Source organism: Vogesella oryzae (genome assembly GCF_902829295.1).
Classification (GTDB): Bacteria; Pseudomonadota; Gammaproteobacteria; order Burkholderiales; family Chromobacteriaceae; genus Vogesella; species Vogesella oryzae.
On sequence record NZ_CADEPL010000053.1, the window covers coordinates 1 to 57671 of the forward strand.

The 57671-nt window shown below is 60.1% G+C and carries 49 protein-coding genes and 2 tRNA genes (1 of these 51 running past the window's edge); 17 read left to right on the top strand and 34 right to left on the bottom strand.

The annotated features are described in order from the left end of the window. The 7 genes from HU218_RS14055 to leuC form a co-directional block, all read right to left on the bottom strand. Positions 1–1042: type IV pilus assembly protein FimV (locus HU218_RS14055; RefSeq protein WP_425509257.1), on the bottom strand; the 1042-nt coding region annotated here is incomplete at its 3' end. Between the two features lie 169 nt (positions 1043–1211). Then, the gene (locus HU218_RS14060; RefSeq protein WP_174875567.1) at positions 1212–2225 is read right to left on the bottom strand and encodes an aspartate-semialdehyde dehydrogenase; all 1014 of its coding nucleotides are present in this window, start codon (positions 2223–2225) and stop codon (positions 1212–1214) included. A 71-nt stretch (positions 2226–2296) separates the two neighbouring features. Beyond that, positions 2297–3403 carry an aspartate-semialdehyde dehydrogenase gene (asd, locus tag HU218_RS14065; RefSeq protein WP_217450840.1) on the bottom strand — a complete coding sequence of 369 codons (1107 nt, stop codon included), beginning with the start codon at positions 3401–3403 and terminating at the stop codon, positions 2297–2299. Positions 3404–3560: 157 nt separating this feature from the next. Beyond that, positions 3561–4625 (bottom strand): 3-isopropylmalate dehydrogenase, encoded by a 1065-nt coding sequence (gene leuB / locus HU218_RS14070; protein WP_174875568.1) that lies wholly within the window; start codon positions 4623–4625, stop codon positions 3561–3563. Positions 4626–4689: 64 nt separating this feature from the next. Next, complete coding sequence (gene leuD / locus HU218_RS14075) at positions 4690–5328, bottom strand: 3-isopropylmalate dehydratase small subunit (RefSeq protein WP_174875569.1); 639 nt, start codon at positions 5326–5328, stop codon at positions 4690–4692. A 27-nt stretch (positions 5329–5355) separates the two neighbouring features. Then, complete coding sequence (locus HU218_RS14080) at positions 5356–5508, bottom strand: entericidin EcnAB (protein WP_174875570.1); 153 nt, start codon at positions 5506–5508, stop codon at positions 5356–5358. Positions 5509–5544: 36 nt separating this feature from the next. Beyond that, positions 5545–6951, bottom strand: coding sequence for a 3-isopropylmalate dehydratase large subunit (gene leuC / locus HU218_RS14085; protein ID WP_174875571.1), 1407 nt, complete (start codon positions 6949–6951; stop codon positions 5545–5547). 162 nt (positions 6952–7113) lie between these two features. On the opposite strand from leuC, the gene HU218_RS14090 reads away from it, so the two are divergent. Further along, a complete protein-coding gene (locus HU218_RS14090; RefSeq protein WP_174875572.1) occupies positions 7114–7887 on the top strand; it encodes a helix-turn-helix transcriptional regulator in 774 nt (257 codons plus the stop codon). Positions 7888–7921: 34 nt separating this feature from the next. On the opposite strand, the gene HU218_RS14095 is transcribed toward HU218_RS14090, so the two are convergent. From HU218_RS14095 to HU218_RS14105, 3 genes are all read right to left on the bottom strand, one after another. After that, entirely contained in the window at positions 7922–9082 is a 1161-nt protein-coding gene (locus HU218_RS14095; RefSeq protein WP_174875573.1) for an MFS transporter, read from the bottom strand. Positions 9083–9190: 108 nt separating this feature from the next. Then, positions 9191–9598, bottom strand: a complete 408-nt coding sequence (locus HU218_RS14100) for an RNA-binding S4 domain-containing protein (RefSeq protein WP_174875575.1) — start codon at positions 9596–9598, stop codon at positions 9191–9193. Further along, on the bottom strand, positions 9595–10242 hold the full coding sequence (locus HU218_RS14105; protein WP_174875577.1) for a fumarylacetoacetate hydrolase family protein: 648 nt from the start codon (positions 10240–10242) through the stop codon (positions 9595–9597). The genes HU218_RS14100 and HU218_RS14105 overlap by 4 nt, the downstream gene beginning before the upstream one ends. 506 nt (positions 10243–10748) lie before the next feature. On the opposite strand from HU218_RS14105, the gene HU218_RS14115 reads away from it, so the two are divergent. The 4 genes from HU218_RS14115 (at position 10749) to HU218_RS14130 (ending at position 16505) form a co-directional block, all read left to right on the top strand. Beyond that, on the top strand, positions 10749–12452 hold the full coding sequence (locus HU218_RS14115; RefSeq protein ID WP_425509258.1) for a PHA/PHB synthase family protein: 1704 nt from the start codon (positions 10749–10751) through the stop codon (positions 12450–12452). An 89-nt stretch (positions 12453–12541) separates the two neighbouring features. Continuing rightward, on the top strand, positions 12542–13723 hold the full coding sequence (locus HU218_RS14120) for an acetyl-CoA C-acetyltransferase (protein ID WP_174875581.1): 1182 nt from the start codon (positions 12542–12544) through the stop codon (positions 13721–13723). A gap of 152 nt (positions 13724–13875) precedes the next feature. Beyond that, entirely contained in the window at positions 13876–15663 is a 1788-nt protein-coding gene (locus tag HU218_RS14125) for an aminopeptidase P family protein (RefSeq protein WP_217450841.1), read from the top strand. Between the two features lie 71 nt (positions 15664–15734). Continuing rightward, on the top strand, positions 15735–16505 hold the full coding sequence (locus tag HU218_RS14130) for a substrate-binding periplasmic protein (RefSeq protein ID WP_246211215.1): 771 nt from the start codon (positions 15735–15737) through the stop codon (positions 16503–16505). A gap of 67 nt (positions 16506–16572) precedes the next feature. Here HU218_RS14130 and HU218_RS14135 read toward each other — a convergent pair whose 3' ends face one another. The 3 genes from HU218_RS14135 to HU218_RS14145 all read right to left on the bottom strand — a co-directional run bounded on the left by HU218_RS14135 (position 16573) and on the right by HU218_RS14145 (position 17944). Further along, the gene (locus tag HU218_RS14135) at positions 16573–17613 is read right to left on the bottom strand and encodes an adenosine deaminase (protein ID WP_174875584.1); all 1041 of its coding nucleotides are present in this window, start codon (positions 17611–17613) and stop codon (positions 16573–16575) included. Between the two features lie 107 nt (positions 17614–17720). Further along, positions 17721–17811 (bottom strand) — tRNA-Ser (locus HU218_RS14140). 42 nt (positions 17812–17853) lie between these two features. Next, positions 17854–17944 (bottom strand) — tRNA-Ser (locus tag HU218_RS14145). Positions 17945–18219: 275 nt separating this feature from the next. Between HU218_RS14145 and HU218_RS14150 the strand changes: the two genes are divergently transcribed. From HU218_RS14150 to serS, 4 genes are all read left to right on the top strand, one after another. After that, entirely contained in the window at positions 18220–19812 is a 1593-nt protein-coding gene (locus tag HU218_RS14150) for an NAD+ synthase (protein WP_174875586.1), read from the top strand. A gap of 121 nt (positions 19813–19933) precedes the next feature. Continuing rightward, positions 19934–20539, top strand: a complete 606-nt coding sequence (lolA, locus tag HU218_RS14155) for an outer membrane lipoprotein periplasmic chaperone LolA (protein ID WP_174875587.1) — start codon at positions 19934–19936, stop codon at positions 20537–20539. Positions 20540–20542: 3 nt separating this feature from the next. Continuing rightward, positions 20543–21850 (top strand): replication-associated recombination protein A, encoded by a 1308-nt coding sequence (locus HU218_RS14160; protein WP_174875589.1) that lies wholly within the window; start codon positions 20543–20545, stop codon positions 21848–21850. A gap of 240 nt (positions 21851–22090) precedes the next feature. Next, a complete protein-coding gene (gene serS, locus HU218_RS14165; RefSeq protein ID WP_174875591.1) occupies positions 22091–23377 on the top strand; it encodes a serine--tRNA ligase in 1287 nt (428 codons plus the stop codon). Positions 23378–23688: 311 nt separating this feature from the next. On the opposite strand, the gene HU218_RS14170 is transcribed toward serS, so the two are convergent. The 5 genes from HU218_RS14170 to HU218_RS14190 all read right to left on the bottom strand — a co-directional run bounded on the left by HU218_RS14170 (position 23689) and on the right by HU218_RS14190 (position 30015). Beyond that, complete coding sequence (locus HU218_RS14170) at positions 23689–24033, bottom strand: hypothetical protein (protein ID WP_174875592.1); 345 nt, start codon at positions 24031–24033, stop codon at positions 23689–23691. A gap of 437 nt (positions 24034–24470) precedes the next feature. Continuing rightward, positions 24471–24935 (bottom strand): hypothetical protein, encoded by a 465-nt coding sequence (locus tag HU218_RS14175; protein WP_174875593.1) that lies wholly within the window; start codon positions 24933–24935, stop codon positions 24471–24473. A gap of 260 nt (positions 24936–25195) precedes the next feature. Further along, a complete protein-coding gene (locus tag HU218_RS14180; protein WP_174875594.1) occupies positions 25196–25684 on the bottom strand; it encodes a hypothetical protein in 489 nt (162 codons plus the stop codon). A 303-nt stretch (positions 25685–25987) separates the two neighbouring features. Next, positions 25988–27184 (bottom strand): formaldehyde dehydrogenase, glutathione-independent, encoded by a 1197-nt coding sequence (fdhA, locus tag HU218_RS14185; protein ID WP_174875595.1) that lies wholly within the window; start codon positions 27182–27184, stop codon positions 25988–25990. A gap of 320 nt (positions 27185–27504) precedes the next feature. Beyond that, a complete protein-coding gene (locus tag HU218_RS14190; protein ID WP_246211224.1) occupies positions 27505–30015 on the bottom strand; it encodes an EAL domain-containing protein in 2511 nt (836 codons plus the stop codon). Between the two features lie 259 nt (positions 30016–30274). Here HU218_RS14190 and HU218_RS14195 point away from each other — a divergent pair, with 259 nt between their 5' ends. The 4 genes from HU218_RS14195 to HU218_RS14210 all read left to right on the top strand — a co-directional run bounded on the left by HU218_RS14195 (position 30275) and on the right by HU218_RS14210 (position 37540). Further along, complete coding sequence (locus tag HU218_RS14195) at positions 30275–31027, top strand: hypothetical protein (protein ID WP_174875596.1); 753 nt, start codon at positions 30275–30277, stop codon at positions 31025–31027. A gap of 118 nt (positions 31028–31145) precedes the next feature. Further along, positions 31146–35096: an ATP-dependent RNA helicase HrpA gene (gene hrpA / locus HU218_RS14200; RefSeq protein WP_174875597.1), complete on the top strand. Its 3951-nt coding sequence runs from the start codon at positions 31146–31148 to the stop codon at positions 35094–35096. A gap of 79 nt (positions 35097–35175) precedes the next feature. After that, positions 35176–36330 carry an HD-GYP domain-containing protein gene (locus HU218_RS14205; protein ID WP_174875598.1) on the top strand — a complete coding sequence of 385 codons (1155 nt, stop codon included), beginning with the start codon at positions 35176–35178 and terminating at the stop codon, positions 36328–36330. 43 nt (positions 36331–36373) lie between these two features. Beyond that, complete coding sequence (locus tag HU218_RS14210) at positions 36374–37540, top strand: HD-GYP domain-containing protein (protein WP_174875599.1); 1167 nt, start codon at positions 36374–36376, stop codon at positions 37538–37540. A 33-nt stretch (positions 37541–37573) separates the two neighbouring features. On the opposite strand, the gene HU218_RS14215 is transcribed toward HU218_RS14210, so the two are convergent. The 13 genes from HU218_RS14215 to HU218_RS14275 all read right to left on the bottom strand — a co-directional run bounded on the left by HU218_RS14215 (position 37574) and on the right by HU218_RS14275 (position 49387). Further along, on the bottom strand, positions 37574–38305 hold the full coding sequence (locus HU218_RS14215) for a pseudouridine synthase (protein ID WP_174875600.1): 732 nt from the start codon (positions 38303–38305) through the stop codon (positions 37574–37576). 56 nt (positions 38306–38361) lie between these two features. After that, complete coding sequence (gene flgL, locus HU218_RS14220; protein ID WP_174875601.1) at positions 38362–39543, bottom strand: flagellar hook-associated protein FlgL; 1182 nt, start codon at positions 39541–39543, stop codon at positions 38362–38364. Positions 39544–39557: 14 nt separating this feature from the next. After that, positions 39558–41498, bottom strand: a complete 1941-nt coding sequence (gene flgK, locus HU218_RS14225; RefSeq protein ID WP_174875602.1) for a flagellar hook-associated protein FlgK — start codon at positions 41496–41498, stop codon at positions 39558–39560. A gap of 50 nt (positions 41499–41548) precedes the next feature. Then, entirely contained in the window at positions 41549–42454 is a 906-nt protein-coding gene (gene flgJ / locus HU218_RS14230) for a flagellar assembly peptidoglycan hydrolase FlgJ (protein WP_174875603.1), read from the bottom strand. 97 nt (positions 42455–42551) lie between these two features. Further along, a complete protein-coding gene (locus HU218_RS14235) occupies positions 42552–43649 on the bottom strand; it encodes a flagellar basal body P-ring protein FlgI (protein WP_174875604.1) in 1098 nt (365 codons plus the stop codon). Between the two features lie 14 nt (positions 43650–43663). Further along, entirely contained in the window at positions 43664–44338 is a 675-nt protein-coding gene (locus HU218_RS14240) for a flagellar basal body L-ring protein FlgH (RefSeq protein WP_174875605.1), read from the bottom strand. Between the two features lie 27 nt (positions 44339–44365). Then, positions 44366–45145, bottom strand: coding sequence for a flagellar basal-body rod protein FlgG (gene flgG / locus HU218_RS14245; protein WP_174875606.1), 780 nt, complete (start codon positions 45143–45145; stop codon positions 44366–44368). Between the two features lie 26 nt (positions 45146–45171). After that, positions 45172–45909: a flagellar basal-body rod protein FlgF gene (flgF, locus tag HU218_RS14250; protein ID WP_174875607.1), complete on the bottom strand. Its 738-nt coding sequence runs from the start codon at positions 45907–45909 to the stop codon at positions 45172–45174. 26 nt (positions 45910–45935) lie between these two features. Then, positions 45936–47216 (bottom strand): flagellar hook protein FlgE, encoded by a 1281-nt coding sequence (flgE, locus tag HU218_RS14255; protein WP_174875608.1) that lies wholly within the window; start codon positions 47214–47216, stop codon positions 45936–45938. A gap of 20 nt (positions 47217–47236) precedes the next feature. Next, a complete protein-coding gene (locus HU218_RS14260; RefSeq protein ID WP_174875609.1) occupies positions 47237–47926 on the bottom strand; it encodes a flagellar hook assembly protein FlgD in 690 nt (229 codons plus the stop codon). A gap of 20 nt (positions 47927–47946) precedes the next feature. Next, positions 47947–48357, bottom strand: a complete 411-nt coding sequence (gene flgC / locus HU218_RS14265) for a flagellar basal body rod protein FlgC (RefSeq protein WP_174875610.1) — start codon at positions 48355–48357, stop codon at positions 47947–47949. 2 nt (positions 48358–48359) lie between these two features. Next, positions 48360–48755 (bottom strand): flagellar basal body rod protein FlgB, encoded by a 396-nt coding sequence (gene flgB, locus HU218_RS14270; RefSeq protein ID WP_246211226.1) that lies wholly within the window; start codon positions 48753–48755, stop codon positions 48360–48362. 212 nt (positions 48756–48967) lie between these two features. Further along, positions 48968–49387 (bottom strand): OsmC family protein, encoded by a 420-nt coding sequence (locus HU218_RS14275; RefSeq protein ID WP_174875612.1) that lies wholly within the window; start codon positions 49385–49387, stop codon positions 48968–48970. A gap of 104 nt (positions 49388–49491) precedes the next feature. Here HU218_RS14275 and tsaD point away from each other — a divergent pair, with 104 nt between their 5' ends. From tsaD to HU218_RS14290, 3 genes are all read left to right on the top strand, one after another. After that, on the top strand, positions 49492–50517 hold the full coding sequence (gene tsaD, locus HU218_RS14280; protein WP_174875613.1) for a tRNA (adenosine(37)-N6)-threonylcarbamoyltransferase complex transferase subunit TsaD: 1026 nt from the start codon (positions 49492–49494) through the stop codon (positions 50515–50517). Between the two features lie 89 nt (positions 50518–50606). Continuing rightward, the gene (locus HU218_RS14285) at positions 50607–52526 is read left to right on the top strand and encodes an ATP-binding cassette domain-containing protein (RefSeq protein ID WP_174875614.1); all 1920 of its coding nucleotides are present in this window, start codon (positions 50607–50609) and stop codon (positions 52524–52526) included. A 96-nt stretch (positions 52527–52622) separates the two neighbouring features. After that, positions 52623–53750 (top strand): M14 family metallopeptidase, encoded by a 1128-nt coding sequence (locus tag HU218_RS14290; RefSeq protein ID WP_174875615.1) that lies wholly within the window; start codon positions 52623–52625, stop codon positions 53748–53750. A gap of 67 nt (positions 53751–53817) precedes the next feature. Here the strand turns inward: HU218_RS14290 and HU218_RS14295 are convergent, their stop codons facing one another. The 3 genes from HU218_RS14295 to ygfZ form a co-directional block, all read right to left on the bottom strand. Continuing rightward, positions 53818–55464, bottom strand: coding sequence for a hypothetical protein (locus tag HU218_RS14295; protein WP_174875616.1), 1647 nt, complete (start codon positions 55462–55464; stop codon positions 53818–53820). A 144-nt stretch (positions 55465–55608) separates the two neighbouring features. Continuing rightward, a complete protein-coding gene (locus tag HU218_RS14300; protein WP_174875617.1) occupies positions 55609–55932 on the bottom strand; it encodes an H-NS histone family protein in 324 nt (107 codons plus the stop codon). 94 nt (positions 55933–56026) lie between these two features. Then, positions 56027–57031, bottom strand: a complete 1005-nt coding sequence (gene ygfZ, locus HU218_RS14305) for a CAF17-like 4Fe-4S cluster assembly/insertion protein YgfZ (RefSeq protein WP_174875618.1) — start codon at positions 57029–57031, stop codon at positions 56027–56029. 114 nt (positions 57032–57145) lie between these two features. On the opposite strand from ygfZ, the gene HU218_RS14310 reads away from it, so the two are divergent. Further along, on the top strand, positions 57146–57671 hold the 5' portion of the coding sequence (locus tag HU218_RS14310) for a DMT family transporter (protein WP_174875619.1). Its footprint extends 341 nt past the window's final position; the window shows 526 of its 867 coding nt (coding positions 1–526); the start codon lies at positions 57146–57148; its stop codon lies beyond the right edge, outside the window.

A 57671-nucleotide genomic window follows, 5' to 3' on the forward strand; every position in this document is an offset into this window, starting at 1 on the left:
CAGGAGGGGCGGCCTTTGCTGCGGAAGCCGCGGCTTGCAATGCTTTCAGCTGTTTTTCCAGCTCATCGATCTTGTGCTGAGCCTGCTGCAGAGCCAGATCAGTGGCTGGAGCTGACGCTGCGGCATCCGGCGCCTCCAGCTTCAACACAGGATTGCCACTGGGAGCCAAGGTAGTCGGAGCCGAAGCTGCCGGCTTCATCTCTGGTTGCGGAGCAGGTACAGCGGCAGGTGCTGGTGTTGCCGGCTTCGTTGGTGTCGCGACAGGCGCGGCCGGCAACGGCTTGACGGCCGGCATAGTACGGGCAGACATACCGCCGGCAAGAATGGCCGATATCTGCGACTCCTGCAGAGCTCGCATGCTGGCAGCCGTCGGTACTTTCAAGTGACTGCCGGCCTTGATGGAAGAAGGATTGCCATTAATAAAAGCAGACGGGTTGGCATTAACCAATGCGGCCATGACTCGGCGCTGCCCCAAACCGGACAAGCCGAGACTGCGAGCCAAGCCCGACAGTGTCTGTCCAGGTTGAACCACCAGGCTTCCGCGCGGAGCACGGTAGGCTGGCGGCACAGGCGTATTGTCAGCGGGCAGCGGGCGTGGACGCACCACCGGTGGCGCCGGACGTCGCAGAGGTGCTGCCGGCATATTGCTGCGACTGATCTCGTCGGCACGGCCTGCGTACTCGGCCGGATCCAGCAAAATGGTGTACTCGCGTACGTAGCGGGCATTGCTTGCCTTAGCCTCTACCACAAAGCGTAGGAAAGGTTCGCTGATAGGCTGGTTGGAACTTACCCGGATGTAGGGATGCCCGTCACTGCGGTAAGCCAGCGTGAAACGCAGGCTACTGAGCACACCGGCGTAGTCCACCTGCAAATCGCGAAAAGTATCGATAGGCGCCAGCCCGACACGAACCACATCATCGGCTTTACCCGTCAGATCGATATCAGCGCGCAGCACTTCGCCCAGGTTGGAACGTACAACCACCCCCCCCAACCCGGCCCAGGCGGACGACGAAAACAGCAACGCCAACAGCAGCGAACTCATTCTTTTCTTGGCCAGCATTTTTCTTGCACTACCTTTCGCTGTAATTATCGTTTCCCACTCCACCACAGGCAGATGGAGGCTTGTTTTTCGCACGTAATATCAAACTAGCAGATCAACAAGCCAAACCACATCCCAGTGTCAACACCCGATACTAACTGTAGTTACCGCATCAAGCAAAATAGCCACGTTTCATCAGTGCCATGGCAGTGGCTACGCAGCTTTGCGCAATCGCAGCGCGGATGTTATCCGCGGCCAACCAGAACGACAGTCCGTTACCCTGACGGCGCACACGGCTGACCCATACCACCTCGTTGCCGGATGCTTCCAGCGGGGTGACATAAGGCATGTCGCCTGCAGGGTCATCCACGACCTGCATACCCGCGGCTGCAAGCAACTCGCGTGCCTTTTCTGCCGACATTTCATCTTCGCTCTGTACGGTTACTGCCCAGCCATGACCGAAGAACACCGGCACACGGACACAGCTGGCCTCAACCACCAGTTGCGGCAAAGCCAGCAACTTGCGCAGCTCGTGCTCCACGGATGACTCTTCCTCGCTCACCCCGGCGGCATCGACGCCGCCGATCAGCGGCAAGACATTAAACGCAATACGCTTGGGGAAAACCTCCAGCTCGGCATCGCGCTGCGAGAACAACGCAGTGGTCTGGTTGGCCAACTCTTCCAGTGCCGCCTGGCCACTGCCGGATACCGACTGGAAGGTGGTCACCGTCACCCGCTGCAAACCGGCCGGCTTCAGCGCTACCAGTGCTTGCGCCAGCGGGGTCACGGTGCAGTTGGGAATAGACACCAGCGGCGCCTCGCCCAGATCATCCAGCAGCTTGTCATTGATAAGCGGTGCATACAACGGCACATCGTCAGAATGGCGATAGACAGCGCTGAAATCGATCACTGCCACCCCAGCCGCGCGAACAGCCTGTACGTGCTGGCGTGACATCTCGCTGCCAGCCACAAAAATTGCCAGTGCCACATTGGCAAAATCGAACTCATCCACAGCCTGTACATCCAGCTCCAGATTGCCATAGTAGGCGCTCTCGCCTTCCTTCTCGGCAACATCCAGCGCATACACGCGCTCGATAGGCAGATCCCGCTCGGCCAGTAGTTCCAGTACCGCCTGGCCAACCAGGTTGGTCGCACCGACCACGGCAACACGAATCGCTTCAGACATTCATTTATCCAGTTCTAGAAAACAGAAAGGGCGCCGCCGGCGCCCTTTGAGGAAACAGCTATACGCGTATTTTAACGCTCAATCAGGATACGCAACATACGGCGCAGCGGTTCGGCCGCACCCCACAGCAGCTGGTCGCCGATCACGAAGGCCGACAGGTACTCGCCACCCATGTTCAGCTTGCGCACGCGGCCAACGCCGATCTGCAGGCCGCCGGTAATAGCGGCAGGGGTCAGTTCCTTGACGGTGATCTCGCGATCGTTCGGCACCCACTTCACCCAGTCGTTACCGGACTTGATGATGGACTCGATCTCGTCCAGTGGCAGATCTTTCTTCAGCTTTACCGTCAGCGCCAGGCTATGGCAGCGCATCGCGCCGATGCGCACGCACAGGCCGTCAACCGGAATGGTGGCAGTATTGCCGAGGATCTTGTTCACCTCGGCCTGCCCCTTCCACTCTTCCTTGGACTGGCCGTTATCCAGCTGTTTGTCGATCCACGGAATCAGACCACCCGCCAGTGGCGCACCAAAGAACTCGGTCGGCACGTCTTCGCGGATAGCGGCAGCCACCTTGCGGTCGATATCCAGAATGGCGGACGACGGCGTAGCCAGCTCTTCGGCGACGGCGCCATGCACCACGCCCATGCCCTTCAGCAGTTCGCGCATGTGGTTGGCACCACCACCGGAAGCTGCCTGGTAGGTCATGGAGGACACCCATTCCACCAGCCCCTCGCGGAACAGCCCGCCCATCCCCATCAGCATGATGGAGTTGGTGCAGTTACCGCCGATGAAATCCTTGACGCCATTGGCCAGACCGTTCTCGATCACGTTCTTGTTGACCGGGTCCAGCACGATGATGGCGTTGTCTTCCATGCGCAGGGTGGAGGCCGCATCAATCCAGTAGCCGTTCCAGCCTGCCGCACGCAGCTTGCCATATACCTCGGTGGTGTAGTCGCCGCCCTGGCAGGTAACGATGGCATCCATCGCCTTCAGTTCGTCGATATTGCGGGCATCCTTCAGCGGCGGCACTTCGCGGCCAACGCTAGGGGCAGCGCCACCAACATTGGAAGTCGTAAAGAACACCGGTTCGTTGATAACCGCAAAATCGTTTTCTTCCAGCATGCGCTGCATCAGCACGGAACCCACCATGCCGCGCCAGCCTACAAAACCTACTCGCACGATACTTCTCCTGAATGTCTGTCGGGTGATTTGAAACTGTTCTGCCGGCCCGTTGACGTACCGGCTCTATTCGATGATCAACCCCATTGTGCAGGGCAACAGCCGCCCGCACAATGGGGTTGTTTGTTTTTATTTGAACAGCATTAAAACGCTGATTTTACAGCGCAGACACCACTGCATCACCCATGCCGGAGCAGGTCACTTTCTCGCAGCCGGCCTCGAAAATGTCGGCAGTGCGATACCCCTGCGCCAGCACTTTTTTCACCGCATCTTCCACCCGCACGGCAGCGACTTCCTGGTTGAAGGTGTAGCGCAGCATCATGGCGGCGGACAGGATGGTCGCCAGCGGGTTGGCCAGGTTCTTGCCGGCGATGTCCGGAGCAGAACCGTGACTCGGCTCGTACAGGCCCTTGTTGTTCTGGTCCAGCGATGCCGACGGCAGCATGCCGATGGAGCCGGTGAGCATGGAGGCCTCATCGGACAAGATGTCACCAAAGATATTGCCGGTCACCATCACGTCAAACTGCTTGGGGTTGCGCACCAGCTGCATGGCGGCGTTGTCGACGTACATGTGGCTGAGTTCAACCTGCGGGTACTCGCGCGCCACATCGATCATGATTTCTTTCCAGAACTCGGTGGTTTCCAGCACGTTGGCCTTGTCTACCGAGCACAGCTTTTTATTGCGCTTCATGGCGATGCCGAAGGCCACGTGGGCGATACGGCGGATCTCGCTTTCGCTGTAGCGCATGGTGTTGAACGCTTCGCGCTCACCCAGCTCGTTCACCGCGATGCCACGCGGCTGGCCGAAGTAGATGTCACCGGTGAGTTCGCGCACGATCATGATATCGAGACCCGACACCACTTCCGGCTTCAGGGTGGAGGCGTTAGCCAGTTCCGGGTACAGGATGGCCGGGCGCAGGTTGGCAAACAGGTTCAGGTCCTTGCGGATCGCCAGCAGGCCACGCTCCGGGCGCAGCGGGCGATCCAGCTTGTCGTACTGCGGGCCGCCCACGGCGCCCAGCAGTACGGCATCGGCCTCGCGGCACAGCTTCTGGGTGAATTCCGGATATGGCACGCCGTAGGCATCGTAACCGGCGCCGCCCAGCGGCGCTTCTTCCATTTCGATAGGCAGGCCATCCTGGCGTAGTACATCCAGTACACGCTTGGCTTGGGCAATGATTTCCGGACCGATGCCGTCACCCGGCAGAACTGCGATTTTCATATTGGGTATCCCGTCAGATTCAAGTGACAAAAGGTTGGCCGCATGCGGCCAACCTTGGGGTAAATCAGGCAAACAGCCACGGCTGCTCGGCGCGACGTTTGGCTTCGAACGCCTTGATCTCGTCGGCGTGCTGCAGGGTGAGGCCGATTTCATCCAGGCCGCCCAGCAGGCAGTGCTTGCGGTGCTCGGTGATGTCGAAAGCGAACGACTGGCCGGACGGTGTGGTAATAGTTTGCGCCGCCAGGTCCACGTTCAGCTGATAGCCTTCTGCCGCTTCACACTCGCGGAACAGCTGGTCCACCACCTCGGCCGGCTGCACGATAGGCAGCAGACCGTTCTTGAAGCAGTTATTGAAGAAAATGTCGGCAAAGCTCGGCGCGATGATCACGCGGAAGCCTTGGTCTTCCAGCGCCCATGGCGCGTGCTCGCGGCTGGAGCCACAGCCGAAGTTCTCGCGTGCCAGCAGCACCTGGGCTCCGGCGTAACGCGGGAAATTCAGCACGAAGTCCGGGTTCAGCGGGCGCTGGCTGTTATCCATGCCCGGCTCGCCGTGGTCGAGGTAACGCCACTCGTCGAACAGGTTCGGGCCGAAGCCGGAACGCTTGATCGACTTCAGGAATTGCTTGGGAATGATCGCGTCGGTATCGACGTTGGCGCGATCCAGCGGGCAAACAAGCCCGTTCAGGGTAGTGAATGCTTTCATTATTTTGCTCTCCGGGGCCGTTAGCCCTTAGTGCACGGCATTTTCAATGGCCTGACCTGCTTTCTGCAGGCCATTGCCAACAGCCTCACCGCCCTGTTTCAGATCCTCCTTCACGCCATGTACGGTGTTGCAGGCAGACAGCAACAGCATCACAAACAGACTGATAGCAAACGTTTTCATGAAGAAAGATCCTTTGGTTGACAGGGCTAGGCTCGATTAGAGGGTACGGATATCCACAAAGTGCCCGGCAACTGCGGCAGCGGCAGCCATGGCCGGGCTAACCAGATGGGTACGCCCGCCCTGGCCCTGACGGCCTTCGAAGTTGCGGTTGGAGGTGGAGGCACAACGCTCGCCCGGCTGCAGACGGTCGGCGTTCATCGCCAGACACATCGAGCAGCCCGGTTCGCGCCACTCGAAACCGGCCGCCACGAATACCTTGTCCAAGCCCTCGGCTTCGGCCTGCGCCTTCACCAGACCGGAGCCCGGCACCACCAGCACCTGCTTGACGTTGGTCGCCTTGCTGCGGCCCTTGGCTACCGCGGCAGCCTCGCGCAGGTCTTCGATACGGCTATTGGTACAGGAGCCGATGAACACCACGTCCACCGGAATCTCGCTGATCGGGGTATTGGCCTGCAGGCCCATATAGGCCAGCGCGCGCTCGATGGAGCCTTTCTTCACCGGGTCGCTTTCCTGCGCCGGGTCCGGCACGCGGCCGTTGATGTCGGTCACCATTTCCGGCGAGGTGCCCCAGGTCACCTGCGGCCGGATCTCGGCAGCGTCAAGCACCACGACAGCGTCGAAATGCGCACCTTCATCAGAGTGCAGCGTGTTCCAGTAGGCTACCGCCGCATCCCATTGCTCCGCTTTCGGCGCAAATGGACGGCCTTTGACGTAATCGATGGTTTTCTGGTCCACCGCCACCAGGCCGGAGCGGGCACCGGCTTCGATCGCCATATTGCACAGGCTCATGCGGCCTTCCATCGACAGCTCGCGAATGGCCTCGCCACCGAATTCGATGGCGTAACCGGTACCGCCGGCGGTGCCGATCTTGCCGATAATCGCCAGCGCCACGTCCTTGCCGGTAATGCCGGCCGGCAGCTTGCCGTCGACCCGCACCAGCATGTTCTTGGATTTCTTCGCCACCAGGGTCTGAGTGGCCATCACGTGTTCGACTTCCGAGGTGCCGATGCCGTGCGCCAGCGCACCAAACGCGCCGTGGGTGGAGGTATGGCTGTCACCGCACACCACGGTCATGCCCGGCAGGGTGGCGCCCTGCTCCGGACCCATCACGTGCACGATGCCCTGGCCTTTGTCCTTGAACGGGAAGTAGGCCAGCGCGCCAAAAGCCTTGATGTTGGCGTCCAGGGTTTCAACCTGCTGGCGCGAGATCGGGTCCTTGATACCCTCGTCCCAGTGATCGGTCGGGGTATTGTGGTCGGCAGTGGACACCACCGAATCGACGCGCCACAGCGGACGGCCGGCCAGCTTGAGGCCCTCAAAGGCCTGCGGGCTGGTCACTTCGTGAACCAGGTGGCGGTCGATGTACAGCAGTACCGTACCGTCGGCTTCCTGGCGTACCACGTGGCTGTTCCAGAGCTTGTCGTAGAGAGTCTGTGCGGTCATGGCTTGCTTTCCGTTTACTGGCGCCGAACTCGGCGCCGGGGTCGCTGGATGGTTGGCCGCAAGGCGGCGATGCGCCATCATTGCGCAGCACGCTTCCTAGTACAAGATAAGCATTTATACTAGTAGTATCACTACCACCCAAGCCATCGATACAGGTTCCACATGGACAAGCAAGGCCCCGGCCCATTGGGCGAATTCATCCGCAGCCACCGCGAACGCATCAGCCCGCAACAGGCTGGCCTACCGGCCGGCAATCGGCGCCGCGCCAAGGGCTTGCGCCGCGAGGAAGTGGCGCAACTGGTCGGCATCAGTCCGACCTGGCTGACCTGGATCGAACAGGGCCGCACCCAGTCGGTCTCGGCCGCTACCCTGTCGCGGTTGGCCGATGTCCTGCTGCTATCGCGCGCCGAGCGCGACTACCTGTTCGACCTGGCCGGACTGAAAGACCCGCAGGAGGCCACGCTTGCGGCCAACCCGGAGGCACAGCAAGCGCTGGCACAGGTGGTGGACAAGATTGCCACGCCCGCCTACGTTCTGGATGCGCTGTGGAATGTACCGGCCTGTAACCGCGAGGCTGCGACGCTATTCGGCGGCTGGCTGGACGATGGCAGCGACAGCCACAATCTGCTGCAGTTCATGTTCCTGCATCCGCTGGCCCGCACGCTGGTAGAAGACTGGCCAACCCGCGCCCGCCGCATGGTGGCGGAGTTCCGCGCCGAGATCAGCAGCCACCACGATGACGCCGTTGCCGAGCTACTCGGACACCTGCGCCAGGACAGCGGCGAATTCGATGCCCTGTGGCAGCAGCAGGACGTACAGGGCCGCGAAGGTGGCGAGCGCGCCTTCAATCATGCGACGGCAGGCCGGCTGAGTTACCAGCAACTCACCATGCGGCTGGCGCATGCCCCCGGCCTGAAACTGGTGATTCTGCTGTAAGCCCCCCCGGCAGCCACGGCCGCGGCGGGCGGCATCAGTGTGCAACAGCCTGCGGCCGCAACCACTTCACACACACCGCCGCGCCAAGCAAAGCCGCCGCGGTGGAAATACCGAACGTCAGCGCCACACCGCCGTGCTGCCACAGCGCCCCGCCTAGCAGGCCGCCAAGACTGCCGCCAACGCCAAACGATGCCACGGTATACAGGCCCTGCCCGCGCGCCTGTTGCTGCTCGCTGAACATACGGTGAATCAGGCCAACCGATGCCGCGTGATGCACGCCAAAGGTGAAGGCATGCCCCAGTTGCGCCAGCACCGCCAGCGCCGGCACCGCCAGCAGCGAGGCGATCAGTGCGAAGCGCAGCGCCGACACCAGCAACGACGCCAGCATCAGGCGCTCCAGCGACACCCGCGCCATGATGCGCGGCATCTGCCAGAACACCAGGATTTCCGCCATCACGCCCACCGACCACAACCAGCCGGTAGCTGCCTTGTCATAGCCAGCTTCTTTCAGCCCCAGCGAGTAAAAACTGTAGTACGGCCCCATGGCGAAGGCGAGCAAAAAACAGCAACTGAACAATGCCAGCACCCGCGGTTGCCGCACCGTGGCCAGCATCGAGTCCTGCTGCCGGCTACGTTTTTCCATCGCGGCTTCCGGCACCGTCCAGCCGGCCAGCACCACCAGGCTCAGCAAGCCAAACAGCAGCCACGGCAGGCTGGCCAGCGACACCCATTCCAGCAGATAGCCGCCGATACTGGCGAGACAGACAAAACCGATCGACCCCCACACCCGGATGCGACTGTAGCGGCCGGGCTGGCTACGGGTAAGCTGGCTGGTCGTGGCCTCGGCCAGCGGCAACGCGGCGGCCCAGAAGAAAAAGCCCAGCGCCAGGGTAGCGAACATGCCCCAGAAGCCGGTTTGCAACGCCACCAGTACAAAACAGGCGGCGGAGGCCAGTGAGGTCCAGAAAATAATGCTGCGCCGCTTGCCGGAGCGGTCGGCCATCCAGCCCCAGAATACCGGCGACACGATACGCGCCAGCGTCGATAGCGACATCAATACGGAAATCTGCAGCGGCGAGAACGATAGCGCTTCGAGATACAGCGACCAGAACGGGCCGAACAGACCCTGAAAGGCGAAATAGCTGAAGTAGAAAGCGGCAAGCGCCGCCAGCGGAGGAACACGTGAAACAGACATTGCGGCCAACCTTCAATCGGGACAGCATTCTAGCGCAAGCAGCCCCGGCACGAGATGACAATCGCCTGCGCCGCACCTGATCTCAGGAACAGGTTGGCCGCAACCGGTCTACCACTTGTCCTTGAATCGGATGATGTCGCGGCGCGCCTTCTTGGTGGGGCGGCCCTCGCCATACGGGAAGCTGGCGTGCTCGGCCTTCTGCAGTCCGATCTGATGCTCGCGCGCCTGCACCGACTCCTCGCTTTCGCTATACAGCAAGCGGGCCTCCGCTGCCGGCCGACGCTGGCTGGCAAGCGCCAGCACGGTAACGTGGTACTCCAGTCGCTCAATGCGAATCTGCAGCATATCTCCCACCCGAGCCGCGCGTGATGCTTTCACCCGGTCGCCATTCACCAGCACGCGCCCCAGCTCCAGCGCCTCGTGCGCCAGCTGGCGGGTCTTGAAAAACCGCGCCGCCCACAGCCACTTGTCCAGCCGCAGCTTGTCGTCTGCCGCCTCTACGACCTGACGGCTCATGCCAGCACCTGCCAGTGGGCCTGCGGACCGTGCTGCAGCGCCAGTTGCAGCTGATCACCCGGCTGCAGCGGCCCGACGCCCTCCGGCGTACCGGTATAGATAAGATCGCCGGCTTGCAGACCATAGGTGCGCGACAGATAGCTGATGATGGTTGCCACCGGATACAGCATCAGCCGGCTATCGCCTTGCTGCCGCAATTCGCCGTTGACGTGCAGCGTGAAGTTGGCCGCAGCCGGGTCCAGCGCCGTTGCCGGCACAAATGACGAGATGCAGGCCGCGCCACGAAAGCCCTTGGCCTTGGTCCACGGCAAGCCGCGACGCTTGGCCTCGCCCTGCACGTCGCGGGCGGTCAGATCCAGCCCGATGCCGTAACCGGCGACATGGCGTAGCGCATCGGCTTCGGCAATGTCGTCGCCACCCTCGCCAATCAGCACCACCAGTTCACACTCGTAATGCACATCACTGGAATAGGACGGCAAACGGATCGGCTCGCCAACTGGCAGCAAGGCCGCATTGGGCTTGAGAAACACCAGCGGCTCCGGCTCCACCGCATTGCCCAGTTCTGCTGCGTGGGCGGCATAGTTGCGCCCGATGCAGAACACGGTATTGACGCGTTGCGGCTGCCCGCCCAGCTCGACATTCATGCACGTTCCCGTCTGTAGAAAATGAACAGCCGCCACGGTAGTACCAGCGCCCGACAGCGTCAACGCAGCGCTACTGGCGTCAGCCAGCGATACCGCCACGGCGCGCGCGGAATTTGTGCATTGCCGCAACAGCCGCGCAGCCGCAACCGCCAATGCCATTTCGATAAATCAACCACACCCCATCCCGCATTGCAACACGCAAGCTTCTGAATAAAAACGACTTTATCGCAGCGCACCAAACAACCCCAAGGTTGGCCGCATGGCAGCGGCGGCCATGCTTTACGCCAGAGCGCGCCGGTGACCGGTATCCGCGCCGCCAATTCGTGTGTTTTGTCATAAAGCGGTGATACAGTGACAAGCATGCATCGGTAGCGGGCCGCCACAACAATAAGGCACCGGCCCCGCCGTCCACCTTGCCATTTCCCGAAGGAGCCCCCATGAGTCAGGACCCAAAGGCAGCACTGGACAGCTTTTTTGCCAACATTTCCGAGACCAATCAGAAATGGATGCAGCAGTTCGTCAATTCCCTGTCGGCCGGCGCGACACCGGATCAGGCCGATAACCCGCTGGCTGGCGCCTGGGGCCAGATGATGGAGAACACCAGCCAGTTCTTCGCCATGCAAAACAGCCTGTACCAGCAGCAAATGAACCTGTGGATGCAGTTTCTGGGTCAGGGTAACGCTACCGGGGGCACCGCCGCTCCGGCGACCGACCGTCGCTTTGCCGCACCGGAATGGAACGAGCATCCGTTCTACAACTTCCTGAAGCAAAGCTACCTGATGACATCCAAATGGATGACCGAGCTGGTGGACCAGGCGCAACTGGAAGCCGGCGACAAGGAACGCCTGGCCTTCGCCACCCGTCAGTACATCGACGCGATGTCGCCGACCAATTTCATGCTGACCAACCCGGAAGTGGTGAAACGTGCCATCGAAACCAAGGGCGAAAGCCTGGTGGAAGGCATGAAGAACGTGGTGGAAGACCTGCAGAAGGGCCACATCTCGATGTCGGACGAGAGCAAGTTCGAGATCGGCAAGAACATCGCCTGCACCCCGGGCCAGGTGGTATTCCGCAACAACCTGATAGAACTGATCCAGTACACCCCGACCACCGGTGAAGTCTACGAAAAGCCGTTGCTGATCGTGCCGCCGTGCGTCAACAAGTACTACCTGATGGACCTGCAGCCGGATAATTCCATGGTGCGCCATTTCGTGGCCCAGGGTTACCGCGTGTTCCTGGTGAGCTGGCGCTCCGCCACCCCGGAAATGAAGCACTACAAGTGGGACAACTACATCGAGGAAGGCGTGTTTGCCGCCGCCGAAGCGGTGAAGAAGATCACCAAGCAGGCATCGATGAACGTGCTGGGCTTCTGCATCGGCGGCGTGATCCTCACCACCGCCCTGTGCGTCGCCAAGGCCCGCGGCCTGAAGTACTTCGACTCCGCCACCTTCATGACCTCGCTGATCGACCACACCGATCCGGGCGAGATCAAGGTATACCTGGACGACAACTTCTTTGCCGCCCGCGAAGCCAAGCTGGCCAGCGGCAACGGCGGTATCGTCAGCGGCAAGGAGCTGGGGCGTACCTTTGCCAGCCTGCGCGCCAACGATCTGGTATGGAACTACGTGGTCAACAACTACCTGCTGGGTAAGACCCCGCCGCCGTTCGACCTCTTGTACTGGAACAATGACGCGGTTGACCTGCCGATGCCGATGCACACCTTCTTCCTGAAGGAGTTCTACCGCAATAACGCGCTGACCAAGCCCGGCAGCATCACCCTGTGCGGCGTTCCGATTGACGTGAGCACCATCGACATCCCGGTCTATATCTTCGCCGCCCGCGAAGACCACATCGTGCCGTGGCAGTCTGCCTTCGACGGCCTGAAATACCTGACCGGCACGCCGAGCTGCCATTATGTACTGGGCGCATCCGGCCATATAGCCGGCTCCATCAACCCGGTAACCAAGGACAAGCGCAACTACTGGGTAAACGACAACAAGGCGGTCTCGGCCGAAGCCTGGCTCGATGCCGCCGAAAGCCGTCCTGGCAGCTGGTGGAAGGACTGGGACGCCTGGCTGGCGCCGCAATCCGGCAACAAGATCAACACGCCCAAGACCATGGGCAGCAAGGATCTGCCGCCGCTGTGCCCTGCCCCGGGCGAATATGTACAGGTCAAGGCGATGCCGGCCCAGCTGGCGACCCTGCAATAATTCGCAACAGCTTCCGTGCTAGAGTAGGTCTCGCCCCGTGCAATACCTACTCCAAAAAAGCACATAACACACCATTCTGGAGAAACCCGATGCAAGACGTAGTCATTGTTGCAGCCCTGCGTACCGCCGTTGGCAGTTTTGGCGGCTCCCTGTCGAAGATTCCGGCTCCGGAACTCGGCGCCACGGTAATCAAGGGTCTGCTGGAAAAAACCGGCGTGCAGCCGGAAGCCGTCAGCGAAGTCATCCTCGGCCAGGTACTGACCGCCGGCGTGGGCCAGAACCCGGCCCGCCAGGCGCTGATCAAGGCCGGTCTGCCGGTATCCACTCCGGCCTCCACCCTCAACGTGGTGTGCGGCTCCGGCCTGCGCGCCGTCCATCTGGGCGCCCAGGCCATCGCCAACGGCGATGCCGAGATCGTGATCGCCGGCGGCCAGGAAAATATGTCGCTGTCCCCGCACATCCTGCCGGGCTCCCGTGATGGTTTCCGCATGGGCAACGCCCAGCTGGTGGACACCATGGTGGCCGACGGTCTGACCGACGTGTACAACCAGTATCACATGGGCATTACTGCCGAAAACGTGGCTGCCAAGTACGAAATCAGCCGCGAAGAACAGGACGCACTGGCACTGGCCTCGCAGAACCGCGCCGAAGCCGCACAGAAAGCCGGCAAATTTGCCGACGAAATCGTGCCGGTACTGGTACCGCAGCGTAAAGGTGACCCGGTTGCCTTCGCCAACGACGAATACATCAAGGCCGGCACCACTGCCGACACCCTGGCCAAGCTGCGCCCGGCATTCAAGAAAGACGGCTCCGTTACCGCCGGCAACGCCTCCGGTATCAACGACGGCGCTGCCGCCGTGATGCTGATGACCGCCGCCAAGGCCGACGAACTGGGCCTGAAACCGCTGGCCGTTATCAAGTCCTACGCGCTGACCGGTTGCGCGCCGGAAATCATGGGCATCGGCCCGGTGGCCGCTACCCGCAAGGCACTGGACAAGGCCGGCTGGAAAGTGGAAGACCTCGACCTGGTAGAAGCCAACGAAGCCTTCGCCGCCCAGGCTCTGGGCGTTGCCCGCGAACTGGGCTGGAGTGCCGACAAGGTCAACGTCAACGGCGGCGCCATCGCGCTGGGCCACCCGATCGGCGCCTCCGGCTGCCGCGTACTGGTGACCCTGCTGCACGAAATGCAGCGCCGTGATGCCAAGAAAGGCCTGGCTACCCTGTGCATCGGCGGTGGCATGGGCGTGGCACTGGCGGTAGAACGCCCGTAAGCCAGCAAACCTAGTACAACAGGCCGAGGACTTCCCCGGCCTTTTTATTGCGCCACCTGTCCATTAGTGCAGCAAATTCGCGTATCCGGGCGCAAGGCTTGCGCACGCTTATGCCACACCGGAAAATGAATACAATATTTCCGGAGCCCGCCATGAGCCAGATCCCCCAGCGTATTGCTGCCCTGCGCAGCGCCATGCAACAACATGGCATTGCCGCCACCCTGATTCCCTCTTCCGATCCGCACCTGTCCGAGTATCTGCCCGGCTATTGGCAGGGTCGCCGCTGGCTGTCCGGCTTTCACGGTTCGGTCGGGCTTCTGATCGTAACCGCCGATTTCGCTGGCCTGTGGGCCGACAGCCGTTACTGGGTACAGGCCGAGCAGGAACTGGCCGGCAGCGGCATCACGCTGATGAAAATCCAGACCGCCGCCAGCACCCAGCATCTGGACTGGCTGGCGGCCAACCTTGCCAGCGGCGACTCGCTGGCCGTCGATGGCGACGTGCTGGGGCTGGCCGCGGCTCGCGCGCTGCAAACCGCGCTGGACAGTGCAGGCATTGCCCTGCGCACCGATCTTGACCTGCTGCAGAGCGTCTGGACCGAGCGCCCGACCCTCCCGGCCGCCGCCGTGTACCAACATCTGCCCCCCCATGCCAGCGTTGGCCGCATGGAAAAACTGGCAGCCCTTCGCGCCGCCATGCAGCAGGCTGGCGCCGGCTGGCACTTCATTTCCACCCTGGACGACATTGCCTGGCTGACCAACTTGCGCGGCAGCGATGTGAACTACAACCCGGTGTTCATCGCCCACCTGTTGCTGGGCATGGATGACGCCACGCTGTTTGTCGGCGCCGGCAAGGTAGACGCCGAACTGGCCGCAGTGCTGGCAAGGGATGGCATTGCCATCGCCGGTTACCGCGACACCAAGCAGGCGCTGCAGCAACTGCCCGCCGCCAGCCGCCTGCTGCTCGACCCGCGCCGCATCACCCTCGGCCTGCGCCAGGCCATTCCGGACAGCGTGCAGGTGTGCGAACAGATCAACCCCAGCACCATGTTGAAATCGCGCAAAACCGCCACCGAAGCCGCCCACGTGCGCCAGGCGATGGAACAGGACGGTGCCGCGCTGGCCGAATTCTTTGCCTGGTTCGAGGCCAACGTTGGCCGCAGCCGCATCACCGAACTGACCATCGACGAGCAGATAACCGCCGCACGGGCACGCCGCCCCGGTTTTGTCTGTCCGAGCTTTGCCACCATCGCCGGCTTCAATGCCAACGGCGCGCTGCCGCACTATCGCGCCACCGAACACAGCCACAGCGAGATCGCCGGTGACGGCCTGCTGCTGATCGACTCCGGTGGCCAGTACCTGTCCGGCACCACCGACATCACCCGCGTGGTCGCGGTCGGCACCCCGTCCGCCGAGCAGAAGCGCGACTTCACACTGGTGCTCAAAGGCATGATGGCGCTGAGCATGGCGCATTTTCCGGCCGGCACGCTGTCGCCGATGCTGGACGCACTGGCTCGCGCGCCGATCTGGCAGGCCGACATCGACTTCGGCCACGGCGTCGGTCACGGCGTCGGCTACTTCCTCAACGTGCACGAAGGTCCGCAAAGCATCTCGCGCTCGCTGCCGGATGCCAGCATGGCGATGCAGGCCGGCATGATCACCTCCAACGAGCCTGGCATCTACCGCCCGGGCAAGTGGGGGGTGCGCATCGAGAACCTGCTGCTGAACGTGGCAGCGGCGGACAATGAATTTGCCAGCTTCCTGAAATTCGAGACCCTGACGCTGTGCCCGATCGATACCCGCTGTATCGACCGCAGCCTGCTGCAGGCAAACGAGATCGACTGGCTGAACCGCTACCACGCCGAAGTACGCGCCCGCCTTGCACCACTGGTCAGCGGCGATGCGCTGGCCTGGCTGCAACAGGCTACGGCGGCAATCTGAGCAGCGTGCGCTCCGTCCGCGCCGGGCGGAGCGAACTTGGCTATACTGCCGCGTCCGAGCCGGATTCACCCATGAAAATCTTACGACTGATCGCGCTACTGGCGCTGCTGGGCCACATGCTGCCAGCACTGGCACTCACCCTGCTGACCGAGGACTGGCCGCCGGTCACCTTTGCCAATGACAAAGGCCAGGCTGACGGCATGGCAGTGGAGGTGGTACGAGCCATCCAGAGCCGCATCGGCGACACCAGCATCATCCAGGTGCAGCCGTGGGCACGGGCCTATAACAGCCTGCTGAAAGACAGCAATGTGATGCTGTTCACCGTTGGCCGCAATGCCGAACGCGAGCAGTTGATGACCCTGATCGGCCCGATCCTGACCTCCAGCACCGACGTGGTCGCGCTGGCCAGCGAGGCACCCGCCATCCGCCAGCTTCCCGCCAGCGAACTGCACCGGCTGCCGGCTGCCGCCTATCGCGGCAGCATCTTTGCCACCACCGCCAGGAATGCCGGCTTCACCGTAACCAGCACCAATGATCCGGAGCAGTCGGCGCGCATGCTGCTGGCCGGCCGGGTAAAGCTGTGGGTGGACGGCAATGTGGTCATCGGCCAGGTCTTGCGCCAGCAGGGCGTGCCCAGCACCGCCGTCGCCAAGATCGTCACCCTGGACAAGCTGGACCTCTACCTTGCCTTTGCGGCCAACGTGCCACGCAGCACCATCCTGCAATGGGAAGCGGGGCTTAAAGCCATCAAGCAGGACGGCACTTTTGCCGCCATCCACCGCCGCTGGTTCCCGCTGGAGCAAGCGCCAATGCAGGTCGAGCGGCTGGGCATCCAGCGATAGCAGCGCAGTCGCGCCGGGCGCGGCGCAACAAAAAGCCCGGCGTATGCCGGGCTTTTTTTATCACTGCTTACAGCGCCTGCTCATGCTGCCAGGCCGCCACGATGTCGCTGATGGCACGCTGCCAATCGGCCTTCTGCGCCGGCGCCAGCCAGCTGGCTTCGAAGCCGTTACGCACCAACTGCACGATCTCGTCGGCGCCCAGGTCCAGCGCACGGCGGCAGGCCAGCAGGTTTTCACCCAGGTAGCCACCAAAGTAGGCAGGATCGTCGGAGTTCACCATCGCCACCAGCCCGGCCTGCAGCATGCGCCGCAGCGGGTGCTCGGCCAGATCGGCAACCACTTTCAGCTTGATATTGGACAGCGGGCATACCGTCAGCGGCATGCGCTCTGCGGCCAACCTGTGCACCAGCGCCGCGTCCTCCAGGCTGCGTACGCCGTGGTCGATGCGACATACCTGCAGCAGATCCAGCGCTTCGCGCACGTAGGCGGCCGGGCCTTCCTCGCCGGCATGCGCGACGCAAGGCAGCTCCAGCTGGCGGCAGCGGGCGAACAGGCGCTGGAACTTGGACGGCGGATGACCGGCCTCGCTGGAGTCCAGGCCGAAGCCGTCGATACCCGACAGGTAAGGCATCGCTTGCTCCAGCACCGCAAAACCGTCTTCCTCGCTGAGGTGGCGCAGAAAGCTCATGATCAGCCGCGAAGTCATGCCCCACTCCGCTTCCGCCTGCTCCAGCGCGCGGCTGATGCCGTGATACACCGTGGCAAAGGCAATGCCGCGCGCGGTGTGGGTCTGTGGATCGAAGAAGATTTCGGTGTGCACGATGCTGTCGGCGTGGGCGCGCTGCAGATAGGCCCAGGTCAGATCGTAGAAATCCTGCTCGGTCCGCAATACACCGGCACCGGCGTAGTACAGGTCGAGAAAGGATTGCAGATTGTTGAAGTCGTAGGCGGCGCGCAGGCTGGCGATATCGGCGTACGGCAGGGTGATGCCGTTGCGCTCGGCCAGCGCGAACATCAATTCCGGCTCCAGCGTGCCTTCGATATGCAGGTGCAGTTCGGTCTTGGGCAGTTGCGCGATCAGCGCGTCGATAGGATGCAGGGCAGACATGGATAACTCCGTGCAGGTTGGCCGCAGCGGCGGCGTGCTTTGAGCATGGTGCAAAGCAGCTGGCAGGAAAAGCAAAAAGCCCCGATTGCTCGGGGCTTTTCACATTCTGGCGGAGAGGGGGGGATTCGAACCCCCGTCAGGGTATTACCCTGAACACGCTTTCCAGGCGTGCGACTTAAACCACTCATCCACCTCTCCAGAATTTTTTAAAGCCAGTCATCAACTGGCTTGCAGGCAATCTGGCGGAGAGGGGGGGATTCGAACCCCCGTCAGGGTATTACCCTGAACACGCTTTCCAGGCGTGCGACTTAAACCACTCATCCACCTCTCCAGATGGCTTTGACAACGTGCCTGTCGGCGTTTCGTCGTCAGAGGCTGCGCATTCTAGGGTAGCGCCCCCGCCTTGGCAAGCTTTTTTGCAGAAAAATGCACGCAACACCGCCACGCATCGCTTGCCACGACGCCCTGCTCCGCCGACATCGGCAGCAAGCGTTTGATCCGGCAGGCAAAGGCGGTGACAGCCGCCAATCAGCACATGCACGGCGCAGGCGCGGCGCGATCAGGTAGAATCGGCGCTGTTTCTTATTTTCCGCTGCACCCGACACAATGCGTATCGCTCTTGCCCAGTTCAATCCGGTGGTAGGTGACATCCCCGGCAACACCCAGAAGATTCTCGAACTCGCCCGCGCCGCCATGGCACAGGGCGCCGATGTGCTGGTTACCCCGGAGCTGGCGCTGACCGGCTACAGCCCGGAAGACCTGCTGCTGCGCGACCAGTTCTACCGCGACATCGCCCGCGGCATCGACGAGCTGGAAATGCTGGACGGCATCACGCTGGTAATCGGCCACCCGGTGAAGCTGGGCAACGAGCGCTTCAACGCCGCCACCGTGCTGCGTGACGGCCACCGCCTCGGCCAGTACCACAAGATGCTGCTGCCGAATAACGAAGTGTTCGACGAATGCCGCTACTTCACCCCGGGCGCCGCGCCGCTGGTATTCGAGCAGAACGGCGTGCAAGTCGGCGTGCTGATCTGCGAAGACGTGTGGTCGGTAGAGCCCGCCTCCGAGACCGCCGAGGCCGGCGCGCAGGTGATCGTGTCGCTGAACGCCTCGCCGTTCCATCGCAACAAGATCGCCACCCGCCACGACGTGCTGCGCTACCGCGTGGAAGAAACCGGCGTGCCGATGGCCTACGTCAACCTGACCGGCGGTCAGGATGAACTGGTTTTCGACGGCGGCTCGTTCGCCGTCAACAAGGCCGGCGCAGTGGTGGCGCAGGCCGCCGCCTACGACGACGAACTGTTGCTGCTGGACGTGGTGGACGGCGACATCGCCGCGGCCAACGTTGCGCCGCTGCCGGACGAACTGGAAAGCATCTACCGCGCGCTGGTGGTGGGCGTACGCGACTACATCGGCAAGAACCGCTTTCCCGGCGCCCTGCTCGGCCTGTCCGGCGGTATCGACTCCGCCCTGACGCTGGCGGTGGCGGTGGATGCCCTCGGCGCCGATAAGGTACACGCAGTGATGATGCCGTCGCGCTACACCGCCGATATTTCGGTGACCGACAGCCGCGACATGGTCGGCCGCCTCGGAGTGAAGTACGACGAGATCGAAATCTGGCCGATGTACGAAAGCTTCATGCAGGCGCTGGCGCCCTCATTCGCCGGTCTGGATGCCGACACCACCGAGGAAAACCTGCAGGCACGCATTCGCGGCACGCTGCTGATGGCGTTGTCCAACAAGAGCGGCAAGCTGGTGCTGACCACCGGCAACAAGTCGGAAATGACCACCGGCTACTGCACGCTGTACGGCGACATGGCCGGTGGCTTCGCGGTGCTGAAGGACGTGGCCAAGACCCTGGTGTTCGCGCTGTGCCGCTGGCGCAATACCGTGTCCGAGGTGATTCCGGAGCGCATCATCACCCGCCCGCCGTCCGCCGAGCTGCGTCCGGACCAGAAAGACCAGGACAGCCTGCCGCCATACGAGGTGCTGGACGCCATCATGGAACGCTACGTGGAAGGCAACCAGTCCGCCGCCGACATCGTCAAAGCCGGCTTTGCCGAAGCCGACGTCAACAAGGTCGTGCGGCTACTGAAGATCAACGAGTACAAGCGTCGCCAGGCACCGGTCGGCCCGCGCATCACCCATCGCGGCTTCGGCAAGGACTGGCGCTACCCGATCACCAACCGCTTCATGTAACTACCGGCAACACGTTGGCCGCAAGCATGCGGCCAACCTCGCTGCAAACGTTAACAAAAGTGTACGAACAGTCATCGCAGGACATGGTCTGATCGGCCATCCCTTTACCGACAGGAACACCATGAAAGCCATTGCCAGTCTCGCGCTGTGCTGCGCCATGATCGCGCCGGCGCATGCGGCCGCCATTGCCCAGCTCAAGGCCTTTGTTGCCGACACCAAGACCCTGTCCGCCAGCTTCAGCCAGACCGTGACCAGCAAAAACGGTCAAGAGAAGGCCAGCGGCCAGATGGAAATCCAGCGCCCGGGCAAGCTGCGCTGGACCTACACCCAGCCCTACGAGCAGCTGATCGTCGGCGACGGCAAGACACTGTGGGTGTACGACAAGGAACTGGCACAGATTACCAAGCGCAACCAGGCCGGCACCCTGGGCAGCAGCCCGGCTGCGCTGCTGGCCGGCAGCAATGCCATCGAGCGCGACTACCTGCTGCGCGAGGTTGGCCGCCAGGGTGCGGTGGAATGGCTGGCAGCCACCCCGCGCAAGGGCGACAACACCTTTGACAGCATCAAGATGGGCTTCAGCAGCAACCAACTGGTGGAAATGCAGCTGACCGACAGCTTCGGCAATATCACCCGCATCAGCTTCAGCAGCATCAAGAAGAACCCGCCGCTGGCTGCCGACCACTTCAGCTTTACCCCGCCCAAGGGCGTGGACGTGGTCAGCGAGTAAGCCATGGATCTGTTTGCGCGCGAACCGGTCAAGCCGCTGGCCGAGGCCATGCGGCCAACCTCGCTGGATGAAGTGATCGGCCAGCAGCACCTGATCGGCGCCGGCAAGCCGCTGCGGCTGGCCGTCGAGGCGCAGGTGCCGCATTCCATGATCCTGTGGGGACCGCCCGGCGTGGGCAAGACCACGCTGGCGCGCATCCTGGCTGGCGCGTTTGATGCCGAGTTCATCCCGCTATCGGCGGTGCTGTCCGGCGTGAAGGAAATCCGCGAGGCGGTAGAACGTGCCCACGCCATCCTGCAGCAAAGCGGCCGCCGCACCATCCTGTTTGTCGACGAAGTACACCGTTTCAACAAGAGCCAGCAGGATGCCTTCCTGCCGTTCGTGGAATCCGGCCTGCTGACCTTCATCGGCGCCACCACCGAGAACCCGTCGTTCGAAGTCAACGCCGCGCTGCTGTCGCGCGCCCAGGTCTACGTGCTGAAATCGCTGCAAACCGCCGACCTGCTGGCGCTGCTGCAGCGGGTGCAGGCCAGCGGCCGGCTGGACGGCATCAGCTTTGCCGATGGCGCCGCCGAAGCGCTGGCCGGCTACGCCGACGGCGACGCGCGCCGCTTCCTCAACCTGCTGGAACAGACCATCACCGCCGCGCGCGCGCGCAAGATCGGCAGCGTGGCGGCCGACTTCCTGGCCGAGGTGCTCACCGTCAGCGCCCGCCGCTTCGACAAGGGCGGCGACAATTTCTACGACCAGATCTCCGCGCTGCACAAATCGGTGCGCGGCTCCAACCCGGACGCGGCGCTGTACTGGCTGACGCGCATGCTGGATGGCGGCGCCGATGCCCGCTACCTGGCAAGGCGCATCGTGCGCATGGCATGGGAGGACATCGGCCTGGCCGACCCGCGGGCGATGCAGATCGCCAATGACGCCGCTGCTACCTACGAACGGCTGGGCAGTCCGGAAGGCGAGCTGGCACTGGCACAGGCGGTGATCTACCTGGCGGTCGCCGCCAAGAGCAATGCCGGCTACATGGCCTACAACCAGGCGCGCGCCTTTGTGCAACAGGACAAGAGCCGCGAGGTGCCGGTGCATCTGCGCAACGCACCGACCAAGCTGATGAAAGAGCTGGGCTACGGCCACGACTACCGCTATGCCCACGACGAGCCGCATGCCTACGCCGCCGGCGAAAGCTACTTCCCCGATGGCATGGCAGAGCCGGGCTGGTACCAGCCGGTACCGCGCGGCCTGGAAAGCAAGATCGCCGACAAATTGGCCTTCCTGCGCCAGCTGGACGCGGAAGCCGGCAAGAAATAGCACCGGCCGGTTGGCCGCCGCCGTTCACGCGGCCAACCCGCTACCGCAAATCGTTCTTCCGGCATTGCCGGACAGGACAAACCCCACGGCAAGCCATTACACTTGCGGTTTATGTCGCCGTGCATCATGCCGGCGGCAATGCCCGGCCAACGCAATGCGCCGGGCAGCACCAGATCACGACCCCGCCCGCGCTGGACGCGGGCGTCAATGACAAGCCAATTCAAAAAACAGGATTGAACCATGCTGGACATTCAACTGCTGCGCAGCAATATCGACGAAGTGGCCGCCCGCCTGGCGAGCCGTGGCTACACCCTGGATGTGGAAGCCTTCAACGCGCTGGAAGCCGAGCGCAAATTCCTGCAGACCCGCATGCAGGAGCTGCAATCCAAGCGCAACACCGTGTCCAAGCAGATCGGCATCGCCAAGAAAAACGGCGAAGACGTTTCCGCCATCATGGCCGAAGTCGCCACCCTGGGTGACGAGCTGAAAGCGGCAGAAGACGGCTTTGCCGCCGTACAGAAGCAGCTGGACGACTGGATGATGAGCATCCCCAACCTGCCGCACGAATCGGTACCGGCCGGTGACGACGAAAGCGGCAACGTGGAAGTCCGCCGCTGGGGCACCCCGCGCAGCTTCGATTTCGAAGTAAAAGACCATGTCGATGTCGGCGCGCCGCTGGGCCTGGACTTCGATACCGGCGCCAAGCTGTCCGGCGCACGCTTCACCGTGCTGAAGGGTGACATCGCCCGCCTGCACCGCGCACTGGCACAGTTCATGCTGAACACCCACACCGGCGAGCATGGTTACGAAGAGCACTACACCCCGTACATCGTCAACGACAGCGCCCTGCTGGGCACCGGCCAGCTGCCGAAGTTTGCCGAAGACATGTTCAAGGTCACCCGTGGTGGCGAGGAAGGCACTGTCGACCAGTACCTGATCTCCACCTCGGAAATCACCCTCACCAACACCGTGGCCGACAGCATCCTGAAGCTGGAAGAACTGCCGCGGAAGATGACCGCCCACTCGCCGTGCTTCCGCTCCGAGGCCGGCAGCTACGGTCGCGACACCCGCGGCATGATTCGCCAGCACCAGTTCGACAAGGTGGAAATGGTGCGCATCGAGCACCCGGACAACTCGTTTGCCGCGCTGGACGAGATGGTGAACCACGCCGAGAACATCCTGAAGGCACTGGGTCTGCCCTACCGCGTGATTACCCTGTGCACCGGCGACATGGGCTTCGGCTCCCACAAGACCTTCGATCTGGAAGTGTGGCTGCCGGCACAGAACACCTACCGCGAGATCAGCTCCTGCTCCAATATGGGCGACTTCCAGGCGCGCCGCATGATGGCGCGTTTCAAGGATGCCGACGGCAAGAACCGTTACGTGCACACCCTGAACGGCTCCGGCCTGGCGGTTGGCCGCACGCTGGTAGCGGTACTAGAGAACTACCAGAACGCCGACGGCAGCGTGACCGTACCGGAAGTACTGCGTCCGTACATGGGCGGCAAGGACAAGATCGGCGGTTAAGCACGCCAAAGGTTGGCCGCATGCGGCCAACCTTGAGACAACAAAGCCCTTGCGCAATACGCGCAAGGGCTTTGTTGTATGTGCTGGACAGCAACTAGCGCAGTCACCTGCTCGCTATGGTCGATAGGCGCATGTAGCCGTGCAGGCCAGTTGCAGGGGGAAGAAGCCGAGCAAATGACAGCTCAGCTCAGCCTCTGCACGGCAACAACTGGCCGGGCGCGGCCAACCGTCCGGCAGTTGTCGACCCATAGGCGACGGTCGGCGTTTTAGGAAAGCGGACGATTAATGTAGAGGTAACCGGCCTGCGCGGTTTAGGGCTCGATGACAAGTTGCACCTCTCGGACGCCAGCCCCGGACGGGCCATAGCGCTTCTTCACTGTGGCACCCCGCGTGAACGAGGTGGACTCAAGAATGGGGGTGATGACTTCGACTAGCCGATCGGCGCTTGGCCCGTACATGTACAGATAGCCGTCGCTTCCATCGACGGCAACTTCATTTCCATCGTATTCGCCAATACCAGCCTTGGAGATCGCCTTCTCCAATTGATCCTCAAGCTCAAACAAACGCTGGAGGTTCTTTGAGCCGTACTTGAAGTGAACGATGACGGCCTGCTCACTTGCAGCATGAGAAGGAGAAGCGGCGCTGGCTGCCGACATGGCGGCGATTGAACAGAGTATGCCCGCGATTGTGGTTCGAATACGCACTCTCAAGCCCTAACGTAAAATAGACGACGTTACAGCCGCATAACACTGGCAGAGTACTGTATATCCTGACAGCAGAGCAGCCAGGAAGCCTTGCAGATACAGGTGATCAGAGATTCCGGCAATATCTACGAGAATATGTGGCAGTCATACGTGGTGCAGTCTTATGACGTAGGAATTGTGCCAGCCACACTCTCGGCTGTCATCCAGTGAGCATCCCTTGCTTACTGCTGTGTTGAAGCAACTTCCCCGGCGTCCACTCCTGGCCGTGTGCTGCCAACCCGTCCACGGCTGGAGTCGACCCAAAGAGGCTGTAGGCAGATTCAATAAGCGGACGCTCAATAATATTGGGTGTTAGGGAAGGTTAGCCACATGCTGACCATGGAAGGGATTTATGCGACCATGTCAAAATCTTTTGGCAAAACAAATAATGCTACAAGCAATGCAGTGATTTCTACTAAAAAATACTTCATAAACCACTGCACACCCCCTTGGAAAACGAAGTTTGACAGATAAAAAATACTATTTTTCTCAACGCGAAAGAAATCCAGCAATACTCCAAGAGCAAAAACAAATGAAGGTGCAAGTATCAAAACTAGCGAAATTGATTTCAAGTTCCTTCTCAACTTAAAGTTCGCACATACAATCGCCAGAAAAAAAGCTGGCACAAAAAAAAGCAACTCCCCACCCAAGCCACCCATCACCATGGCCACCAGCAAGTATTTCAACTGAACGACATCTCCCGCTCTAGACGTAAAAATGGTTAGCGCCGGAAAAAATATCGCACCACCTACCACCGGAGAAAGGCAAAAGGAAGATACAACTTTCAAATGTGGATACGATATATCGCTGTTCATGACCATGCCTGTTCGAGCTTGGAGTAAATGGGGTTCGATTACGCCTAATAGAGGCGACCCTCGAGCTGGATGGTAACCCAAAGCAGTCGGTCTCTTGGCCACGGACTCAGCTGCTGGTAATCGTACGTTCCCGTGACTACTTTATGGCAAAGCTGTCGAGTGACTGTTTCTGGCCGGCAGCAGTCACCCGGAACATTCTGTCGCAACATAAAAGATAGGAAATTCAACGTTTCCGTCTACTGGAACGGCTGCTTATGCGCTTATTTGGAAGAGAAAACATCTGCATCTCCCTCCTGCTCAAAAGCAGTACCGAATGAAAGTTGGCCATTAGTTAGCTGATACGGGAAAAAGACATTCACCGAATAATTGTCACGGTGATTGAGTGACACAGCGATGGCATCGGACTTTGTGCCTGTTGAAGGCAAGGCAACTCTCACATCGTAAACCAAGGCAGTAGCCCTGTACTCACCTGACGTTGCACCCTTTACAAATCCTTCTTTTAACATGTGAATGATGTCGTTTGATGGCGGTTGCTCGCGGCCATCGTAGCCTGCGACGCTCGCAATTTCGCCGTTTGTTTTGAGTGCGGCACCGTATGGAAAGAACTCGCCATGCTTTTGAAGCATTTGTACTGCAAACGGTAGAGCTGCGTTCATAAGGTTTTCACACTCAGTTTTCGGTATTGTCATATCCTGTGCTCCAGCGACTACGGAAAACAGCAATGAAAGAGCAATAAGCAGGATTCTCATGGTGCATAACGCTTGAAATGAATAGTTAGTACGAATGGCTGGTCTCGTAACCAGCAGCGCCACGAGTCCGTTTGTTTTACGATAACCTATGCTGTTCAACGGGCGCTTTAGAGAAACGTCAGATGCGTCCGCTTCTGGCCGATAGCAGCCACGCCAACACAATAGCATAAAATGCTACTTTAGCCCGCCCTGACTGCAGGCGGCAGATATTGAGCCGGCTATCCGGGTAGTAGTCTGAAAGGTTGGCCGCAAACAAAACGGGCCACTGCAATGCAGTGACCCGTTGTCATGCTGGCTACCGGCTTATGCCAGTTGCAGCGTGTTGTGCGGGTCGATCACGAATTTCTTCGGCGCGCCGCCGTCGAAGGCGCGATAGCCTTCCGGTGCCTGATCTAGCGAGATCACTTCCACGTTGACGATGTCGGCGATCGGCAGGCGGTCCCACAAAATGGCCTGCATCAGGCTGCGGTTGTATTTCATTACCGGCGTCTGCCCGGTGTGGAAGCTGTGCGACTTGGCCCAGCCGAGGCCGAAGCGGATGGAGAGGCTGCCCTTCTTCGCTGCCGCGTCCACCGCGCCCGGGTCGTCGGTCACATACAGGCCGGGAATGCCGATGCCACCAGCTACCTTGGTTACCTCCATCAGCGAGTTCAGCACCGTCGCCGGCGCTTCCTCGTGACTGCCGGCACCGTGGCCGCGCGCCTCGAAGCCGACGCAGTCCACCGCGCAATCGACTTCCGGCACGCCCAGCAGCGCGGCAATCTGTTCACCCAGGGTGGCATCCAGTGACAGGTTCACCGTTTCGAAGCCCACGGCGCGGGCGTGTGCGAGACGGTCGGCGTTCATGTCGCCCACGATCACCACCGCCGCGCCCAACAGGCGGGCGGAGGCGGCAGCGGCCAGACCTACCGGGCCGGCGCCGGCGATGTAGACGGTGGCGCCCGGTTTGACGCCGGCCATCACCGCGCCGTGGTAGCCGGTGGGCAGGATGTCGGACAGGCAGGTCAGGTCGCGGATCTTGGCCAGCGCGCGATCCCGGTCCGGGAATTTCAGCAGGTTGAAGTCGGCATACGGCACCATCACGTATTCGGACTGACCGCCGATCCAGCCACCCATATCCACGTAGCCGTAGGCGCCGCCAGCACGCGCCGGGTTCACGTTCAGGCACACGCCGGTATGCTGCTCCTTGCAGGTCACGCAGCGGCCGCAGGCCACGTTGAACGGCACCGACACCAGGTCGCCCACTTGCAGGGTTTCCACGTCGCGGCCAACCTCGATCACCTCACCGGTGATCTCGTGGCCCAGTACCAGGCCGATCGGCGCGGTGGTGCGGCCGCGCACCATGTGCTGGTCGGAACCGCAGATATTGGTGGTCACCACCTTCAGGATCACGCCGTGACCGATTGCACGCCCGCTCGGGTCGACCATGCGCGGCGATTCGATCTCCCGCACTTCGACCTTGCCTGGCCCCATGTACACCACACCACGATTGTCGCTCATTGCTTGTCTCCGCCTTATTGGATGGCTGTGATTGTTGGTGCCGGCAACCGCCGGGCGGCTTGTGCCGGCACCACGCGGCAGCTGCCGCGCCCACGAGAATACGCGCCTGCCATATGGCAGCAACGAGAGGGAAACGGCCTGAATCGGCCCGATTGCGACATCGCCCGCCAACGACAGCCACAGCGGAGCCGACTGTGGAAAATCCATAAATATCAATAACAAGCAGGCCGCACTGCAGCGAGCACATGCGGCCAACTGCAAATAAAAAAACCGGTGTCGTGGACACCGGTTTTTATCGACAAACCCGCGACTAGCGACAACTAGCCCTGCGCCGCGAAGGTCTGCACGTAGCGGCGGAACTCTGCCGCCGGCAGCGGCTTGCTGTACAGATAACCCTGCGCCATGTGACAGCCCTGCTCGCGCAGAAAATCGCGATGTGCCGGCAGTTCCACCCCCTCGGCGACAATGGACAGTCCCAGACTGCGCCCCATCGAAATAACTGCCGAGGCAATAGCGGCATCATCCTTGTCTTCATGCAGATGGGCGATAAACGAGCGGTCGATCTTCAGCACCTGCACCGGCAGGCGCTTGAGATACGCCAGCGAGGAGTAGCCGGTCCCAAAGTCGTCGATCGACAGCATGATGCCCATGGCACGCAGCCCTTCCAGCGCACGGCCAACCTCCTGGTCGCTGTCCATCGCCGTGCTTTCGGTGATTTCCAGCTCCAGGTTGGCCGTAGGCAACTGGCTTTCGGCCACAATCTGCGCCACCGTATCCTCGATGTGGCCAAACTTGAGCTGGCGACCGGACAGGTTGACGGCTACCCGGCCGTTAAAGCCCAGCTCCAGTTGCAGCTGGCGGGTAAAGCGGCAGGCTTCGGCCAGCACCCAGGCTCCGATCGGCACGATCAATGCCGACTCCTCGGCCACCGGAATGAATTCGTCCGGCGACACGATACCCAGCTCGGGATGAATCCAGCGGATCAACGCCTCCATCCCCTCCAGCTGGCCGCTGGCAAGATTGATCTTGGGCTGGTACCACACCTGGAATTCATTGCGCGCCAAGGCACGGTGCAGGCCATACTCCAGTTTCAGCCGCGCCATCGCGCTGGCATTCATATCGGCGGTGTAGAACTGGAAGATGTTCTTGCCGCGATTCTTGGCGCGGGACATCGCGGCATCGGCATTCACCAGCAGCGAGTCTGCCGAGCTGCCATCCTCCGGATATACCGCGATACCGAGGCTGGCAGACACGAATACCTTGCTGCTGCCACCCAGCACCACCTCGCCGGCGATGCCATCCAGAATGTCCTGCGCCAGGCTGGCAACACTATTGGGCAAACCGGCATTGGGCAGCAGCAGCGTGAACTCGTCGCCGGCCAGCCGCGCCACGGTGCTGCCCGCCGGCGCCTCGGCCTGCAGCCGCGCGGCGATCTTGATCAGCAACTCGTCACCGGCCTGGTGGCCCAGGGTGTCGTTGATCAGCTTGAAACGGTCCAGATCGATGAACATCAGCGCCAGCCGCTGGCCGTGCTCCCGCGCCTGCTCGATGGCGGATTGCAGTTTCTCGCCAAACAGCGTGCGATTGGGCAGCCCGGTCAGCGCGTCGTGATTGGCGAGGAAGTGCAGCCGCTCCTCGGCCTGCTTGCGCTGGGTGATATCGGAAAAAACCGCCACATAATGACGCACACCGCCAAAGCCGTCGGGGATACCGGTAATGGTGAGATGCTCGGTATACAGCAAGCCGCTCTTGCGGCGGTTGACCACCTCACCCTGCCAGTAGCCATCGGCCTTGAGCTGGCGCCACATGTGCTCGTAGAAATCGGCGGACTGCCGTCCGGACTTGAGGATGGCCGGGGTCTGGCCGATCACTTCGTCGCGGCTGTAACCGGTAATACGGCTAAAAGCCGGGTTGACCGACTGGATCACGCCGTTTTGATCGGTAATCACGATCCCTTCCAGCGTGGATTCGAACACCTTGTCGGCCAGCTGCAGGCTCTGGCGGGAACGCAGCAGCGCCTCGTCGCGCTCGCGCAGGGCCGAGCGCAGCTCCACCAGGAACTCCTGCTCCAGCGTGGCCAGAATGTCGGACATGCCGACGATAGCCATCAACTGACCATCGTCGCCACGCACCCCGAGGTGGCGGATCTGCCCTTCCAGCAACACACGGCGGGCATTAAGCAGGGTGACCTGATGCGGCACCGAGCGGATCGGGTAACTGGCCAGATCGGCCACCGTCATGGCGTGATCGCCGGTGGCTACCAGTCGTACCACGTCACGCTGGGTCAGCACGCCCCACGTGTCATCCGCATAGCGCACGGCCAACGCCTCGACCGAGAAATCGCGCATGCGCTGCATTGCCAGCACCGCCGGATCGTGAGCGTCGACTACCACCAGCGGTTTGTGCAGCATGCTGTCCAGCCGCTTCAAGCGCAGGAAGAGTTCGGCGTCCTGATTCACCACGATATCGGTAACGGATACCACGCCCAGCCGCTTGTCGGTCGCCGGGTCCAGCACCTGCAGGTGACGCACACCATGCTGATGCATGTAGGCAGTCGCATCCTGTATCGACATATCGGCGGGGATGCTCAGCACCGGCGCGCTCATGAAGCTGCGAACCGGACAGCGCGCAACCTCGGGATGAAACAGGTCCAGACGGACAACATCGCTTTCCGTCCAGATGCCCAACGCTTCGCCATGCTCATCCACGATGATGATGGAGCCGCAATGCGCCTGGCACATAGCCTTCGCGGCCTCGCTCACCGGCATGTCCGGCGGGCAGGTCAGCACATTTCGGGAAATTATCGATTCAACGGCATGGGAAAAGGTCACGCCAAGGCTCCACGCATCATTTACAGGCAAATGCTTAATACTAAACCGATCAATTCATTAAGCATTGATAAATAACAAACACCACCGAGAACAACCGCTTGGCATTATTCGTCAAATAGAAGCCACTATCAATTGCAGCTGTAAACCATACGCCACACTCGCCATTTGTTGCCAATTATTATCGGCTCCAGAGTCGAGAATGACTGAAAGTCCGCGCATTCTGGCCGATAAATAAGTATCAGCGCACCCGGGGCCGGACATGGACATCTCTCGAATCAATGGGGCGGGATTTACCCCGCCAGGACAGCTGGTCAGCAGCGCGGCCAAGGCCAGAGCCGAGCAGCGGCAGAGCGAACGGCAGGAAACGGTCACGCTGAGCCAACCGCAGGACGAGCAGCAGACGCTCACCTACAGCAAGCCGGGCGCCCAGCCGGCAACACGCGCCACGCCAGCCACCCCGGCCTCCCCTGGGGGGCCGGGCAGCGCCGCCACACCGGCAACGCCCGCGACACCGGCCACACCGGCAAGCCGCGGTCCGGAAGACCTGTCGGCGCTCCTGGAAGAATCCGACCGCAAGGCCAATGAAATGTTGCAGCTGCTGGGCAATCTGATCCAGAAGCAGGGCTTGGAATGGAAGAAGGTGGTCACCGGCGAGCAGCACCTGACTGCAGACCCGGAAACCATCAAGGCGGCCCAGGCTGCCATTGCCCCGGATGGCGAATTTGGCGTGCGCAAGACCGCAGAGCGCATCCTGAGTTTTGCCCGCAGCATGATAGGCGACGACCCGACCCGACTTGACGCGGTACGTCAGGCCGTCACCAAGGGTTTTGATGACGCCAAGGCGGCGCTGGGCGGCGAACTGCCGGACATCAGCAAGCAGACCTACGATGCGATCATGGCCGAATTCGATCGCTGGTCTTCGGATGGCCTGCCCGCCAACGGACCAATCAGCCTGGCGGATAACAGCAAGACTGCCACGGACACCAGCGCCAACACTCCAGCAACGGCCTGAGTCACCGGCACCGGCATGCGGCCAACCTGACACAGGTTGGCCGCATTGCCTTGTCAGGCACCGTGGTGCGCTCTGCTATACTGCCGCCTTTGCCGAACAAACGTTCTTTGCCCCGCGCATGACCACCCCCACCCTGCCCGAACTCAAAGCCGCCCTGTCCACCTGCCTGATCCGCGATCGCTATGGCCTCAAGCGCAAGCTGGCCGATGCCGAACAGCGCCTCAAGCGTCAGCAGCCGTCCGATCGACTGCTGGCCGACCTCGCCGCGCAGATTGCCAAATCGGCCAGCCGCGCCGCGGTGCGCGCCCAGCATCTGCCCAAGCCGAGCTTCGACGATGCCTTGCCGGTGAACCAGAAGCTGGACGACATCAAGGCGGCAATTGCGGCCAACCAGGTGGTGATCATCTGCGGCGAAACCGGCTCCGGCAAAACCACGCAGATCCCCAAGATCTGCCTGGAGCTGGGCCGTGGGGTGTACGGTCTGATCGGCCACACCCAGCCACGCCGGCTTGCCGCACGCTCGGTGGCCACCCGCATCGCGCAGGAGCTGGGCAGCGAGCTAGGCAACCATGTTGGCTTCAAGGTGCGCTTTACCGACAAGCTGTCGGAGCGCAGCGTCATCAAGCTGATGACCGACGGCATCCTGCTGGCGGAAACGCAGACCGACCGCCATCTGGAAGCCTACGACACCATCATCATCGACGAGGCGCACGAGCGCAGCCTCAACATCGACTTCCTGCTCGGCTACCTGAAGCAGCTGCTGCCGCGCCGGCCGGATCTGAAGGTGATCATTACCTCGGCCACCATTGATGCCGACCGCTTCGCCCGGCACTTCAACAATGCGCCGGTAATCGAGGTTTCCGGCCGCACCTACCCGGTGGAAGTGCGCTACCGCCCGCTGACGCAGCGCGACGAAGACGAGCGCGAGATGGAGATGGAAGACGCCATCGTCGAAGCGGTAGACGAAATCTCGCGCCACGGTCCCGGCGACATCCTGGTGTTCCTGCCGGGCGAGCGCGAGATTCGCGATACCGCCGACAAACTGCGCCGCAGCGGCATCCGCCACTACGAGGTGCTGCCACTGTTCGCGCGGCTGTCCAACGAGGACCAGCAGAAAATCTTCAAGCCCTCCGGCGGTCGCCGCATCGTGCTGGCCACCAACGTGGCGGAAACCTCGCTCACCGTGCCCGGTATCAAGTACGTGATCGACACCGGCCTCGCGCGCATCAAGCGCTACAGCCCGCGCGCCAAGGTAGAACAGCTGCAGGTGGAGAAAATCTCGCAGGCCGCTGCGCGCCAGCGTGCCGGCCGTTGTGGCCGGGTGGAGGCCGGTGTGTGTGTGCGGCTGTACGACGAGGCCGATTTCAACGCCCGCGGCGCCTTTACCGACCCGGAAATCGTGCGCAGCAGCCTGGCGGCGGTAATCCTGCGTATGGCCGCGCTGCGCCTGGGCCAGGTGGACGAATTCCCCTTCATCGAACCGCCGTCGAGCCGCCTGATCGCCGACGGCTACCAGGTGCTGCAGGAGCTGGGCGCAGTGGACGAGGCGCTGCAGCTCACCGCAGTGGGCAAGGAGCTGGCGCGCATTCCGGTGGACCCCAAGGTTGGCCGCATGCTGCTGGCCGGCCGCGAGCACCACTGCGTGCGCGAGGTGCTGATCATCGCCGCCGCGCTGTCGGTGCAGGACCCGCGCGAGCGGCCGTTCGAGGCGCGCGAGGCCGCCGACCGCGCCCATGCCCGCTTCAGTGACGAAAAGTCCGACTTCCTGTCCTTCCTGCATCTGTGGGACTTCTTTGCCGACGCGCTGAGCAACAAGCAGAGCAACCGCCAGCTGGTGAACCTGTGCCACCAGCACTTCCTGTCGCACCTGCGCATGCGCGAATGGCGCGAACTGCACGCCCAGCTGGCGGAGATCGCCGCCGACATGGGGCTGATCGAGCGCGAGGCGGCGCATGCACCTGCGGCACCGACCGGCACCGAAGCCACGCCGAAGAAACGCGCCCAGGCCGAAGCGCTGGCCTACGAAAAGCTGCACAAGGCGCTGCTCACCGGCCTGATCGGCAATCTCGGCATGAAATCGCAGGACGGCGACGACTACAACGGCGCCCGTGGCGGCAGCTTTTTGATGTTCCCCGGCTCCGGCCTGAAAAAGGCGCGCCCGAAGTGGCTGATGGCCGCCGAGCTGGTGGAAACCACCAAGCTGTACGCCCGTTGTGTCGCCAAGATCGAACCGGACTGGGTGGAGGACGTGGCGCCGCATCTGGTGAAGCTGCATCACTTCGACCCGCACTGGGAAAAGTCGCGCGGCGAGGTGGTGGCCAGCGAGCGCGTTACCCTGTTCAGCCTGACGCTGATCGCCCGCCGCCCGGTGAGCTACGGCCGCATCGCGCCGGAAGAAGCGCGCGAGCTGTTCATCCGCGGCGCGCTGGTGACGATGGAATACGTCAGCAATGCACCGTTCTTCCAGCGCAACCAGCAGCTGATCCGCGAGGTGGAGCAGCTGGAGCACAAGGCACGCCGCCAGGACGTGCTGGTGGACGAAGAAGCGCTGCTCGCCTTCTACGCCGAGCGCATTCCGGCCGAGGTGGTGGACGCCGCCAGCTTTGAAGCCTGGCGCAAGGAGGCCGAAGCGGCCAACCCCAAGCTGCTGTTCCTCACCCGCGAAGAGCTGATGCGCCATGCCGCCGAGCATGTGTCGGAAAACCAGTTTCCGGAGTGGCGCGAACTGGCCGAGAGCCGCTGCCGCCTGCGCTACCGCTTCGAACCCAACCACCCGCTGGACGGTGTCACCATCGACCTGCCACTGGCGGTGCTGAACACGCTGCAACCTGCCGAGTTCGAATGGCTGGTGCCGGGCATGATCCGCGACAAGCTGCAGGCCATGATCAAGAGCCTGCCCAAGCAGATTCGCCGCAGCTGCGTACCGGTACCAGACTTTGTCACCCGCTTCCTGCTGACCAACCCGGACCAGCACAAGCCGATCGGCCCGCAGCTGGCACATTTCATCCTGCGCGAGACCGGCGGCGTGAAGGTGGACCCGCTGGAGTTCGACACAGTGGAGCTGCCAGCGCACCTGCAGTTCAACTTCCGCATCATCGACGACGGCAAGCAGGAAATCGGCATGGGCCGCGACCTGATCGCGCTGCAGAAGCAATTCGGTCAGGCGGCGCAGCTTACCTTCCGCGATACTAGCGCCGAATTCGAACGCGATCATGTGGAAGCCTGGGACTTCGGCGAGCTGCCACAGGCGATCCAGTTCGCCCGTGGCCGCCAGCAGCTCACCGGCTTTCCGGCGCTGACGCTGGAAACCGACGCCAAGGGCGAGCACGTGGCGATCCGCCTGTTCGATACCGAGAGTGCGGCCAACCATGCCCACCGTCAAGGCGTGGTACGTCTGCTGCAATACCAGCTGAAGGAACACATGAAGCAGCTGGGCAAGGGCCTGCCGGGCATGACCCAGCTGGGCCTGCAGCTGCGCACGGTGTGCAATGTGGACGAACTGCTGCAGGATGCGATCGCCGCCATCTGCGACCGCGCCTTCATCGGCGACGACGACATACCGCGTACAGAGAAAGCCTTCAACGAGCAGAAAGCACGCGCCCGCACCCGCCTGCCGGCGGTGACGCAGGCGGTAACCAGCTACCTAAACCAGATCGCCGCCGAATACCAGGCGTTAGCGCCGCGACTGCAAAAGCACAAGCTAGGCTTCGAACTGACCCAGCAGCTGGGACGGCTGGTGTACAAGGGCTTCCTGGCTGCCACGCCGTGGTCGCAACTGCCGCACCTCCCCCGCTACATGAAGGCGATGGGCCTGCGCATGGACAAGCAACCGAGCAACGCCCAGCGCGACGGCCAGCGCGGCGCGGAAATTCGCGAGCTGTGGGCGAAATGGGAGGCGCGCATGGCGGAGGAAGCCGAGCGCGGCCAACCTTCTGCCGAGCTGCAGGCTTTCCGCTGGCATATCGAGGAATTGCGCGTGAGCCTGTTTGCGCAGGAGCTCAAGACGCCGTATCCGGTGTCGATGAAACGGCTACAGAAGCTGTGGGACGAACTGCCCCGCAACTATTAATGCCGGACAGGACCGAAGCTGAACGGTATTTGTGCCACAATCAAAAGGGTATTGTTGCAGCAACTTACATATGGGTGCCATGGAGAAGTCCGATAACTCGCCATCGCTGGAACAGATGCTGAAAGTTGGCGAAGCGCTGCCGACGGACATTTATGCCCGCAATGGCCTGCTGTTGCTGAAAAAAGGCCATTACGTGCTGAACGAGAAACAGCGCAACCGCCTGGTCAGCATGGGCGTCACCCAGCCGGCCGGCCCGGTGCCGCCGATGGATAACGACCTGGCACGCATTGACGACTTCAGTCCGTTTGAAGAGGTCCAGCATGCCAGCCGTCATCTGGATTTTTTGCTGGGTGCAGGGCTTTCTGCCGATGGCTTCGAACAACGCGTGCGCGCTCTGGCCAATCGCCTGACCGCGTTCACCCTGCGGGCACCGGATGGCATGTTGGCCGCCGTGTTGCTGGTGCCGATGGGAAAGTATGCGGCAGCTCACAGCATCCATGTCGCCATTATCCTGGCCGTACTGGCCGAGAAACTGGAGCTGCCAGCCGAGGTACGGGCCAGCCTGCTATGCGCAGCCCTCACCATGAACCTGTCAATTGCCGCGCTGATGGACTCGCTGCACCACCAAAGCAGCCCGCTGTCTGACGAGCAGCGCCAGCAGATCGAGGGCCACCCGCTCCTTTCTTCTGCCATGCTGCGCGAACTGGGCGTCCACGATGAAATGTGGCATCTCTTGGTTCAGACACACCACGAGCAATGGAATGGCAAGGGCTACCCGTACGGTTTAAACCGCGAGCATATCGAATCGCTGTCACACCTGCTGCATATCGCCGACGTTACCGCAGCCAAGCTGGCCCCCCGCGGCTATCGCGCGGCCCTGAAACCGAACAAGGCGCTGGCTCACGTTTTTCTTGAGGCCGACAGGTCATTCGATTACCGTTTCACCGCCCTGCTGGTAAAAGAACTCGGCATCTACCCTCCCGGCTGCTTTGTACAGCTGGCCAACCATGAAATGGGCGTGGTACTGCAACGGCGCAGCCGCGCCAACGAGCCCTGCGTGGCAGTGCTCCGCAGCAACAGCGGCAGCTCCTATAACAAACCGCAATTGCGCGAGGCCAACAGTTCGCAATACAAGATTTTGCAGGCACTTGACCAGCAACAGATCGGTGTCCGGCCACAGTATCTGGCAAGTCTGTGGAAGCGACTCCGCACCAGTGCCACACTTATTCGCTAGCACCTTCCACACTGCCAGCATTGCGCTTTAAGGCAAGACCATCATGAGCAAGCCCTCTACTCCGCTACCGTCCAACATGATCACCATCGGTGCAGAACTGTCGACCGATGTGTTCGCCAAAAATGGCATGTTGTTCATCAAGCGCGGCCACTATGTCCTGACCGAAGCGCAGAAACAACGCTTGCTGGAGCACGGCCTGATTACCGGCCATGACCGGGCAGCACAGATTGAAAAAGAGCTGCGAGAACGAAGGGAAAAGCATGACCAGGAGCGTCGCGAACATGCCAATCGCCAGAGCAACCCCATCATGGAAATGGATCGCTTGGCGCACAAAATGGGCGGCCTGCTCAACCGGTTTTTCCAGTTCAACAACTTTGCCGAAGAGATCGAACAAGTCGCCGAAAGGCTGATCCGCTTGGCAAACCAGCATCCGGATGGGCTAATTGCGTCCTGTCTGCTGGTACCATACAAAGACTATGGCAGCATGCACAGTCTGCATACCGCAGCTATTCTGGCCGTGCTCGGGCGACGTTTGAATCTACCTGCGGCCGAACAGCAGATACTGCTATGCGCCGCACTGACCATGAATATCTCGACCACGGCAATGCACAGCGAGCTGAGCCGCCAGGAACAACCGCTGGATGATGCACAGCGCTCGGAGATGTACGCTCATCCCTTGCTTTCCTCGGCCATTCTGCGTGACCTAAAGATTGAGGATGAGCGCTGGCACCTACTGATCCAACAGCACCATGAAGAATGGAATGGCAGCGGCTACCCGTACGGTCTCAAGAAGGAACAGATTGATCCGGGTGCCCATCTGATTCGCCTGACCGACGTACTGACCTCCCTGCTGACGACTCACGCCCATCGCCCAGGGCACTTGCCATCCGTTGCGCTTGGCAAACTGTATCGAGGCGATTTCAGCGAGTTTGATGCTCGTTTTGTCGCCATGTTGATTAAGGAAATCGGCATCTATCCGCCAGGCAGCTTTGTCCGGCTGAGCAATGGAGAAATTGCCGTGGTCGTACAACGCCCTCCCGAGGGCCGAGGAAACACGCCACGCGTGGCTTCGGTACGTTCTGGCAGCGGTGATATGTATGGCGAACCGCTACCGCGAAATACAGCGCTAACCGAATACAGCATTACCGGACCTGTTTCAATGAAAGATGCAGGTATCCGCCCTGGGTTTCTGGTCAAACAATGGGGTTGAATTAAAAGACCTGCCACAAGGCAGGTCTTTTAATTAGCTAAAATTTTCGTCCTGTGACAGATAGCGCCACTGCCCTGTCGGCAAATCACCAAGCATGATGTTACCGATACGGATCCGCTTGAGACCAACTACCCGCAAACCGACCAACTCGCACATGCGGCGAATCTGGCGTTTCTTGCCTTCTCGCAGGATGAAACGCAATTGGTCGTCGTTTTGCCACCACACCTTGGCAGGTTGCAGGGCCTGGCCATCCAGTGCCAGACCATGATTCAGCAGGCGCAAACCCTCGGAATCAAGCTCACCTTCAACCCGCACCAGATATTCTTTTTCCACCGCAGAGTTTTCGCCAATGATTTCCTTGGCGACCCGCCCATCCTGGGTCAATACCAGCAGCCCGACGGAGTCGATATCCAGTCGACCGGCTGGAGCCAACCCTTTCAGGTGGTCACGAGAAAAGTTGACTTTACTTTGATCGCCATGCCAATGATTTTCCGGCCGGATCAGCACTACAGCAGGCTGGTAACCATTCTCGGCCTGCCCGGACACATACCCGACCGGCTTGTTCAACAGGATAGTTACCCGATGCGCTTGTGCCGTTAGCGCCTGCCTCTCCACCACGATCAGGTCGTCAGGTGAAACCTTCTGCCCCAGTACAGCGGCAACACCGTTTACCTTCACCCAGCCTTTTTCGATGTAGACATCCGCTTCGCGGCGCGAGCAGATGCCCATTTCAGCCAAGCGCTTGGACAAACGCATTGTTTCCATATCACTCCCACCGCCATGCCGACAAAGGGCGGCATCATACCACCAACAGCCTGCAATTACAGATAGTTGAACAGCGACAACTTGCTGATACTGGAGAACGTCTGCTGCGAGGCCTGCAAGGCAGTAACAGCCTGCTGGTAGGAGGAAATGGCTTTGACATAACCATCCTCATCTAGTCCCACCAGCTGCTGGATACGCTGGGTATAACTGATGTCTTGATCAACACCGATATCTTTTACCGTCTGGGCCGCATTCATTCGTGAGCCGATAACAGTATTGACCGACACAACCTGTTCGAAACCGGCATCCAACCCCTTCAAAACTTCGGCCATCCCCTTTGAGTAATAGGCGGAACCGCTATTCGGGTTGGGAGGATCGGGGATATTCCAGTCCGGCGTTGCGGCGAAATCCTCATAAGCCTTGTACGGATTAGGAGTCGTTCCAGCCGCCGTCAACTGACGAGACTCATATAGCATCCTGTCAAAGGCAGCTGTGCTGCCCTGGTCATTGGGACCGACACGCAGCAACTCATCCAGCCGAGAAATAGCCTGAAATAATTGGTTACCACCAGAAAAGGCATCCGGATCGGTAGACACGGCGGGCAATGCCAATGGGACCGTGGGTGGATTGGCTGCAACTGCAGGCAGTGCAGTTGCTAACGGAGACACAACACTGGTACTGCCCGCAACAAGATTGCCTGGTTCAGTCAACGCCAAGGTTCGGGATGCACCGATTGATACTTCCTGTCTTTGGGTATTACCAAGGTAGGTAATCTTGATACCGGGCTCCCAGGAAATATCAAAAGGTTTGCTATCCGTCGCGGTGCCACCAAAAATGTAATTCCCTTCTGCACTAGTCGAGTTGAGCAAACCCACCAGGTTCTTGCTGACCTCAACCAATTCACTACGCATCGCAGCACGATCAGTGTCCGATAACGCAGGTTTTCCCGCCTGCACGGTTAACTCGTGAATACGGGTGATATTGTTGGCAACACTCTGCAAAGTCGTGTCCGTAATTGACAATTGATCGTATGCCAGTCCTGCATTACTAACATAGCGATTATTGCGATCGGCAATAGCCGACACTTCTACGGCAAGGGATGCGGCGGCAGGATCGTCTGATGCACTAATGACCCGTTGCTTGGAGGATATTTGCTCATACAATTTCTGCAGGCTTGCCTGCTTTTGCTGCATGTAGAACACACCCATGCTGAACTGTGTGGTGGTAGTTACTCGCATGATAGTTTTACTCCTTACGCCATTGCATCCAGGATTGACTGGAAGGTCTGCTGTGCAACCTGGATTACCTTGCTTGACGCTTGGTATGCCTGCTGGAATTTCACGAGGTTAGCAGCCTCCTGGTCCAAATCGACGCCAGACAATGCTTGCTTCTTTTTGGTTACCTCGAGGCTAAGGTTTTTCTGGGCGGTCAACTGCACATCGGTAATGCTTCCGCGGCTGCCGACATAGCTCACGGTTTGAGCAAAGTACACTTCCATAGTTGAAGTGCGAGTAAAGCCCGCATCCGTGATTTTGGGATAAAGCGAAGTCGCGCCACTCTTGCTACTTGCCAAAATCGGCTTTGATTGCAGGTTATTGATGGCCAACATATTGCTGTTATCAACACCATTGATGCCATCAGTCGCCGGGTCGCGAGCCCGAATGGTCAGGTTTGTCGTCCCCGTCAAAGGCAAAGACTCCGCCTTGAATGCCAACTTTACTGTCTGGCCAGCAGGAGAAGTCATTTCGAACTCCCACACCCCCTGTTGGGAAGCTGATTTGGAAATGGCTGTAAAGGTATAGCCTGCCGCAGTAGTACTTGGCGTCCCAAACACGGGATTTGTCGTAGCATCAAAAGGAATCTGGATAGAATTCGGTGGTGGCAGCACATCAAAAAGTCGTGCATTCGGCTCTTTGCCAACAAATGGTGTGGCATTGTCCTGATGCAAGTAAGCCTCTTGCCATACAGACGTTATGCTTGGCTGCACCAGAGAACCATCCGGGTTAAAGGCCGGTACCGCCATAACACCAGATGACATGGCCAATTGTGCCGGGTTTGAAACCTTGACCCCCAAGTGATCGATGGCCAAACGCAATGCCAATGCCTCATCGGTAATAGTGGTGGCCTGTTCAGCCTGCAAACGTTCAGCCCCGAGGTCGACAAACAAGCCACCTGTTTGCGCAATGTACGGGCCGGTACTGGCTGCCGGATCAAGATAGGACTGAGTTGAGGCAGGCTCGTACTGACCAGTCAAATCCACGCCCAAACCATGCTGCCGGTTAACCGCGTCGGTAAACTCGACTGCAAGGTTGCCCAAATCGATCTGCACACGCGGAATATCCTGCTCCAACAATTGCAGATTACCCTGCAGTTCACCACCTTTGATATCCGAATACTGCAGTTGTATCGGCGTTGCCTGCCGGGTATTTACATAGACCTCGATCGAGCTCTGGGTCGATTTGGTTGATAGTGTGGAGTAGTCGGAGCCAACCACCAATGCTGAACCATTATCGAGAAACACGTTGTAGTTACCATCGTCCGACTGCACCATGCTGACATGAACCACTTTATTCATATCAACTACCAGTTGATCACGTTGATCCAGCAGATCGTTAGGTATCTTGGCATTGCCATCGGACAAAATGGTGATTTGCCTGTTTATCTTGGCCAAATTCTCGGCCAGCGTATTGATACGCTGAACATTCACCTCTACTTCGCCCCGCAGGTTTTGCCGCAACTCTTCTATCTGGCCATTGGTCGTCTGAAAGCGGTCCACAAGGGCCTGAGCCTGGCTTAATACCACCTGACGAGTGGCCACGGAGGTCGGGTTGGCCGCGGCCGTCTGCATCGCAGTAAAGAATTGCTGCACCGAGGCCATGATGCCGGTGGAGCTATCGGTCAACATATTGTCGATGGTGCCCAGAGCATTCTGCTGTGCCTGCAGCGAACTGATATTCGCGGTAGCAGTACGATTCTCCACTTCGACAAACTGGTCAAACATGCGGCTTACACTGGCAATATCGGCCCCCTGCCCCAGAAAGCCGAAGCCGTTGTACTGTGGCAAGGCAGCCTTTTGAGATACCACTTGGCGTGAATAGCCTTCAGTATTCACGTTACTGATGTTGTGACTGGTGGTTTCCAGGTTCACCCTGGCAGCTGACACGCCGCTCGCACCCAGATTCAACAGATTCATCGTACTCTCCTTACCACTCTATATCGGCAGCATGGCCGTTAATTGAAGCCTTACAGGGCAACAACACTCTTGGCCACTGCCTGCAGCTTGGCAGCATATGCCGGGTCGGTGGCGTAACCGCCACGCTGCAATGCCTGCGCATAGGCGCCGAAATCGCCGCCGAGATTCAATGCTTGCCGGTAACGCGGGCTGTTTTCGATCAATTGCGCATAATCATCAAATGCTTGTCCATAAGACTGGTAGGCACGGAAGCTCTCTACCTGCTTTTTCGCCTTGCCCGACTCATATTCGGTAGTCAATGCCGCCACCGAGTCGCCCTGCCAGTTAGTGGATGCCTTGATACCGAACAGATTGAAACTGTTCTGGCCATCAGGTTGCCGCAACATGCGTCGCCCCCAGCCAGATTCCAACGCCGCGTGCGCAACCAGCACCTCGGGTGCGACCCCCAGACGTTCGGCCGCGCGACGGGCATGCGGCAACAGGGCGGCAACAAAACCGGTTTTATCGCTGGGCAACGCGTCAGTGCTACTGTCTGGTGTCGCGGCAGCAGTAGAACTCAGCCCATCCCCATAGGCTTGCTGCAATCGGGCTCGGGACACGACAGGCGGCAATTGCACGCCAGGCGGCGGCAATTCTTGCTGCCCATCGGACAGATTTGCCTGCCGCATCAGCTGCTGCGTCAGCATGTTGGCAAGCCCCATACCGCCAGATTGCACCATGCCCTCTACCAGCTGCTGGTCGTACATCCCGCGGAAAGTATCCATCGCGCCAGTGTCATCTTCACCACCCAGCGAGTTTTCACGCATTGCCGACATCAACTGCCCTAGCAGCAGGCCTTCAAACTGGCCCGCCACTGCCTTCAGCGCCGCCTTGGGATCCTTGTGCGACAGCGCGGCAATACCCTGCGTGGCGGCAGGGTCCATTACCAGCTGGTTTGAAAGTGTAGGCAGGGACATGCTGAAGTGCTCCGGTAATAATCACCCTTTCACAGCAAGAAGCGGGCCAACAAAAAAAGCACCCGCAGGTGCTTTCTCATGTTGGCCGCAAATCGCCTTAGATGATCTGCAGATCAGCCTTTAGCGCACCGGATGACTTCATTGCCTGCAGAATCGAGACCAGGTCCTGCGGTGTGGCGCCTACAGTATTGAGTGCGTTGACGACCTGCGACAAGGAGGCGCCACCAGGCAGATTGATCACCTTGCCGGCATCGGACTTGATGGCAACATTAGCCTGGTTGGTGGTTACGGTATTGCCGCCACTCAACGGTGCTGGCTGGCTTACACCCGGGGTATTGTTGACGGTCACGGACAAATTGCCATGCGCAATGGCGCAAGGCTCCAGTTTCACCGCCTTGTTCATGACAATGGACCCGGTGCGGGCATTAATGATGACCAGAGGTACCTCTTCGCCCGGCTCGACATTGATATTTTCCAGCCGCGACAGGAACTGGATGCGGCTATTGCTATCCTGCGGCGCCCGGATTTCTACCGTGCCGCCATCAAGCGCACGCGCGGTATTGGCCCCGAACTCGCGATTCACGGCCATCACCACATGATTGGCGGTGGTAAAGTCCGACTCGGCCAGATTGAGCATGACCACTTCGCTACTGGCAAAGGCATTAGGCACCTCGCGCTCGATAGTCGCCCCCGCCGGGATGCGGCCAACACTCAAATGGTTAACCTGTGCCTTGCTGCCCCCTGCGGCCGCACCGGCGCCACCAACGACCACATTCCCCTGCGCCAGCGCGTAAATCTGCCCATCCGCCCCTTTCAATGGCGACAGCAGCAGCGTTCCGCCCTTCAGACTCTTGGCATCACCGATAGAGGAAACGGTCACGTCCAGCGGTTGGCCGCGACGGCCAAAGGGCGGTAATACCGCGGTCAGCGACACCGCCGCCACGTTCTTGGGATCAATCTTGGTACCCGCCGGCACCTGGATTCCCAACTGGTTAAGCATATTGGCCAGCGACTGGGTGGTGAACGGAGAAGAACTGGACTTGTCGCCACTGCCATCCAGCCCCACCACCAGACCATAGCCAAGCAGCGGGTTGGAACGGACGCCAGCCACGCTGCTTATTTCCTTCAGACGCTGCGCGGCCTGTGCATTCACACACAGCAAGCCCGCCAGCAATACCAGCCACAAACGTTTCATGTCAGCTTTACGCCTCAGAACGGCATCACTGCCAGGAAAATCTTCTGCAACCAGCCCACGTCGTTATAGAAACGACTGCGCCCCTCGTTGATCTGCTCGATGCGGGCATCCGCCAGCCTGGTCGACGCAATGGTGCGATTCTGGGCAATATCACGCGGGTTGACCACCCCGGACAGGCGGACGAACTCGTGCTCGCTATTTACCTTGAGCTGCTTTTCACCGCTGACCAGCAAATTGCCATTCGGATAGACATCGATCACGGTCACGGTAATCGTCGACTGGAAGCTGGTGCTATTGGAACTGCTGCTCTTGCCAGAGTCGCTGGCCGAACCACTACCACTGAGAGTAGTACCCGCCAGCTTCTTCTCCAGCGCCCCCGGCACAAACGGCAACGACAGCGAGGCACCGACAGAGCCGTTTATACTGGACTGGCGATTACCGGCAGAATCTTCCTTGTTGGACGAGGTCGAGCTCTCGCTAATGGTAACGGTCAGCAGATCACCAACCCGCAGCGGCACCTTGTCCTCGAAGAACGGCTGATAGCTACTGGCACCGAAAATAGAACCCTGCGGCGACATGGCCACCGCCGCCGGTTGCGGCCGGATCGACATCGGCTGCTGGGTAATGGGTGGCGACTGGGTACTGCATGCCACCAGTAGCAAAGACATCATCGGCAGCCATTTTTTCATCGCCATCACCTTACTCAATCAACCCGGTTACAGCTGCGTCAGACGCTGCAGCATTTCATCAGAGGTCTTGATTGCCCGCGAGTTCATTTCGTACGCACGCTGCGCCTGAATCATGCCCACCAGCTCTTCCGCCACATTGACGTTGGACTCTTCGAGAAAACCCGATTTGATGGCACCAAAGCCCAGCAAACCGCCGGTACCGGCAATAGGTGCCCCCGAAGCAGTAGTCTCGCGGTAAAGATTACCGCCCAGCGACTCCAGACCCGGGGAATTGATGAAATCAGCCAGTTCGAGCTGACCGGCATCGACACGGGTGGTACTGCCTGCAGGAATGTAGGAGACGGTGCCATCGGTAGACACCTCGATGGCTGTACCATCAGGAATGGTGATTTCCGGCTGCAGCGGATAGCCCTCGGATGTCTCCAGCCGGCCGGTAGAGCCGCGCTGGAACTGGCCATTACGGGTGTAGGCAGTCTCGCCGTCCGGCGTTGTCACCTTGAAGAAGCCTCGACCATTGATAGCCAGGTCCAGCACATTGTCGGTAGTCGACAGGCCGCCCTGGGTGTGCACCCGGGCAGTCGCAGTTGCCGCCGAGCCCAGACCGACATGCAGGCCAGTCGGCAGCTCCTCTCCGGTTTGCAGACGCGAACCCGGCTCACGCAAGGTCTGGTACATCAGGTCTTCGAACACCGCATTGCTGCGCTTGAAGCCCTTGGTAGCGACGTTGGCCAGGTTATTGGAAATCACGTCCAGCCGGAACTGGCTGGATTCCATGCCGGTCTTGGCGATGTAGAGCGAACGCATCATGGTGCGGTTACCTGCTTATCTTGTCGTTACGCGTTCAGCGACAGAATCTGTGTCGCCTGGCGGGCATCCTGATCCGCTGTTTGCATCATGCGGACATTCAGATCGTATTGTTTGGCGTGGCTAATCATCTGCACCAGGCTGTCAACGGCATTGACGTTGCTGGCCTCCAGAAATCCGCTACGCACCCGCACCGCCGGATCGGCATCGGCATCCTCGCCATTACTCTGGCGGAACAGGCCGTCATCTCCCTTGTACATGGTGTTGGCCGGCGGGTTGACCAGCTTGATGCGGCCAACCTCTTGCGGTTCGCCACCATTGGCCGGAATGGCAAACACATAGCCATCCTGACGCACATCCACCTTGTAGCCTTCCGGAATCTGCAGCGGGCCACTCTCTCCAGCAATTGCCATGCCAGTTCTCGTGCGCATGGTGCCGGTCGCATCCAGCTCGAAACCGCCATTACGGGTGTAGGCTTCGCCGCCATCCGGCAACTGCACGGCAAAAAAACCCGGCGTCGTCAGCGCAAAGTCGAAATCATTGCCGGTTTGCTGCAGAACACCCTGCGACAAATCGTGACCGATGGTGTTATCCACCTGGTAAATGCGCGTCGGGGCACCATCGCCCACCACCGGCAAGGCACGGAACGATGCCAGGTCGGCCTTGAAACCATTGGTGTGAACGTTGGCAAGGTTGTTGGCCGTCGTTGCCTGTTGCAGATCCACATGCTTGGCGCCGTTCATTGCCAGATACAACATCTTGTCCATTCAGTTCACACCTTTCAGATCAATGGTTAGCGGAGGTTCAGCAGCGTCTGCAGCACCGAGTCCTGGGTCTTGATGGTCTGCGCGTTGGCCTGATAGTAACGCTGCGCCACGATCATGTTGACCAGTTCCTGGGTGGTATCCACGTTGGAATCTTCCAGAGCACCGGACTGCAGCGCCCCCAAACCGGCGGAGTCGGGACTACCGACCGTCTTGGCGCCGGCGCTATCGGTATATACCCAGCGGTTGTCCCCTACCGGACGCAGACCCTGCGGATTCACAAAGTTGTACAGTTTGATGTGGCCAACGTTCTGCACATAACCATTGGAAAACCGCGCGCTGACCAGACCATCACCACCGACGTTAACACTGGCCAGGCTACCCAGCGGATAACCGTCATTATTCAGCCCGGTCACCGCAAACTCGCCGGCATACTGCGTGGTTTTGCTCAGATCGATGGTAATCGGGTTAGCCAACGTCACGCCTTCTGCGACACCAATCTGGAAAGTCGGTGGCGTCGGGCTATTTAATTGCCCCAGCGAATCGAAGGTAATCTGGTAAGGCGGGTTGGCCGGTGCAGCCGTGCCATCGGCGTTGGTAACGGTACCGCCATCAAGCTGCCGGTACACATCCCAGGTATTGGTCGCGGCATTACGCTTCACGAAGAACACCGTCACTTCGTGCGGCGAGCCGAAGTTGTCATAGAACTTGCTGGTATTGGTATAGGAGTAGGAACCCCGCACCGTCACATCCGGCACATCGTAACCACCGCCGGCGGCATAGGCGATTGCCGGGGTACGGGTGGCGTCGGCGTCGAGGTTGAAACTCCAGTCGATATTGGTGGTGGCCTTGGCCACGCCCTGCGCCAGGTTGGCAATGTTCAACGGGCCTTCGGCGCCGATCTCGTTACCGAAAGAGTCCAGCTGGTAACCGGTCAGGAAGTAACCATTGTTCTCGAAATAGCCATCCTTGTTCAGCTTGAACTGGCCATTACGGGTATAAGCCGATACGCCATCGCCCGATTCTGCGGAGTTCACCTGAAAAAAGCCCGGGCCGGAAATCGCCAGATCCAGCGGGTTTTGCGTCGTGGTGACGTTGCCCTGAAAAAAGCTTTGCGCCACGTTTACCGTCTGCACACCGATACCCACCTGGGTATTGCTGATTGCCGACAGGCTGTTGGCGTAGATATCGGCAAACTCGGCACGAGATTGCTTGAAACCCACGGTATTGGCGTTGGCAACGTTGTTACCGATGACATCCAGCGATTTACTGGCTGCATTCAGACCACTCAGACCTTGCTGAAAACCCATGATGCTTTCTCCTCGAATGCTTAAGCCGTAATCAATTCAACATCCGTCAGGCCGACGCGCTGACCGGAAGAAAGAATCAACTGGGGTTGTCCACTTTCAAATGCCACCGCGCTAACCATATAGCCTTGCAGCGAAGTTACCGGCACGGCCGTGCCGGCATTGCTGGCACTAACTTGTACGCTATAGCTGCCGTCCGCCACTGCCGCGCCATTCATGTCCTTGCCATCCCAGGTGTAGCTGAGCATGCCGGCATCGCCACCAGCCACATCCAGAGAGCGCACCAGCTTGCCGTTGCTGTCGCGGATATCCACCGACACCTTGTCGGCCGGTGCAGACAACTTGACCAGCCCTGGCGCCGTACCGTTCTGCAGATTGAGGCCATTGCCACTCGACAGCACTTTCTTGCCGATGACGTTTACCGCGGCCATCGACTGGCCCGACAGCTGCGCATCCATCATCACTTTCAGCGTCGAGTTGAGCTTTTCCAGCCCGGACACGGTGCTGATCTGCGACATCTGTGTCGTCATCTGGCTGTTGTCCATCGGATTCAGCGGGTCCTGCGATTTCATCTGAGTGGTCAGCAGCTTCAGAAAGCGGTTCTGGATTTCTTCGGCCGACGTTACGTTGGCCGCATTGGCCGACTGGCCGCTGGTGCCGTTGATCTGGTCAAGCGCCGTCTGGTTGTAGGTCGAACTGGCAATGGTGGACATCACACTCTCCCGGCTTCAGCTTACTGACCCAGCTGCAAAGTCTTTTGCAGCAAGGTTTTGGCAGTATTCACAATTTCCACGTTGGTCTGGTAGGAACGCGATGCGGAGATCATGTCCGCCATTTCTTCCACCAGATTCACGTTGGACATCTTCACGTAACCGTTTTCGTCGGCCAGCGGGTGACCCGGCTGGTACTTCATGCGAAACGGCGAGGTATCTTCCACGATGGCCGTCGCACGCACTCCGGCCACCTGCGGCACATCGGAGGTTACCGGCGTCGCGGTAAACACCACGTGACGGGCGCGGTACGGCTCGCCGGTGGAGCTGGTGCTGCTTTCGGCGTTGGCCACATTACTGGCCACGATGTTCAGGCGCATCGACTGAGCAGTCAGCGCGGAGCCGGCAATATTGAAGACGTTAGACAGCGACATGATTATTGCCCGCCTTTGATGGCATCCATCAGGCCGCTGATACGGCGACCGAGGAATGTCAGGGTGCTTTGATATTTCAGCGCGTTATCGGTAAACGCGGAACGCTCCACATCCATATCCACCGAGTTGCCGTCGATGCTGCGCTGTACCGCGCTGCGGTACTGCAGGCTGGCACCTGCCGGCTGCAGGCCATGACCGGCCATGTGGCGGCCATTGGTCAGCGTCATGCCCAGCGAGCCATCCTGCGAGCTGGTCTGCGCCTCAAGCGCCTTGGCGAAATCGAAATCGACCGCCTTGTAACCCGGGGTATCGGCGTTGGCGATATTGCCGGCAATGACTTCTGCCCGCGCGGCACGCAAGTCCAGCGAGCGCTGCAGAAAATCGAGTTGCTGGGACATCTTGTTCAACATGGCACGATACCGAAGGAGGAATGACCGCGTTAAAGCACGATGTGTGCCAACAATTTTTAGCCATTCGCCCTCAAGAAAATCAGGCCCCTGCCGAGAGGCGCATCGCGTGACGGCGGCAGCAACGGCAAGATTTGCCGCCGTGGAAAAACAAAACGCCACCGTTTGCCGGTGGCGTTGCAATTGCGGCAAGGTTGGCCGCATCAATCGTCGCTGCGAATCTCGAAGTCGTGGGTGATGTCGGCGGTTTTGCCCAGCATGATGGAAGCCGAGCAGTACTTCTCCGCCGACAGCTTGATGGCGCGCTCCACCACTTCCGGCTTCAGCTCGCGGCCAACCACCACAAAGTGGAAGTGGATGCGGGTAAACACTTTCGGATCGACCTCGGCACGCTCGGCGTCCATTTCCACCCAGCAGTCACGCACATCCTGACGCGACTTTTTCAGGATGTTGATCACGTCGTAGCTGGTGCAGCCGGCAGTCCCCAGCAGCAGCAGTTCCATCGGGCGCGGACCCAGATTGCGGCCACCGCCTTCCGGCGCGCCATCCATTACCACCGCATGGCCGCTACCGGTTTCCCCCATGAAACACACGCCGTCTACCCACTTCAATCTTGCCTTCATTGTTGTTCTCCGCTCAAAACAGGCGCCTAGCCTAACATCGCCGATTTGGGCGGACAAAGAATCACCGGTAAAATGGAAAGATTGATTTGTTTTGAAGCCAGATAATGCTTGTTCTTGGAATTGAATCGTCCTGCGACGAACCCGGCGTAGCCCTGTACGACACCGAGCGCGGCCTGATTGCCGACCAGCTGCACAGCCAGATGGCGATGCACGCCGAGTACGGCGGCGTGGTGCCGGAGCTGGCCAGCCGCGACCACATCCGCCGCATCCGCCCGCTGACCGACGCCTGCCTCGCCGAAGCCGGCATCACGCTGCAGGACATCGATGCAGTGGCCTACACCCAGGGGCCGGGTCTTGGCGGCGCACTACTGGTCGGCGCCAGCTTTGCCAATGCGCTGGCCTTCGGCCTCGGCAAACCAGTGATTCCGGTACATCACCTGGAAGGCCACCTGCTGTCGCCGCTGCTGGCCGAGCCGCGGCCAACGTTTCCGTTCCTGGCGCTGCTGGTTTCCGGCGGCCACACCCAGATCATGGCGGTACGCGGCGTCGGCCGGTACGAAATCCTCGGCGAAACGCTGGACGATGCCGCCGGCGAAGCCTTCGACAAGACCGCAAAACTGCTCGGCCTGCCCTACCCCGGCGGCCCGCTGCTGTCAAAGCTGGCCGAGGAAGGCGACCCGGCGCGCTTCACCCTGCCGCGGCCGATGCTGCGCTCCGGCGATCTGGACATGAGCTTTTCCGGCCTCAAGACCGCGGTGCTGACGCTGAGCAAGCAGGTGCAAGCCGAGCACGGCAGCATCGACGAACAGGCGCGCAAGGACATCTGTCGCGCCTTCCAGGAAGCCATCGTCGAAGTACTGGTGAGCAAATGCCAACAGGCGCTGAAGCAGACCGGCATGAGCCAGCTGGTAGTGGCCGGCGGCGTCGGTGCCAACAAGCAGCTGCGCGCAGCGCTGGATGCCGCGGCCAAGCGCCGCAAGTTTGCGGTGTACTATCCGCCGCTGAAACTGTGTACCGACAACGGCGCCATGATCGCCTTTGCCGGCGCCATGCGCCTGTCGCAAGCCCAACCCGCCGGCGGCTTTACCGTGAAGCCGCGCTGGGACCTCTCCAGCCTGCCACCGGTTTAGTCCGCAGTCGCCAGCAATACCATCGAACCCACAAGGTTGGCCGCAACGCGCGGCCAACACCCAGTCTGCCCGTCGTGGCGAGTGAACACATGATCCAGTTAAAGAACCTCACCCTGCGTCGCGGCCTGAAAGAATTGCTCGTTGCGGCCAATCTCACCATCAACCCGGGTAACAAGGTCGGCATGGTGGGCGCCAACGGCGCCGGCAAATCCAGCCTGTTCGCACTGCTGCGCGGCGAACTTCACGCCGAGAGCGGCGACGCTATCGTGCCGGCGCAGTGGACCATGGCGCACGTGGCGCAGGAAACGCCGGCGCTGCAGCGGAGCGCACTGGACTATGTGCTGGACGGCGATGCCGAACTGCGCAGCCTGGAACAGCAACTGGCCGCCGCCGAGCACAGCGGTGACGGCCATGCCATCGGCCACCTGCACGAAGAACTGGCCCGCATCGATGGCTACGCCGCGCCGTCGCGCGCCGCGCGGCTGCTGACCGGCCTCGGCTTCAGCCAGGAAGGCCAGCAACGTCCGGTGGCGGAATTTTCCGGTGGCTGGCGCATGCGTCTGAACCTGGCACAGGCGCTGATGTGCCGCTCCGATCTGTTGCTGCTGGACGAACCGACCAACCACCTCGACCTGGAAACGGTGCTGTGGCTGGAGGACTGGCTGAAAGCCTATCCGGGCACACTGCTGGTGATCTCGCACGACCGCGACTTTCTGGACAGCGTGACCAGCCACATCGTGGAAGTGGCCTCGCAAACGCTGACGCTGTACACCGGCAACTACAGCCAGTTCGAGGTGATGCGCGCCGAAAAGCTGTCCCGCCAGCAAGGTGCCTACGAGAAACAGCAGCGCGAGATCGCGCATCTGGAATCGTTCATTACCCGCTTCAAGGCCAAGGCCAGCAAGGCACGCCAGGCACAGAGCCGCGTCAAGGCGCTGGAAAAACTGGAGCGTGTGGCGCCGGCACACGTCGCCTCGCCGTTCGACTTTCATTTCGACACCCCGGACAACCTGCCCAACCCGCTGCTGCGACTGGACAGCATCAGTGTCGGTTATGGCGAACAGCCGATCCTGCAACGCATCAGCCTGTCGGTAATGGCCGGTAGCCGCATCGGCCTCTTGGGCGTCAACGGTGCCGGTAAATCCACGCTGGTGAAACTGCTGGCGGCCGAGCTGAAACCCCAGACCGGCGAGTTGATCAGCGCGCAGATGCTGAAGATCGGCTACTTTGCCCAGCACCAGCTGGATACGCTGCGCCCGGACGAATCACCCCTGTGGCATATGCAGAAACTGGCGCCGGACACCCGCGAGCAGGAGCTGCGCAACTTCCTCGGTGGCTTCAACTTCCGCGGCGATAACGTTACCGACCCAGTAGGACCGATGTCCGGCGGCGAAAAATCGCGACTGGCGCTGGCTTTGATCGTGTGGCAAAAGCCCAATCTGCTGCTGCTGGACGAACCGACCAACCACCTGGACCTGGAAATGCGCCATGCGCTGACCATGGCATTGCAAGATTTTGCCGGTGCACTGGTGGTGGTTTCGCACGACCGGGCATTGCTGGAAGCCACCACCGACGACTTCTGGCTGGTGGCCGATGGCACCGTCACCGCCTTTGACGGCGATCTGGAAGACTATCGCCAATGGCGACTGGCCCAGCTGGCACAACAGGGTCAGAGCAGCACTCCTTCCAGTGGCGACGCGCAGAACGTTGGCCGCAAGGAGCAGAAGCGACAAGAAGCGGAAGCGCGGCAAAAACTGGCCGCCGCCAAAAAGCCCTTGCTGAGCAAACTTGCCAAGCTGGAAAAACAGCTGGACGCCCTGTCGCAAGAAAAAGCCGCGCTGGAAGCGTTCCTGTCATCGGAAGATGCCTACAATGACGCCAATCGCCAGCAACTGAGTAGCAGTGTCAAACGCCAGGGCGAGGTCAGCAGCCTGCTGGAAGCAGTAGAAATGGACTGGCTGGCACTGCAGGAAGAGATCGACAGCCTGGAACAGGCACACGCGCAGTAAGTAATTGTTCAAACACTTGATCGTGTCTGCGGCCAACCATGACGGCAGCCGCCAAGCGGTCTACAATCCCGCCCTTGATCAGGAAGGATGCATCACATGAAAATCAGCAGCAATTTCGATGCCGGCAGCATCGAAGTAGTTTCCGCCACCCGCTTCGATGATATCCAGCTGCGCATCCGCAAGGACAACGCCTCGGACTTTGCGCAATGGTTCTATTTCCGGCTGCAGGGTGCCGCCTACGAGACTTGCAAGCTGCGCTTTCTCAACCTGAATGAAACTGCCTACCCGAACAGCTGGGACGGCTATCAGGCCGTGGCATCCTATGACCGCGTGAACTGGTTCCGCGTGCCGACCTACGTCGACGGCAATGAGCTGGTGATCGAACATGCGCCGCTGGCCGGCAGCATCTACTACGCCTACTTCGAACCGTACTCGCACGAGCAGCACCTGAACCTGATCGGCATGGCGCAAAGCTCCGGCCTGTGCCAGGTGTCCGACCTGGGCTCCACCGTACAAGGCCGCGACATCAATCTGCTAACCATCGGCCACGAAGTGGAGTCAGACCTGAAAGTCTGGATCACCGCACGCCAGCACCCGGGCGAAACCATGGCCGAATGGTTTGTCGAAGGCCTGATTACCCGCTTGCTGGACACGCAGGATCCGACCTCGCGCGCGCTGCTGGACCGTGCCACCTTCTACATCGTGCCGAACATGAACCCGGACGGCTCGGTACTGGGCAATCTGCGCACCAACGCCGCCGGCGCCAACCTGAACCGCGAATGGCTGACCCCGAGCGAGGAGACCAGCCCGGAAGTCTTCCACGTGCGCAACAAGATGCTGGAAACCGGTGTTGACCTGTTCCTCGACATCCACGGCGACGAGACCATCCCATACATCTTCGTGGCAGGCACCGAAGGCGTGCCCAGCTACGACGAGCGCATCGCGCGGCTGGAAGACAAGTTCAAGCACTTGCTGCGCTTGTCTTCGCCGGATTTCCAGGACGAGTTCGGCTACGACAAGGATGCAGCGGGTGCGGCCAACATGAGCATGGCCACGGCCTGGGTCGGCGAACAGTTCAAGTGCCTGGCTTACACCCTGGAAATGCCGTTCAAGGACAACGACAATCTGCCGGATGACGACTACGGCTGGAACGGGCAGCGTAGCCTGCGCCTAGGCGAGGCCACCGTCAGCGCCATTTATGGCGTGCTGCAAGAACTGCGTTGATTGCATCGCGCCAAACAGAACGCCGGCAGCCAAATGGCTTGCCGGCGTTTTTTGTAGCGAGTGGCGACTAATTCGACTTGATCAGATCAATCTCGACATGACACCAGTCCACCCCTTTTTCCAGCACCCGTCCAAGACGGATCTGGAAGGCTTTGCCCTTGGCGCGCATTTCCAGCTCGCGCCCTGCGGCATATGAACTGACCGACAGCAGCAAGGTATTCAGCTTTTTGTCTTCGCGCACAAACGGCACGAACAAGGCGATCTCGCCCTTGTTCCAGATCAGCTCCGCGGGCAGCACACTGTCTGGCGGCACACCGTCACTACGATGCAATGACGCCGCCACCGGCCGGCTGGACAGCACCTGAATCCCGAGGTAGACACGCTCGGCTTCCGGGCGCTGCAGACGACGGATCAGGCCCAGCGTCCAGTTCTGCTCTTCCGCCTCGCGAAATGCCATCAAGCCACCTAGCGCTACCCATTCGTTGCCGTGCGATGGCAGGTTGACACCAATACCGGTGGCGCTCTTGTTATCCAGCTCCCAAAACGGAAATACCGATGGCGGCTGCACCTGACTGTAAACGTTCTTTTCACGACGACGACTGCTGACGAAGCCGTACACGCGATACTGTTCTTCCTCTCCATCCTGAGCATAAGACATTTGCCGGGCCGCATCATCGGCGTCACGGACCAACCTGTGGACTACCGCCAGGCGGTGCGCCACTTCCACCTGCTGGCATCCGCTGCGCACCCGTTCGGCACGCTGGTAATGGAACGGCCGCTCAGCCCACTCTCGCGCCAGATAGCGCAACAGCGTGGTCTCGCTAGTGGTCATCATCAGACCCTTGAGTTCCAGCGGCAATACGCCCGACTCACAGACCACTTGCCAGCGGTCGATCTGCTCGATGATGTCCGCCGTATTCCAGAACCGCAGATTGCCCGGCATATCCAGCTGCCGAACCCGGCTTGGCGGCATGCCCTGGTCCAGGTCGATAACAAAGCTTGGATAGTCGCTGGCATTGCGCCGCAGCGTCGCCCGGTTGGACACCAGCAGCGCCAGCTGGTGTCCAAGCGAAACTTGCCGCGCCGACAAGTTGCCGCTGGACAGCACGGCCACCAGCAGCAGGGACAGATACAAATCGTGAACCGTAGTCACGGTTCCATTCTTGAACAACTCGACAGGGCGTGCATCCAGCCCCAGTTGCTCGGCACGGGCAAACAACTGGTTTACGGTTTCCCAGAATACGCTGTCCGGCAATGCATGCCGGTAGTACTGCCACAATGCCTGCTCGGACAGGTAATGCATCATGCGGGCAATTGCCAGCAGCAGGTTATCGCCCATCTGGCGAGTTTCTTCAGCATCCAGCGCCAGAAAGCGCTGATAGGCCGCCACGACTTGCCGGCCATATGAACGGATACGACTGCGCAGCTGCTCTTCCAGTACCTTGGGCAAACGACCGTTCAACAGGTACTGCGCCCCCAGCTGCTGATGCTGTTGTGAAGCCAGTTCATCTAATGCCAGCAAGGCCGCCAGGGTTTGTGGCGCCAGGCTTTCACCGTGCAGATTGTACTGCCCAAGCAGATCCACAACTTTCTGATGCGCGCCGGCACCGTACTCCTGCACAGTCTCGCCATACCATGCCGCAGCGGCAGCGGCATCATCGAGTGGCTGGGCTTTCTTCTTGCTGCCAAAAGACAAAAAATCTAGCTTAACCATTTATCATTATCTCGAAAGCGAAACCGGCACATAACCAGCAGGACTAATATTGTCCAGCCAGTATAGTGCAGACACGTTATCGCTGTGACCAAAAACAAAACGCCATGCTAATGCATGGCGTTTTATATACGGCCCAAGAAGGACTTACTTGATCAGCAGTTCTTCCAGTGTGCGACCGGCATCCAGCCAGGTAACCACCCACAGCGGCTTACGTCCACGACCCGTCCAAGAAAGTGAAGCATCGTCAGGATGGCGATATTTGGCATCTACCGGCTTGCGCGCAGTAGTAGCAACTGCTTTTACCGATTTATTCGCCAGCTCCTGCAGATCCAGTCCATGAGTACGAATCAGCTCCATCACCTGCTTAGCAGCTTTTGCTTTTTCTTCGCTTTCACGGCGACGAATTTCCGCGTCAACATCAGTACGCAATTGCAGCAGCGCCGAAAAATCCAGAGTCGACAAATCCATTTGATCACCATTGGCTTTAGAGTTTTGATTTTCGAAAATTAGCCCTTATTCAAAAAGCCGTCAAGCCTATTTATCAAAACTGTCGTCTAGCAATTCAATCCGCATCTGGAAAAGAATAAGGCAATGGTAGCTGCTCAATCTTCGCAAGCACTCCTGATGCCAGTTTGGGGTTATCGTCCCAAGCCATCGCCTGCATCACCAACAGGCACTCATTTTCTCCATCCAGCAATGGTACCGTCAAAACAATGCGGCCAATGGCTTGCTCCCCGGTACTGGCGGCCAGCAATGCATCCCCTTCATTTACATGCCCCCCACTAATACGGGCACGGTAAAGACGGCGTTTGACCTTACCAAGGTACTGCGTGCGCGCAACAATCTCCTGCCCGGGATAGCAACCCTTTTTAAAGCTGACACCGCCTAGCAAATCAAGATTGGCCATTTGAGGGACAAACTCCTCATAAGTTGCCTTGCTCACCCAAGGTAAACCAGCCTGTATAAACACCCAATCCCAGGCCTGGCTCCCCACCGCCCGATGCTTCGTCTGCCACTTTGCCAATTCGCTGGCAGGGTCCTCAGTCAAAACAATGCTGACATTAGGGGAAATGGCAGCCACGAGATTTTCATCACATTGCAATTCTCGCTGCGGCAACACACCATGACAGGCAGTTGCCTGCATGACGCCAAATGCCAGCATCGAACTATCGACGCATTCGATTTTTACTTTTGACCGCAGCACAAACATCGACAAACGTTTCCTGAATGTTTCTGCGATATCATTGCGCAGCAACAAATGGAAAACGCCGGCACTACCAAACAGCAGAAAACTTGCCTGCATGCGCCCCTTGGCTGTGGAATAACTACCCCAGCTCACGCCGTTTTCTGCCACGGCGGCCACATCACAAGAAAACTGCCCCTGCAGAAAAGTAGTGGCATCGTCTCCGGAAACCCGCAAAATGGAGAACTTGCTGAGCCAGCTATAGGCGATACCGTCGGTTACTGCGGCCAACTGCCCAGCATAATCTGGCATGCTCAATTCGCCATTTTCGCTGACCGTTGCCTGATTACGTTGCAACCAGTCGGTAATTAATTGTTGCTGCATAATTTGACCTCTTGCTCTGCCGCCCAAGCAGCATGATATGAAACATAAGCCGGTTGCTTGACTGTATCGCTGCACAGCAGGGATAGTGTCGACCCCGCACTGATACTGAATGCAATGAAGCAGCAACCGCTTTTTTCGGCTTTCTTAGCCATTTTACTGTGGGCCACCCTAGCCAGCCTTGGCGTTTTCACTCAACGACTTCCGCCGTTTCTGGTCACAGCTATTGCGCTAGGCATCGGCAGCTTGCTGTCTATCCGCCATTACCGGCAATGGCGCGTCCCTTTCAAAGTTCTCGCCACAGGAGTGGTCGGCATTTTCGGCTATCACGCGTTGATATTCACCGCATTCCGCACCGCGCCGCCACTGGAGGCCAACTTGCTGAATTATCTGTGGCCACTGCTACTGGTACTACTCAGTCCATTATTTCGCTTGGGCAACTTACAATGGCAACATCTCGTTGCCTCCATTGCCGGCTTTTGCGGAGCTGTCCTGATTGTCACGCAAGGTAAATTGCAGGTACCGGCCACACTTCCCAGTGGCTATCTGTTTGCCATCGCAGCAGCATTAACCTGGTCATGCTACAGCCTGCTACTACGCAAGCTACCCAGCTTCCCCAATAGCGTAGTCGGCTTCTTCTGCT

Bases quoted from the DNA above. Each gene is read 5' to 3' on its own strand.
- HU218_RS14060 (WP_174875567.1), bottom strand. From the start codon at position 2,225: ATGTCTGAAGCGATTCGTGTTGCCGTGGTCGGTGCGACCAACCTGGTT.
- leuB (WP_174875568.1), bottom strand. From the start codon at position 4,625: ATGAAAATCGCAGTTCTGCCGGGTGACGGCATCGGTCCGGAAATCATT.
- leuD (WP_174875569.1), bottom strand. From the start codon at position 5,328: ATGAAAGCATTCACTACCCTGAACGGGCTTGTTTGCCCGCTGGATCGC.
- HU218_RS14080 (WP_174875570.1), bottom strand. From the start codon at position 5,508: ATGAAAACGTTTGCTATCAGTCTGTTTGTGATGCTGTTGCTGTCTGCC.
- leuC (WP_174875571.1), bottom strand. From the start codon at position 6,951: ATGACCGCACAGACTCTCTACGACAAGCTCTGGAACAGCCACGTGGTA.
- HU218_RS14090 (WP_174875572.1), top strand. From the start codon at position 7,114: ATGGACAAGCAAGGCCCCGGCCCATTGGGCGAATTCATCCGCAGCCAC.
- HU218_RS14095 (WP_174875573.1), bottom strand. From the start codon at position 9,082: ATGTCTGTTTCACGTGTTCCTCCGCTGGCGGCGCTTGCCGCTTTCTAC.
- HU218_RS14100 (WP_174875575.1), bottom strand. From the start codon at position 9,598: ATGAGCCGTCAGGTCGTAGAGGCGGCAGACGACAAGCTGCGGCTGGAC.
- HU218_RS14105 (WP_174875577.1), bottom strand. From the start codon at position 10,242: ATGAATGTCGAGCTGGGCGGGCAGCCGCAACGCGTCAATACCGTGTTC.
- HU218_RS14115 (WP_425509258.1), top strand. From the start codon at position 10,749: ATGCAGCAGTTCGTCAATTCCCTGTCGGCCGGCGCGACACCGGATCAG.
- HU218_RS14120 (WP_174875581.1), top strand. From the start codon at position 12,542: ATGCAAGACGTAGTCATTGTTGCAGCCCTGCGTACCGCCGTTGGCAGT.
- HU218_RS14125 (WP_217450841.1), top strand. From the start codon at position 13,876: ATGAGCCAGATCCCCCAGCGTATTGCTGCCCTGCGCAGCGCCATGCAA.
- HU218_RS14130 (WP_246211215.1), top strand. From the start codon at position 15,735: ATGAAAATCTTACGACTGATCGCGCTACTGGCGCTGCTGGGCCACATG.
- HU218_RS14135 (WP_174875584.1), bottom strand. From the start codon at position 17,613: ATGTCTGCCCTGCATCCTATCGACGCGCTGATCGCGCAACTGCCCAAG.
- HU218_RS14150 (WP_174875586.1), top strand. From the start codon at position 18,220: ATGCGTATCGCTCTTGCCCAGTTCAATCCGGTGGTAGGTGACATCCCC.
- lolA (WP_174875587.1), top strand. From the start codon at position 19,934: ATGAAAGCCATTGCCAGTCTCGCGCTGTGCTGCGCCATGATCGCGCCG.
- HU218_RS14160 (WP_174875589.1), top strand. From the start codon at position 20,543: ATGGATCTGTTTGCGCGCGAACCGGTCAAGCCGCTGGCCGAGGCCATG.
- serS (WP_174875591.1), top strand. From the start codon at position 22,091: ATGCTGGACATTCAACTGCTGCGCAGCAATATCGACGAAGTGGCCGCC.
- HU218_RS14170 (WP_174875592.1), bottom strand. From the start codon at position 24,033: ATGTCGGCAGCCAGCGCCGCTTCTCCTTCTCATGCTGCAAGTGAGCAG.
- HU218_RS14175 (WP_174875593.1), bottom strand. From the start codon at position 24,935: ATGAACAGCGATATATCGTATCCACATTTGAAAGTTGTATCTTCCTTT.
- HU218_RS14180 (WP_174875594.1), bottom strand. From the start codon at position 25,684: ATGAGAATCCTGCTTATTGCTCTTTCATTGCTGTTTTCCGTAGTCGCT.
- fdhA (WP_174875595.1), bottom strand. From the start codon at position 27,184: ATGAGCGACAATCGTGGTGTGGTGTACATGGGGCCAGGCAAGGTCGAA.
- HU218_RS14195 (WP_174875596.1), top strand. From the start codon at position 30,275: ATGGACATCTCTCGAATCAATGGGGCGGGATTTACCCCGCCAGGACAG.
- hrpA (WP_174875597.1), top strand. From the start codon at position 31,146: ATGACCACCCCCACCCTGCCCGAACTCAAAGCCGCCCTGTCCACCTGC.
- HU218_RS14205 (WP_174875598.1), top strand. From the start codon at position 35,176: ATGGAGAAGTCCGATAACTCGCCATCGCTGGAACAGATGCTGAAAGTT.
- HU218_RS14210 (WP_174875599.1), top strand. From the start codon at position 36,374: ATGAGCAAGCCCTCTACTCCGCTACCGTCCAACATGATCACCATCGGT.
- HU218_RS14215 (WP_174875600.1), bottom strand. From the start codon at position 38,305: ATGGAAACAATGCGTTTGTCCAAGCGCTTGGCTGAAATGGGCATCTGC.
- flgL (WP_174875601.1), bottom strand. From the start codon at position 39,543: ATGCGAGTAACTACCACCACACAGTTCAGCATGGGTGTGTTCTACATG.
- flgK (WP_174875602.1), bottom strand. From the start codon at position 41,498: ATGAATCTGTTGAATCTGGGTGCGAGCGGCGTGTCAGCTGCCAGGGTG.
- flgJ (WP_174875603.1), bottom strand. From the start codon at position 42,454: ATGTCCCTGCCTACACTTTCAAACCAGCTGGTAATGGACCCTGCCGCC.
- HU218_RS14235 (WP_174875604.1), bottom strand. From the start codon at position 43,649: ATGAAACGTTTGTGGCTGGTATTGCTGGCGGGCTTGCTGTGTGTGAAT.
- HU218_RS14240 (WP_174875605.1), bottom strand. From the start codon at position 44,338: ATGAAAAAATGGCTGCCGATGATGTCTTTGCTACTGGTGGCATGCAGT.
- flgG (WP_174875606.1), bottom strand. From the start codon at position 45,145: ATGATGCGTTCGCTCTACATCGCCAAGACCGGCATGGAATCCAGCCAG.
- flgF (WP_174875607.1), bottom strand. From the start codon at position 45,909: ATGGACAAGATGTTGTATCTGGCAATGAACGGCGCCAAGCATGTGGAT.
- flgE (WP_174875608.1), bottom strand. From the start codon at position 47,216: ATGGGTTTTCAGCAAGGTCTGAGTGGTCTGAATGCAGCCAGTAAATCG.
- HU218_RS14260 (WP_174875609.1), bottom strand. From the start codon at position 47,926: ATGTCCACCATTGCCAGTTCGACCTACAACCAGACGGCGCTTGACCAG.
- flgC (WP_174875610.1), bottom strand. From the start codon at position 48,357: ATGTCGCTGTCTAACGTCTTCAATATTGCCGGCTCCGCGCTGACTGCT.
- flgB (WP_246211226.1), bottom strand. From the start codon at position 48,755: ATGTCCCAGCAACTCGATTTTCTGCAGCGCTCGCTGGACTTGCGTGCC.
- HU218_RS14275 (WP_174875612.1), bottom strand. From the start codon at position 49,387: ATGAAGGCAAGATTGAAGTGGGTAGACGGCGTGTGTTTCATGGGGGAA.
- tsaD (WP_174875613.1), top strand. From the start codon at position 49,492: ATGCTTGTTCTTGGAATTGAATCGTCCTGCGACGAACCCGGCGTAGCC.
- HU218_RS14285 (WP_174875614.1), top strand. From the start codon at position 50,607: ATGATCCAGTTAAAGAACCTCACCCTGCGTCGCGGCCTGAAAGAATTG.
- HU218_RS14290 (WP_174875615.1), top strand. From the start codon at position 52,623: ATGAAAATCAGCAGCAATTTCGATGCCGGCAGCATCGAAGTAGTTTCC.
- HU218_RS14295 (WP_174875616.1), bottom strand. From the start codon at position 55,464: ATGGTTAAGCTAGATTTTTTGTCTTTTGGCAGCAAGAAGAAAGCCCAG.
- HU218_RS14300 (WP_174875617.1), bottom strand. From the start codon at position 55,932: ATGGATTTGTCGACTCTGGATTTTTCGGCGCTGCTGCAATTGCGTACT.
- ygfZ (WP_174875618.1), bottom strand. From the start codon at position 57,031: ATGCAGCAACAATTAATTACCGACTGGTTGCAACGTAATCAGGCAACG.